This window comes from Lysinibacillus sp. RU7 (assembly GCF_057837305.1).
Genome location: NZ_JBYQFK010000016.1, coordinates 57,164 through 109,245, shown reverse-complemented (window position 1 = coordinate 109,245; position 52,082 = coordinate 57,164). Strand labels below are relative to the sequence as shown.

Here is a 52,082-nt window from a genome sequence, read left to right as displayed (position 1 = left end):
CAATTTCAATAAGCCTACTAGATACGTTTCTTTAAATTGTACTTTACCTGCTATAGCAAATGCATCACACCCGGGTTATTTCTATCTTACTAACATCGATGGTGAAAATAAACAAGGTTTTTCCGAAATTTACCTTTATGTATTACTACTTTTTTCTGTCGGTGTCCGTCATAATTATTGTCGGATACCGACAATTTAAGAAAAGCGCAAGCGCCCTCTCTAGCCCCGACATGCGTTGGAGAAAGGCTCACAGTGTGCTTACCACACGAAGAGCCTTTCGAAACGTCACGAGGAGCTCGCGCTGGAGCTAGACACTCTTTAAACTAGAAAAGTTTTATACTTTCTTATCTTTTGAAAAAGCCCGCTACCAATAAGGTAATGGGCTTGTACTTATTTAAATGTAAGATTAATAACAGCTTCTTGTTAGCTTAGATTCCCTCTTGTTCTCCACAGTTGTAGTTGTGAAAAACTTTACGTATTTTTTATGTGCAAAATAAAAAAAGAGCGATTTGCTGATGTTTCTTTATAAGTTCAAATTGAAAGGAGAAATTTTTATGCCAGGTGGCGTTCTTAAACGTGGTAAAACTCGGTACTACTATTTTGATATGGGCATAGTAGGTGGTAAACGTAAGAAACATGAAGCACCAGCTGAAGGAGCACAGACAAAAGCGGAGGCAGAAGCAGTATTACGTCGAAAGATTAGTGAATATAAAAATGCAGGCTCGGTATATAAATCTTCGGAAATGACAGTACACGACTTTTTAATGTTTTAGCAAAAGGAATACGTAGCTCTTCGATGCGGAGAAAATACGCAATATAACTATGAAAGCACTATTCGCCTGCATATCCTACCTAACATCGGTAAGTACAAACTTAAATCTTTAACGCCCCACGTGTTACAGCAACTGATTAACAGTAAAGTGCGTGAGGGACTAGCTCGCTAAACAGTGCGTATTATATATGGAATCTTAAATCAATCATTAAGGCACGCAGTTTCCTCTTACAAATACATCAATGAAAACCCTATGCAGTATGTAGAAATTATAATGGATGATAATAAAAGGCAAACAAAAGAGGATTTAAAAATACAGTCTGCTAAAAATCTTAGCAAAATCAATGCTGCACTTGGTCCTGAATACCTATTTTATTTACCTTTCCATATCGGTTTACATTGTGGGATACGTGTAGGTGAAGTGTGTGATCTAGCATAGAAACATATAAATTTTAACGACAAGACTATCAAGATTGAATAGCAAATGATAGCAATAAAAACGGGGCAAAAAGAAATATGAGTGGAAAGTCAGACTACCGAAAACAACTTCTGGTTATCCAACAATACCATTTGGTAATAATCTATTAAATATTTTAAAAGCGGCAAAGAAACAGAAAACAACTACTCAATTGGGATAAAGTAAACATAACCAGAAAGATCCTAATCATGATTTTGTATGTAAAAATGGATAAAAACGACTCGGTCATAGCCGCGCAGCCATCACTGAAAATCGTTATGTATATCTAACAGAAAAATGGTGAGGAGTGCCGCCGACGTATTTTACTCCACCGCATGGAAATTATAAAAATTTCAATGCGGTGGTACATTGGTGGCAATCCCCATCCAAACTGTTATTTTTTAATTATAACAAAGCCATCTAAACGTTGATATAACTGGATTACTTCGTATCATCCATCTTCAATACAGCCATAAATGCCTCTTGCGGAACTTCAACCGATCCGACTTGCTTCATGCGTTTTTTACCGGCTTTTTGCTTTTCAAGTAATTTACGTTTACGCGAAATGTCACCGCCGTAACATTTTGCTAATACGTTTTTACCAATTGATTTAATTGTTGAGCGAGCAATAATTTTTTGACCGATCGCTGCTTGCACTGGTACCTCGAATTGTTGACGAGGGATTAGTTCTTTTAATTTTTCTACGATGACTTTCCCACGCTCGTATGCGAAGTCGCGGTGCACGATGAAGCTGAGTGCATCGACTGTTTCACCATTTAGTAAAATATCCATCTTCACAAGCTTCGATGGCTTGTAGCCGATTAATTCGTAATCAAATGACGCATAGCCCTTTGTATTTGATTTTAGATAATCGAAGAAATCATAGACGATTTCTGCTAATGGCATTTCATATTGAATGCTCACACGTGTTGTATCAATATAATCCATACCAATGAAGTTCCCGCGCTTCAGCTGGCAAAGCTCCATAACCGCTCCAACATAATCGTTTGGCACCATAATGATTGCTTTTACATAAGGCTCTTCAATACGATCAATCTTTTGTGGATCTGGCATCATCGAAGGGTTATCGATTTTAATCGAACTACCATCTGTCATATGCACCTCGTAAATTACCGATGGCGCTGTTGTAATTAAGTCAATATTAAACTCACGCTCGATACGCTCTTGGATAATTTCCATGTGTAATAAGCCTAAGAAACCACAGCGGAAACCAAAGCCTAGCGCTTGAGACGTTTCTGGCTCGTATTGTAGTGCCGAGTCATTTAACTCTAGCTTTTCTAATGCTTCACGTAAATCGTTGTACTTCGCTGTATCGATTGGATATAAACCGCAGTATACCATTGGGTTTAATTTACGATAACCTGGTAGCGGCTCTGTAGCTGGCTTTACGGCAGAAGTCACTGTATCCCCCACACGTGTATCGGCTACGTTTTTAATCGATGCGGTTAAGTATCCTACGTCCCCAACGGTTAACTCTTTTTGCGGCGTCGCTTTTGGTGTGTGGATCCCCACTTCGATTACTTCAAACTCAGCACCTGTTGCCATCATTTTAATTTTATCACCAGGTTTTACTGTACCGTTCATAATACGAATCGAAATAATAACCCCTTTATACGCATCGTACACAGAGTCGAAAATCAGCGCTTGTAGTGGCTCATCCGGGTCTCCAGTTGGCGCAGGTACTTTTTCTACGATTTGCTCTAAAATATCTTCAATGCCGATACCAGCTTTGGCAGAGGCAAGCACAGCTTCAGATGCATCGAGTCCAATGACATCTTCAATTTCTTGGCGAACACGGTCTGGATCGGCTGCTGGTAAGTCGATTTTGTTAATGACCGGTAAAATTTCAAGGTCATTATCAAGCGCTAAGTAAACGTTCGCTAATGTTTGCGCTTCAATGCCTTGTGCAGCGTCAACAACTAAAATAGCCCCTTCACAAGCAGCTAATGAACGCGATACTTCATACGTAAAATCGACGTGTCCTGGTGTGTCGATTAAGTGGAACGTATAAGTTTCCCCGTCTTTTGCCGTATAGTTTAGTTGTACAGCATTTAATTTAATCGTGATTCCACGTTCACGCTCTAAGTCCATGGAATCGAGCAGTTGCGATTTCATTTCACGTTGTGTAACGGATTTTGTTGATTCTAAAATACGGTCAGCTAAAGTTGACTTCCCGTGGTCAATATGCGCAATAATAGAGAAATTACGGATATTCTCTTGACGCTTTAAACGTTCTTCTCGGTTCATGTATTTGTTCCACTCCTATATCAATTCCGCCTCGGCTAAGATGTCTACGTACATGGTGCAACACGCTAGACTGATTACCAAAGGCGCCCTCTTCATTCAGCAAGTACTTAAACTCACCAAAAGAGCTAAAAGGCTCTACGTTTCACTGCTGTCTCAGTGAACATTTGGCTGAACGAATTTAAACTATACTGAATTATAGCAATGAAAACCCCATTTTAGCAATGTTGGAGTGTACAAAACATGTACGAATTTCTATATTTTGAAAGCATTTTCTGTGCTCGTAGACAAAATTACTCACTAGTTAGTAATTTTCCTACGGCTTCCGTCAAGACATCCAGTGTTTGTGTTAATTCTTGCTCCGTATTGTCGATGCCACCTAACTCGACTAAAATCATTTCTTTCGCTAAATCTTGATTGTATACACCATCTACCCCTTCGCCCTCTTTCTTCATTACACCGCGTGAAATCCCTGGCATCAGTTCATTTAAATGGGCGTGCAACTTTTCAGATTGTGATAAATTCCAACGATAATTTTCATGTTCCATCCCGACAACAAACGCTACTTTGGCATAACTCGTATCCCCATTGACTAACGTTGTGCCCTTTTTCCCTACTGAATCTCGATGAAAATCAATGACTAAATCATACGGCTCCGTTGCAATCGCCTTTTCAATAAACGGACGCGCTGTGTGATAAGCTTGCGCAATTTTCTTGCCTTGCGCTAAATTTTCTGCCATTAAGTCGACTTCTAAACTTTTCGCCTCAATGCCTTGCGCTAAAAAATACTGCTCCATTTGTTGACGGAGTGAAAAAATATTAAATTGTTCATCATAATTGGCTTCCGTGCCACTGTTTGCTTTCACAATTGGCTTATAAGATTCATGGGAGTGTGTAAATACTAGTAAAATACGTTTATCTGTCGGGGTAGTAGCTAGATTAGGGCTAGGACTCGGATTCGTAGATGCATACACAAGCTTTTGTTCCTTTTGTACTGGGGCTGATAGATGTTCATTATTCGGGAATGGCAATTGCCCAATAATGATGGGCATTAAAAATAGCAACGACAGAAATAGTATAAATCCTTTTATATTATTCATAGCACCATCTCCTCCCCCTATCCTATGGAGAAGATGATGCGTTTAGAACGATTTTTTACGTCGCTTTAATCCATCTAAATAAACTATTGCTTGCGAGCAAAGCGTAGTGTGTCAACCAAATATCGCATTCTTTCGGCGTGACAATGAGACGCTCTCGACTATGAAAAACTTCTTGCAATAATTGCACACGATCTGCTTTCGTCCAAGTGGACCATTCCCCAAAAATAGGTTTTACTAGTTCATAATCGATTGGGGTAGAAGCACTTGGTTGCCATGATGTGACAGATAATTTACTAGAAGGGGCATTTTTTTCTGCAATCTTCCCCGCAATTGTACGAAATACCGTATCAATCGCATCCGCTAATAATACGGTCGCCTCCACCACAGTTGGAATACCGATTGCCGTGACAGGCACCCCGAGCGATTCCTTTGAAATTTCTGCTCGTTCATTCCCTACACCTGAGCCTGGGTGAATCCCTGTGTCTGTTATTTGGATTGTTCGGCATAGTCGTTCGCTTGAGCGAGTCGCTAATGCATCAATGACGATGACGAGCGCCGGATTGATTTTATTGACAAGTGCTTCGACAAACTCCTTCGTTTCGAATCCTGATTGTCCTGTGACACCAGGTGCATACATAATAAATTGTTCATTACGTTCTTCTTCAAATTGCCTTTGCATCGCATCGATGGCAAATGGTCCGATGGCGTCTGGTGTAATTGTTTTATTGCCAAGACCAATCACTAAAACTCGATCTTGTTTACCGATTTTTAGCGGTTCATGTAGAGATTTTAAATGTTTTGACAGCACTTTTTCGAGTTGCTGTAAGCCGTCTGTATCATCTACTGTCAAAGAAGGAATTGATAATGTGATATATGTTCCCACTTTTTTATCGATTTGCTTACTGCCTTCCTCGTTTACTGTTACCCTCGTCACTTTTACGCGTTGCTCATCCCATTCTTCTAAAATAACACCCGCTGTTTCCTCGAGTGTACGCTTGTTTTTCTGGGTTTGATGGGCAACGACTTGCTCAGATTCATCGATTAAATCGGTTCTACTCCAGTTGATTTCTGTCATGTTCTCACCTCAAATTTTAGTATGTTCTAACTGTCAAGTAAATATTCTTTGCATTTATGTGTTGCAATTCTCGTTGTCGTTTGGTAGAATGATTTTTGTTGTATTGACACATGAAATAAGTGAGAAAATACTCATCTCGTACCTATAATTAGGAGGTGAAAGTTATGCCAAACATTAAATCTGCTATCAAACGCGTTAAAGTTGCTGCTAAAGCAAACGAAGCAAACTCTCAAGCGAAGTCTGCTATGCGTACAACTGTGAAGAAAGCTGAACTAGCAATCGCTGCTGGTGCTGACAACGCACAAGAATTAGTAGTTGCTGCTTCTAAAGCTCTTGATAAAGCTGTTTCTAAAGGTCTTATCCACAAAAACGCAGCTTCTCGTAAAAAATCACGTTTAGCTAAAAAAGCTTAATAGTGAAGCTTAAGGTCGGAATGCATTTGCATCCGGCCTTTTTACATGCAAAAAAGCCTACAGAAAGGGGTATCTTTCTGTAAGCTTTCGAGGCTTTATAACGGCTTCATTAAAAACATTTCAAGGAAACGTTCCCGATTGCCGCTTACTGATTTTAATTGTAAATCAACGTTCGCTAAACTGTATAAAGCTTGCAATAGTCGATGCTCTGACGGCTTCTGACGTTGCTCTAGCATCATTTTCACACGATACGGGTGGATTTTTAAATGCTTGGCAATTTGATGCTGTGAGTAGCCTTTTTTACTTAAATAAAACACATTGCTCATCGTTCGAATATTAGAGGCAAGTAGTCCGACTAATGCAATCGGCTCTTCCTTTTGACGAAGTAAATCGTGATAAATCGACAAAGCTTCTGCCTGATTGTGGGCTAAATACGCTTTAAGCATTTTAAAGGCATCATGTTCAAGTGTCTTCGCGACTAAGTCTTCCACAAGTGCGACATCAATTTCTACTTCTTCGCCTAAATACAGCGCCAGTTTTTCGATTTCCATTTGCAGCTGTAACATGTTTGCCCCAACCATCTCAACTAGCTTCACAGACGCTGCTTCTGTGATCGTTTTGCCGTATGCTTGTACCTCTGTTTGAAGCCACACATATAAATCATTTTCTTGCGGCGTGACGGCTTCAAGCGTTAGCGCTTTTAACTTCATTAACTTTGTTACTTTTTTTCGTTCATCTAATTTTTCATACGGCGCGATAAATACCGTAACGGCTGTATCACTTGGATTACTTAACCATGTTTCAAGCCGCGCCACATTATGGTCTATTTTTTCTTTTCCTTTTTCAGTTGCTTTCATAAACGAGGCGTTTTTGGCGATAATAAGTTTACGGTCTGTGAAAAACGGAATGGTATCTGCTTCATCGATGACATAATCGAGCGGCTGTTCCTCTAAATCAAATTGAATAATATCCGCTTCCTCTTCATTGCCCATTGCTTTTTTTAAACGCTTGACCGTTTCATCAATAAAATAAGATTCTTCGCCAACGAGTAAATATACAGGTGCGATTTGCCCGCTCTTTATATTTTGCCATACTTTTGTAAAACTCACGGACAGAGCCCCCTCTCATTTTTGTAAGTTCTAGTATACACTTTAACCGTCAGGAATGTGAATATTTTAAGGCAAAATCACTATCAGACTAGTCGTGAAATTATCGCTTTGTATATAGCTTTTTACTAGGCATTGACTTATAATTGAACAAGAGTAGGAGGGATAATTATGGCAGGACATTCTGATCCAAATTACGTAACTGAAAATCCATTCGAAGGCCGCGGTCGTGCAATGCAAGGCAACGACTTCCCTGATGCAGCTATCGGTTTCGCCGTGTCAACTGGTTTCTTCGTTACTATGTTCGTCATCGCGATGATCGTAGAAGTAGCTATGCGTTAATTTTACTTATCCGAAAGGGCGTATCTTAAAACAACATCTTTTAAGATACGCCCTTTTACTATTTCATTATTGTTTACGCACGCTCATTCCCTTTTGATTCACCTTCACTTCTATCGTCCCTTCCTCCCCTGTGACGATATATCGCAAATTGCGCGATTGGAATCGTTCCACGACTTCTGCGTGCGGATGCCCGTACCGATTGTTTTGACCCGCCATAAAAATCGTTAACCGCGGATTCACATGCGCAACAAATGTTTCACTACTCGATGTTTTACTACCATGATGCCCTGCTTTTAATACGTCTATATTGGCGATTTTAGCCCCTTCACGTGCAAGGAGGTCTTGTTCCCCCTCTTTCTCCAAATCACCCGTAAATAACGCTGTAAATGCCTTATACTGCATAAATAAAACAAGGGAGTCATTATTCCCTTCATAATGTGTCTCTACCGGCCATATATAACGAAATGCTACCTCTCCCTTTTGCCAAACCGCACCGGCTATTTGTTCTTGAATGGGTATACGTTTTCGTTGCGCTTCGCTGAGTAAATCACGCATGACTTCTTTTGTATGAGACCCTGGTGTAATATGAATTTCTCCGATGGGTATTTCTTTTACGATTTCCTCTGCTGCTTCCACATGATCTGTATCTGCATGTGTAATGATTAATGTATCGAGCGATGAAATCCCCTTTCCTTTTAAATACGGTAGTACAATTTGCGTACCGACCTCATAGGCATTATTTCGCTGCTTCCATGCTTCTTGCTGAAAACGCAGCACGCCCCCCGTATCCACCATATAAACGGCTTGACGGTGTGGCAGCTCAATTAAAACGCAATCTCCTTGTCCAACATTGATAAACGTAACGATCACATCTCGCTCTGCATAATGGCTGAGCTGAAATAACAGCGCAGGGATCAATAAAGCGACCCCTACTTTCCACAGCCTCGCCCCTTTCGTTAATAATAGAAATGTCACAAAAACGCTGCCATATAAAATCAGCATCCAAACGGTTGACGGTTTTCCTGCTACCCACATTTGATACGGGATATTTTGCAAAAATAAGATGACTTCCGTTAGCCATGAACGCACGGGCTCATACAAGGCAAAGCACCAGCTAGCAAAGGGACCCGGTATAAAGGAAATGACAAGCAATGCGATATTCACAGGTAATATGACAACAGAGAAAAGTGGCACAAATACAATATTCGCTAGAAATGACGATAAACTCAGCTCATAAAAATGAGACAGTAAAATGGGATACGTTAAGAGCTGACAAACGAACGTTATGAGAAAACCCTGCATCCACCACGAGCTTGCTCTTGCTAAAATAGGGCCCGAATAGATTAAGCTAGCCGTCGCTAAGTAAGATAGCTGAAAGCCGACTTGATAGATAGTACCTGGCTGGAGTATGACGAACACAATAAAGCTAATCGCTAATGCATCGTCAATTGGCAAGCGCCAGTTCAAATAGCGGGCGAGCATAACAAATTCTACGACTGATACAGCACGCCACACAGACGGTGCCCCGCCCGCTAGCAGTGCATATATCGGTAAAATAAGAATTAAAGCAAGCGTCGCCAACTCGCGCCTTACACGTAGCCTTAGCATCCCTTGGAAAAATAACAGTGACAGCAGGGCTACATGCAAACCTGAAATCGCAAATAAATGAGTAATCCCAAGCTTCTGATACGCCCGGTTAATATCATCAGCTACTTGATCTTTTACACCGATAATTAATGCTTGTGCTTCTGCCGCTAGCGACGCTGGAAACACACTCTCGATATGCCCACTTAGTATAAAACGTTGCTCGTAAATGCGCTGTACAAATGATTTCTTCTGACCAATCGGTTGAAGCGTTGACACGTCTACAATCCCGATTGCCCCTTTGCTTTTTAAATAGTCGCTCATATCAAAATGATAGCGATGCGCGCGTTCACTCGGCTCCTCTATATTTCCTTCTACATAAAAGACCGTGCGAGCAAGTGACGTACTTTCATACGCCTTTTTCTCGCTTTCTGTTTGAAATGTGTACACCATATACACGAGCCGCCCCTGCTCATCTTTGATCAGCCCTCTTAATGTGGCTCCGTTTATGGTGTACGTATCTGTCAACATCATGGTCGCCGGGAATGTTAGCGGCTTTTCTAACTTTGCTAACTGCCAGCTAAAATAACTACATGTCAGTAGCCCAACCGCAATCACCGCCACAACATGCACTTTTTGAAACCCTCGGTACCAACACCAAGCACTTATTCCCCCTAAAAAACACAAAAGCCCTACCGATTCATGTGCTGCTACTGCAGCAACTAAAACCGATAAGGCATAGTACACCCATTTATGCTTGAAGTAATTTACCAAATAATTGGTTCACCTTCTCCTCATAAGGGGCCAATTCTTCTACCGAAACACCAAGCTCACGCATTTTTTGCAACATGTCGAGCGCTAATTGGAACTTTTCATCTTTTAAAAAGTCAATTTTCGCATCGTCAAACGGAATATGTACGACATGAACCCCTGCTTTTTCAAACAGTTCAAGGGCGTATGGATTGTTTTTATAATCCTTTGCATAGTACACATTTTTAATACCCGCTTGAATAATCGTTTTCGTGCACGGTAGACATGGGAAATGTGTAACGTAAAGATCTGCACCGTTCGCTGGTGTACCGTATTTGGCACACTGTAATAAGGCATTTGTTTCAGCGTGAATTGTGCGAACACAATGATTATCGACTACGTAACATCCTTGATCGATACAGTGTTCATCACCGGAAATCGAGCCATTATAACCGCCGGCAATAATACGTTTTTCCCTCACTATCGTTGCACCAACTGCTAATCTCGTACATGTGCTTCGTAATGCTAGTAAATGGCTTTGTGCCATGAAAAATTGATCCCATGTAATTCGCTCCATATGACTACCTCCAATGTGGTCTTATTGATAGTTTAGTCAAAATGCGCGCGCGTGGCAATGTCTCAATTTTTCAATTACTATTTATTTTCACGTTGGTTGATTGACCTTTTATTATTCATAGAATCGTGTGAAACGTTGATTTCCGCTCCATTCGGCTCGCTTTCCACGGGCATGGCTTCAGCCTCCTCGTCGCTCGTACCTCGCTCCTGCGGGGTCTTCAGCCCATGCTATTCCCGTAGGAGTCTCACCGATTCCGCTACAATCAACTGGCAAGTCATTGTTAATCACGTTTTACTAAAAAACACGCTTCTATACAGAAAATATTTTGATAATCAACACATCTGATTTAGTTTATCTTGCATTAACAGACCATAATTTATCTGTTCCAAAAGGAAAACAACAGTTACAAAATGCCTACTAACTGAAGTTTCACTTTATATCAATCAAATCTTTCAACTGTTCAAATGTTTTGTCCCCAATTCCTGTAACATTTTTTAATCCGTCGATTGCCTGAAACTTTCCGTGCTCATCTCGGTGAGCGATGATGGCTTTTGCTTTAGCAGGTCCAATTCCAGGGAGCGTTGTCAGTTGCGTTTCATCTGCTGTATTAATATTTACTTTCCCACTATTAGCATTGCTAGCACTGGAACTACTAGCACTACTAATAAACTGTTGAATGTCTAGCTCCGTCTCTTGTCCCTCAAGCGGAATATAAATGACCATTTCGTCTTGCAGCTTTTGTGCGTGATTAATAAGCTGCGCATTCGCACCGTCCACATAGCCACCAGCTAGCGTAATCGCATCGACAACGCGATCTGCTTCCGTCAATTCATACACCCCAGGATAGTTCACTGCGCCTTTCACATCGACTAAAATACGCTGTGGTTGCTGTTCCACTTCTATTTCTTGTGCAACGACTTCAATCGGCTTCTGTTCCACTTCAGTAATGAATTCAAAAGAGGGTTCTTCCTCTTCTCGTAAAAATGTAAATGCGATGATACCAGTGACACAAAGAATGCTAGGCAGCAGCACTCTTTTTCCATACTTTGCAATTAGATTTTGGATAACGCAAACACCCTTTCATCTAGAAGGCAACATCATATGGAGTCTCTTTTAATATACAAAAAATTCTGTCTTTTTAAAAGAGGGAATTCGCTAATTTAGCATTATAATGTCATGGCATACGGGCATAACCTTGCCGTATCCGGGCAAAAGTACTCGCTATACGGGCATAAGCCTACCGTATCCGAGCATAAACAAGCGGCATACGGGCATAAAGCCACCATATCCGGTCAAAAGCCTACATTTTTCAACCAAAATATAAACTCTGATTTTACAGTCAATCGTTCTGCTAGAAAATGAACTGATTTAAATAAAAAGAAACGGGGTGTCCAAAAAGTAAAAACTGTTTGGACACCCCGTTCGCTATTATTTTACTGCTCGGATAAAAATACGTTCACTTTCTTCCTCTGGTGCTTCGAATGACCAGTCAGCTGTTACATGTACTTCTGCAAAACCTAGTTCCTGTAGCCACTTGACATATTGTTCTACGGAAAATGTACGCTGTAAATGTTCCTCGTCAAAGCGCTCGTATAAGCCGTTTTCCGTTTCCACAAAGAAACTCATTTGATGATAGACGGAGTGTTCATACTCTGCCGGTTCTGTATGCCAAATATACGTCACACGCCCATCATCATATGTAAACGGACCATCTAAAAAGATTTCGTCCATTTTAAATAAGGAATGCACATCAAAAAACAGTTGGCCGCCTTGACGCAATGCCTCATAAGTACGTTTGAGTGTCTCAAAAACAGCAACTTCCTCTGTTACATAATTAATAGAATCGATTGGAATAATCGCTACATCTAATGCATGAAAACCTTCTATTTCATCCATTGACATTGCAAAATAAGGAATGTTTTTTCCGCTTTCTTGCGCACGTGCTTGTGCGACGGATAACATTTCCTCCGAAAGATCAATGCCACTCACTTTATACCCTGCGTCATATAACTTCATTGTTAGCGTACCTGTTCCACAGCCGATATCTAATAGTGTCGGATATTCTGTGATCGGTGCATGCAATTGAATCCATTCAACATATTCATCATATGGAATATCTGTCATGAGTTCGTCATACACATAGGCAAAACGTTCGTAGCTACTCATTCATTTTCCGACACTTCTAACTGAGGTGCGTCTCCCCATAAACGTTCTAAGTTGTAGAATCCACGCTCATCTTTATGGAATACGTGTGCCACTACATCCCCAAGGTCAACTAAAATCCATCGAGCTGAATCAAACCCTTCCATACGTTTTACTGCGTAGCCGTTCTCTTCTGCTTTTTCTTGGATTTCACGTGCAATGGCTTGTACTTGACGGTCAGAATTCCCGTGACAGATGATAAAATAATCTGCTAGCAAAGAAATCCCTTGCATGTTTAGCACCACGATATCCTCCGCGTGTTTATCGTCTGCTGCTTTATAAGAAATTTGTAATAACGTTTCGTTCATATATTAAAGTTCCTCTCCTAAATAGTGGTTATAACACTCAATTGATAGCGGATAAATCGCTTGTTCCGTATCGACTAAAAACTTCACAGAATGATAAATGCATGCACGCATTGCTCTTGTTAAGTCTTCCTTCGCTATTTCACGTAACGCCTCTACCCCATTAAATTTGCGATTCGGTTCAATCATATCGGCAATATAAATAATTTGCTCTAATTTGCTCATATTTACTCGTCCCGTTGTATGGTAACGCATCGCATTTAATACATCTTCATCTTGAATGCCTAACTCATGCTCTGCACGATACGCGGCAATGGGGCCATGTAAGATTTCAGCACCCCATGGAATTAAGCGCTCATCTAATCCATTATGACGTACAATATCGCGCATGCCTTCTTCATCTTCAAATTTTGCTACGTCATGTAAAATCGCTGCCATTTCAGCTTTTTTAACATCCTCACCATAGCGGTTTGCCAGTACTATCGCTGTTTCCATCACACCAAGCGTATGAATATAACGCTTTTCTGGCATTCGTGGACGGATATAATCAAGCAAATGTTCTCGCTCCATATAACCCTTCCTTTCGAATAAATGCCTCTACTTGCTCCGGTACTAAATAACGAACTGTACCGCCACGAGCGAGACGCTCTCTCAGTAAAGTAGATGAAAGGTCGATTTGAGGTGCATCCACCATCGTCATCGGATAATGTGTCGTTCCTTCACTTCCCGGCCGCTTAAACCCGACAAATTGTACAATGTGTACCAATTGATCAATGCAGTACCATGTGTGAAGAGAATCGATACTATCACCGCCGATGATGAAATAAAATTGCACATTCGGTTCAGATTTTGTCAGTGCCTGCATCGTATCATATGTATACGATAAACCACCTCGTCTTAGCTCAAACGTTTCCAGTACAAAATACGGCACGTCAGCAATCGCAAGCGCCACCATTTTCTTTCGCTGTTCGTCTGTTGCGCCGCTTGATTCCTTATGTGGTGGAATAGCATTCGGCATAAAGCGCACTTCATCTAACCCTAATGCATGATAAGCTTCATTTGCCATCATTAAATGTCCGATATGCGGTGGATTAAATGTACCACCCAAAATACCGACCTTTTTCATCTAGCTTCACCTTACTTTTTATTTGCTTTTGGTAGTATGATTTTTTTGTTATTGCGCGATTCTTTATACAGTACGACTGTTAAACCAATTAATTGGACTAATTCCGCACGCGTGCCACGCGCTAATTCTTGCGCTACCTCATGCTTATCTTCTTCACAGTTATCTAAAATACGTACTTTAATTAATTCACGTGCTTCTAATACGTCACGTAATTGGCGTAACATTGCATCGTTTACGCCACCTTTCCCTACTTGGAAAATCGGATCTAAATGATGTGCCTCAGCACGTAAAAAACGTTTTTGTTTACCTGTTAACATAAAAATTATTTTCCTCCTAATTGCTCTGTCAGATGAGCAATCATTGCATTTGTATTGGGGGAAGAGCCGAGCCAATGCTCGTACGCTATCGCCCCTTGGTGTACGAACATACCAAGTCCGTTCACAATTTTCGCCCCTTTTTCCTCAGCCGCTAGTAAAAAAGGCGTCATTAATGGATTATACACAATATCTGCCGCAATTGCGCCTGTCGGGAACTTTTCCAGGGAAAATGGTAAGTCAAAATCCCCTGTTGTCATTCCGGCTGGTGTTGTTTGTACAAATATTTTAAATGTATGAAGCGTACTTTCTGCTTCTTGCATCGATATTGCACGACCCGTTTGCATCTCATCAATAATCGCTTGAGCTTTTGCGACTGTACGATTGGCAATTGTAATTTTTGTATAGCCTGCTTGTTGCAGCGCAAACGCAATCCCGCGCGCTGCCCCACCAGCACCGATTAACAGCAATGGCTCATCACGATGAGTTGTCCCGACCGCTTCTTCTAGCGACCGAACAAAACCTACACCGTCTGTATTGTAGCCTTTTAATTTGCCTTCTGCTGTCCGTACAACGGTATTTACGGCACCCATTTTCTCTGCTAACTCATCTAACTCATCTAAAAATGGAATGATTGTTTGTTTATGGGGAATTGTGACGTTCCAACCACTTGTGCCAAGTAGCTTAAACGATGCCACCGCCTGCTCTAAATGTTCAGGTTTCACATGAACGGGAATATAAGCCGCGTCCACACCTGCTTCCATATACCATGCATTATGCATATCCGGAGATTTAGATTGTGCAATCGGATCTCCAATAACCGCAAACCATTTTTTCATCTACACTCATCCTTTTCACATGACTTGTACAACTTGCAATTAAATTAACGACGGGCGAATGAATACTTGTACGCCTTTTGGTGCATAAGCAGCCACGACAACATTGGCATGTTGCACCGTAATCCAGCCAAGCCCAGAGAATACAACGTCTGTTTTCCCCTCTTTAATCGAAAATTCATGGCGAACAAGCTCTGGTAGTTGATCGATATGCTGTGCTGTCGGTGGTGCTAACAGCTCGCCCTTATGCTCTGCATATAAAGTATCTGCCTTTTCAAGCTTTGTTCGGTGAATTGGTAAATCATTCGCTACATGTACTGTAAATGCCGAACGCTCGCCCTTTACAAAATCAAAACGGGCAAGTGCACCGATAAATAATGTTTGTCCCTCATTTTGCTGATACACTTTTGGTTTAATTTCTTTTTTCGGCATAATGTATTTTAACTCAGACGCATCTAAGTAATGTGCCATTTGGTGATGGTTAATAATGCCCGGTGTATCATACAACGCTGATCCATCATCAAGTGGGATTTCGATCATATCAAGCGTTGTGCCTGGGAAATGAGACGTCGTAATTACTTCGCCCTCCCCTGTCGCACGCTTAATAATGCGGTTAATAAATGTTGATTTCCCCACATTTGTACAGCCTACAACAAATACATCTTTCCCGTTACGATGAGCTTCAATGGCATCGACGACTTCAGCCATCCCTTTGCCTTTATGTGCTGATACAAGCATGACATCTACTGGATTTAAACCAAGCGCTTTTGCTTCACGTTTTAACCAGTTAATCACTTTATTTGCTTTCACTGATTTCGGCAATAAGTCTGCCTTATTGGCAACAAGCAATACAGGATTTTTCCCTACAAAGCGGTGAAGACCCGGCAACCAACTACCGTTAAAGTCAAAAATATCGACAATTTTTACGATTAAGCCTTCTTGCTGTCCAAGGCCGTTTAAAATGCGTAAAAAATCGTCATCCGTTAAGCTAACTGGTTGAATTTCATTGTAATTTTTTAAACGAAAACAGCGTTGACAAATCACTGTTTCTTTTTCGAGGGATGAGACAGGCGCATACCCTACCGCCGTTTGATCTTCTGTTTGAATTACTGCTCCACAGCCAATACAATTTGGCATTTCGTTCATTATTGTAAATCCTCCTTAGTAACACACATCTTGTGCCAAATGGCGCAACATGCTGTCCTCACTTATGGAAAAATAACAAGACGTATCTTCTTATTTGTCCCAAGTTTTAATCCCTTTTCGTTTTAAATCATTAAACACACGACGCTCCACAAAACGATTAAAGCGCGTCACAAAGCCATCCGACTGGGCAACCGGACGGACTAAAATCGTGTACAGTTTTTGACGTTTTGCACCCATGACATCTGTTAATAGTTGATCGCCTACCATCACGACTTCTTCACGCTTTAATTTTAAGGTTACAAGTGCTTGGTAAAAGCCACTGCCTAGTGGTTTTTTCGCTCGATGAATATACGGAATACCTAAAGGCTCCGCAAAGCTTTTTACACGTTCCTCGTTATTATTGGATGCAATCACAATACGAATACCAGCTTCTTGCATCATTTTAAACCACGCTGCAAGTTCTTCTGTCGCGTCAGCACGATCCCACTCGACTAGTGTATTATCTAAATCTGTAATCACGCCGCGTATTGCTTGTGCTTTTAGCTTTTCAGGCGTTATTTCGTATACTGTCGATACAAATTCATCTGGCAATAAGAAATTATACAAACCAAAATCTCCCTTACGTTCATAATTTAACATTATAACATATTTGCAAACGCTTCACCCATACGAATAGGATAGCCTTGTACAACATTTTCATGAAACTCAATTGCATTTTCTTCAAATAACATGACAACTGTTGAACCAAATGTAAAATACCCAACCTCTTCGCCCTTTGTCCAAACGTCCGTTACATTTGTTAACTGAATGGAATTGACAAACGTAGCACCCACTTTAATGAATGCTGCCTGGCGATGCGGGGAATATGCCAACTCACTAATCATACGATAATTATGGCTAATCGGTTTCTTGCCGTATGTTAAGCCAAGTCGATTGACCGGATACGATTTTCGTCCTAACACATATTGCCGTACTACTTCCGCATCAATTGGGCTATGAATACGATGATAATCAGCCGGACTTAAGTAAAACACAATATATTTTCCGTCTCGGTAGTTCGCTGCCATTCGTTCACTGCCAAGTAGATCGACGAGCGAATAAGGTTTATTTTTTACCGTTAATGTCATACTATCAACAATATCACCAAACGCCTCAATTTTTGCATCGACGGGACTCGCAAATACCGTTTCTCCTTGTGCAATGGGACGTGCGTCTAGCTTTAATGAACGGGTAAAAAATTCATGCAGATTTGTAAAACTCTCTATATTTTTTGAAACCTCATCTATGTTAATCTCGTATACTTTACTGTAGCTACGAATAAGCTTTTTACTATATGGTGATGTTGCAATTTTTTTCAAGAAGGCTGAGCTGCCCCTGCCGTTAGTAAGTTCAATCATCCCTTGATAAATTCTTTCTTTCATCCAAGTACCCCCATGATATAATAAAAAGTAATTATAAATGTTATTTCATGTGATGAAAAGTAGTTTTCTTATAATTGATAGAGAACCGCTTTCCATCTGCATTCATTTCAGAGTATAATAAAATAATAGTAAAGTGCAAAGGAGTGCTTCCTATGTTTCTTCTCCACAAGGTCGATGTTACCTTGAAGAAAATTAAATCGAACGCCGCCAATTTAATTACAATATTAAACATGTCGTTTGGTGGAGCTGCCATTATGGCCACATTAAACGAGTTGTATAGCTATAGTGTTTTATTTATTTTTATTGCCGCGTTTTTAGACCGCTACGATGGCAAAGTAGCAAGAAAATATAATCAAGAATCCGAATTAGGGAAACAGCTCGATTCGATGGGCGATATTATATCGTTTGGTGTAGCCCCAGCGCTATTAATGTATGAAATCGCATTAATGGATTTTGGCGTTGCCGGGATGTTTATGGCGATTTTATACATCGCTTGTGGTGCGCTTCGCTTAGCTCGCTTTAACGTAATGGAATCGACTGGTTATTTTGTCGGTTTACCCATTACCGCTGCTGGTACACTGCTTACCTTTTCATTCTTCTTTGCACATGTTGTGTCACCGGTCTTTTACATGTTTTTCTTCCCGGTTTTAGCTATCCTAATGATTAGTACATTCACATTAAAGAAAGTCTAATAGGAGGGGGTGTTGAGAAAGTGAAGACTGTCCGGACACCATCTTCGTCGCAAAAAAGCCGTCTTAAATTGTCTTTTAGACGGCTTCTTTCATTTTACGCCACCTTTCGACATATACTGAAAAAAAGGAAAGGATGGCTGTTGTGGGCATCATGCTTTCACTTCTTCAGCTGTGGCTAGACTTCCCTTCACTTGTTGGTTATTTAAAGGGGCAGGCGTTTTCTAAACCGCTCACACGCGAAGAAGAACAGCAAGTACTTGAACGGTTTTTAGCAGGCGACGAGCAAGCACGACTTGAATTAATCGAACGCAATATGCGACTTGTTGCACACGTTGTGAAAAAATTCCATCCACCACATGAGCAATTAGATGACTATATTTCAATCGGCACAATTGGCTTAATGAAAGCCGTAGCTAGTTTTACACCAAACAAAAAAACACGGCTCGCCACTTATGCTGCACGTTGTATCGAAAATGAGATTTTAATGCATTTACGTGCACAGAAAAAAGTACAAAAAGATGTGTCTTTATTTGAGCCTATTGGTATAGATAAAGACGGGCAAGCATTGCAAATTCGAGATTTACTTCAATTCGATGAAAAACCAACGATTGACCAAATTGAAGAACGCGAACGCCATCAACAACTTTATAAATATTTACAAGTATTGGATGCGCGAGAACTTGAAATTATTAAGTTACGTTACGGGTTAAACAACGTCAGACCGTTAACACAAAAAGAAATTGCTAATCAGCTTTCTATTTCTAGAAGCTATGTATCTCGTATTGAAAAAAGGGCACTTGTCAAACTGTATCAACAATTTAAGCATCAACAAACCTAAAAAGCGCATTTAAAGCTTTGGCTTTAAACGCGCTTTTTTTAATATTTATTTTCTGCTACATCTGCCGTAATGAGTAACATCAGTACGGCTGTAATCCCCATTGCCATTGTCATTAAAAAAACCATGCTTTATGCCTCCTCCATGCACTGAGTTTATCCCGCTTTATGGCGTAGTAATTGATATCATCGTATCATGTCAGAGAAAAAAAGACTGTGAGTTTTTTAACACTTTACGCTTGTTACCTACAGTTTTTCGATTGCTTTTAACACAATCGCTGTGGAGTGCTTCGCTGCGACTGGTAAAAACTCGTCAAAGCTAATGTTGGACTCTTTGCCCGCAATATCAGATAATGCGCGAATTACAACGAACGGCGTGCCAAATTGATGGCAAACTTGAGCTACTGCTGCTGCTTCCATTTCAACTGCTTTCATGTGCGGGAAGTATTCTCGTACTTTCTCAACACGAACAGGATCATTCATAAATGAGTCACCTGAACAGATTAAACCAACACCGTATTGGTGCTCGCCTACTTCCATAACTGCCTCTTTCGCTACTTCCATTAATTTTGCATCCGCTTGAAAACCAGCTGGCAGTTGAGGAACTTGACCCATCTCGTAGCCAAAAATTGTGACATCGACATCATGATGACGTACCTCGTCTGAAATCACAACAGCCCCTACTTCTAACGCTGGATCATAGCCACCTGCTGAGCCTGTATTGATGACAACATCCGGCTTGAATGTATCCAGTAAAATCGTTGTAGACATGGCTGCATTCACTTTACCAATTCCACTTTTAAGAAGAACGACTTCTTTTCCTTCATAAGTACCTGTTGTGTACTCGCTATTTGCAATTGTTTGCGTTTCTGTATTTGTTAGTGTGTTACGTAGAAGCTCTACTTCTTGCTCCATTGCACCGATTACAGCGATTTTCATTCATCATTTCCTCCATTTCAAAACACTCTACTTAACATAATCAATCGAAGCAATCTATGTCAAGTTAATATGTCCCATCGAGCGTATTTAGCACCTCAACTTGTATTGGTTTCCAACCTTGTTGCTCTACCCATTCAATTGTCACGCGGTATTTTTGCACTTTATCATTTGATGAAATGACAGCGATAGCGGATTGTGCATTCCCATTATTTTTGACCGACCAGATGATCCCTTCTTGTTCATTGATTGGTACAACGGAAAAAATAGCCCCTAATTTTTCTTGATAGTCAATATGATTTGTGTCAAAAGTCGAACGATGCTCACCTGTTTGTGCCGTCGCATATGGCTGCCATGTTTCACTTGTCCAGACTTCATCAACAAGTGGATTGTCTGATGCATTGACGACGTTTGATTGGGGATTATTTTCTAACGTCTCTTCTTGTACTTCTGGTTCATCCACATTACTTGGCTCTGATGGCTCTTTCGTTGTTTCCTCCGTTTCATCTACTACGCTAGAAGATTCGTTTTCTGTTTCTGAAGACGTTTCCTCCGTTTGTACTTCTTCAACTACCTCATCATCATCATCCTGCATTGTAAAAATTATAAATAAACTAATCACAATTAGCGCCGAAACGAGTGCAATTAAATAATTTAAAACGCGATTCATTTTATCTTCTTTACGTCTCTTCGTACGTGTATTTTCTTGAGAACGGTTTAAATACTCCATTTCCTTTTTATCCATGTAGCTCCCCCTTACATCTCACTATTTTATCAATACTCACAACCGTTGCCTATTAGAAAGCTTAACTCTCCTACTAGAAATAATTACCCCTATCAAGCATTAAAAAAGTTGTTCCTGCTTAACGACAGAAACAACTTTTTACTATTATTTAATTTCTAAAATAACTACTTCCATATCTCCGCCTGGTGTTGTCAGCTTTACTTTGTCGCTGACTTTATGACCCATTAATGCTTTTGCCATTGGTGAGTCATTTGAAATACGGCCTTCTGCTGGATCTGCTTCTGCAGAACCGACAATTTTATATGATTCTGGCTCGCCCTCTGGTTCGCCATCTTCTAATACGTCAAATGTTACCGTACGACCAAGTGATACTAAAAGCTCTGTATCATCATTTTGTTCGTCAGAAATAATTAAGGCATTACGAAGCATCGATTCAATCGTTGAAATACGACCTTCTACAAAGCCTTGCTCTTCTTTAGCTGAATCGTACTCTGAGTTCTCTGAAAGGTCACCGAAAGAACGTGCGATTTTAATACGCTCTACTACTTCTTTACGTTTAACCGTTTTTAAAAATTCTAATTCTTCTTCTAATTTTGCTTTCCCGTCTAACGTCATTGGGTATTGTTTTTCGTTCGACAAAATACTCACTCCTTCATCATGCTTGAAAACATTACTATACACCTTAAATTTTAAAATGCAATCGTTTTCTTTTTAAAATAGTCGTCTACATAAGCATAAAACCCGACTACTAGCTATGTATATGATAACGCACGTCCAAAAAGACATGCGTTATGTTTCATGCTTGTAATCGAATTTTATGTGTATGTTTATGAATCATTACTTTGTCTTTATACAAATATAATGAAATGAAAAATAATGTCAATACCAATCCATCATATTATACATTCGAATCAGTTTCAAGAATTGTTTTAATTTTTGTAACCATTAAATCGATCGCTACACCATTATCTCCACCTTCAGGGATAATGACATCTGCATAACGCTTTGTGGGTTCAATAAACATATTATGCATTGGACGAACGGCTGTTAAATATTGCTCAATGACGGAATCTGCTGTACGTCCTCGCTCTTTAATATCCCGCTCAATCCGACGAATTATACGCAAATCGGAATCCGTATCTACAAATAGTTTAATATCCATCAATTCCCGAAGGCGCTCATCCTCTAATACTAAAATTCCTTCTATAATGATCACGTCTTTCGGTTCAACATTAATCACATCTGTAGAGCGTGTATGCTGCACATAATCATATACCGGCTTTTCGATTGGTTGACGATTTAATAGCGTATGAATATGCTCAATTAATAAATCGGTATCGAACGCTAATGGATGATCGTAATTTGTATTTAAACGTTCTTCAAATGTCATATGACTTTGATCTTTATAGTAATAGTCTTGCTCAATCACGACAACGGAATGATCGCGGAACACTTCATAAATGGCACGCGTCACACTTGTCTTTCCTGAACATGATCCACCGGCAATGCCAATGACTACTGGACGCTTACTCATTACTTTTTGTTCTCCTTACGCATCATGTTAAATTTCGAAAGCGGTCGATCTACTTTAAATTTTAAAATTTGTAGTGGATGACGCGCCACATCTAACTCATTGCCTTCTTCATCCCAAAGTTGGCCTACTGTCATTTGGAATGTTTCGATATCTGGACCAAAGAACTCCACTGTATCGCCCGGCTTAAAGTAGTTACGTTGTTCCATTGTTACCATCTGTGTTTCCGCATCATAATCAAGCACAAGTCCTGCAAAATCCCATTTTGGTTTTGATGCATGGAAGCCGAACATTTGCTGCTTATAACTTGGCTCAGACTCAAAGAATGCCGAAGCTGTTGCACGGATGGCACAGCGCGATAATTCTTCTAACCACTCTTTTTTAATTTGGAAGTTTTCAGGGTCTGCACAGTATGCATCAATCACTTTACGATAAACAGAAATAACTGTTGCTACGTAGTGAATGGATTTCATACGCCCTTCCACTTTTAACGAATCAATGCCCAGCTCGATCATATGTGGAATCGATTCAATTAATTTTAAATCTTTTGGACTCATGGCAAACGGTGCGTCGCCTTCATTAAATAACGCTACTTCCTCACCGTCTTTATTTTCATATAAATCATAGTCCCAGCGGCAAGACTGACAGCAACCACCACGGTTTGAGTCACGGGCTGTCATATGGTTGGATAATACACAACGGCCAGAGTAAGCGATACACATCGCACCATGTACGAATGCCTCGATTTCAATATCGACTTCCTCTTTCATTTTGCGCATTTCTTCTGCACCGACTTCACGTGCGAGTACAACACGGTGTAGACCTTCATCCTTCCAATACTTCACAGCCTTCCAGTTTGAAAGCGATTGCTGTGTTGAAAGATGGATTTCAAGCTTTGGTGCAACACGACGGCATGTTTCGATAATTAACGGGTCTGCTACGATAATGCCCGTCACACCTGCCCCTTCAATTGCTTGTAGGTACTCTTCCAGACCTTCCATGTTTTCGTTATGCGCGAAAATATTTGTTGTCACGTATACGACCGCACCATATTTTTTCGCAAACTCTACACCTTCAGCCATCTCTTCGATTGTGAAGTTATCCGCATTCGAGCGTAAGCCGAATTCCTGACCACCAATAAATACAGCGTCAGCACCGTAATGAACGGCTACTTTTAATTTTTCAAGGCTTCCAGCAGGCGCTAAAAGCTCAGGCTTTTTTGTAATGACTGTCTTGCCATCAATTGTTTCACGAATTTTTTCGTTTTGAATTAACTGTAACATATTCGCCGCTCCTTTCTAGTACACTGTTTCCTTGAAGATAAAGCCAGTATCAAGCGGGCGTAATGCTGGTTGAATTTCTTCAATTTGGGCTAATAAATCATCTTTTATATCTTCATACGCTTCTTCGCCTTGATCGAAATACGCATCAATCGCTTGACGATATAAGCTTGTTACTTTAACAATGTAGTCATACGACTGCAATACGCCATCGAATTTTAAAGAATCGATGCCTGCTTCAAATAATTCGCCTAACTCATCAATGATACACATATCATTTGGTGAAAAAATATGCGTACCGTTCAAATCTTCGTAAATCGGGTATTTGTTTTTACGCTCTTTATCATGTAAGAACATGTTTTTATTTTCTTTGCGATTTTCGATTTCCATCGCTTGATCACGATATAAGAAATAGTTCCCTAAAAGTGAACGCTTTGATTGGAACATACAAGTCATGCCGTGTACTTGTACTTCGATTTCCGCCTTGGCATTTTCTTTAATTTCGGTTACTTCTTCAAATGACAATTCACGTGCAAGTACCGCACGTGTTGCGCCACGCTCCGCCCAATAATTTACTTGGAACCAGTTTGTTGCAATCGTTTCTGGATTCCAGTGAAGCGGAATCGTAATGCCTAACTCACGTACTGCCATAACAACAGCCGGATCACCAAATAATAATGCATCAACGCCGATACGTTGCATTTCTTTTAAATAGCTATCTAACGCCTCTAAACGGTCATTATGGAATAAAGCATTCACGGCTACGTACACTTTCTTTCCAGCTTCGTGCACAAGTTTTGTCGCTTCTTCTACTTGGGCTACGGTAAAGTCTCCAGCTAAACGTAAGCCAAATTGTTGTTCACCAATTACAAACGCATCTGCTCCAGCTTTTAGTAAGTCTTGGATATGCTCAACAGATTGCGGTGTTACTAATAATTCAGGTTTTTTCACTGTTGTCACCTCTTCAAACAAATTAGCAAGCCGTCACCAATTGGGAAAAATGCGCTCGTGTAATCAGGATGCTGCATAATCCAATCGGTAAACGTCTTTAAATTGCGAATCATTGTTCTTTTTCTTCTCGGCACTTCTTTTATATCTAAATCAGATAAACCGTGCATATACATATTGTCAATGTATAATACCCCGCCCGATGGTACAAGCGGTGCATATTTCTCAAAAAACTTTTGGTATTGCCCTTTTGCTGCATCAATAAAAACCGCGTCATACGTAGACTGAACTTGTTCAACATCTACTTCTAACGCATCCCCCTCAATCACCGTAATACGCTCAGCTGCTTCAGAACGAGCAATAAATTCACGGGCATGCGCTACACGTGCCCCATCACGTTCGATCGTTACGATTTGCACATCTGGCAAAGCTTGTGCCATCCGAATCGCTGAATAACCAATCGCTGTACCAATTTCTAATATCGTCTTTGGTTGTTGAATACGCAATAATTGATTTAACGCTTCAATACCGGAAAGTTGCATAATCGGTACATGATTAGCTGCTGCAAACTGCTCCATTTCGAGCAGTAGTGCATTACGTGGTTGAATGAAGGAATGAATATAAGCATCTGATAATTCCATCCAAAAACTCCTTACCATTCACTTTGACAGTTTGTAGGGATTGCTGAAGATGAGAGAGGTAGGCATACAAAAAGAAGGACCAATGAAAGGACCTTTTCTGGTGATAGGTTCACATTGTGCGAAGAAATCAAGACTACCCTGCTCCATTGCTTCAAGACAATCGATACAGTAGTTTTAACAAGAAAAGTGCATTCGAAGTAGCCGCAACGACATACAGCTATCAACGAATGCCTAGATATCTAAAAAAAATCATTACTAATAATAGCACGAAAATAGAAGGAATGCGAATAATCTTTACTCGACTCCTTCTATTTATACATTAGTACTATTGAATATATTTCGCTACATTGCTTAAATGTTCTTCATACGTTTTCGCAAAATGGTTATTCCCTTCTTTATCTGCAAGGAAATATAAGTATTGTGTATCACTTGGACTAATCGCTGCTTCTAGCGATATTTTTCCTGGTGAAGAAATTGGTCCTGGCGTTAAACCTTTATGCTTGTACGTATTGTACGGATCTTCTACTTCTAAATCTGCATATAACACACGATCTTTATGCTCCCCTAAAGCATATAAAACAGTTGGGTCTGTTTGCAGAGGCATATCAATGTCTAAACGATTGTAAAATACACTCGCAATCGTTTCACGGTCTGTTTGAGCTGTCGCCTCTTCCTCGAGTAAAGAAGCAAATGTCACAAACTCATGCACAGACATGCCAAGTCCCTCAAAGCCCGCTTTATAATTCATCACCATCGTATCCATGGCAGCAATCATCGTTTCAATAATGGATTCGAGTGTTGGTTTTTCCTCATAGAAAGGATATGTCGCTGGATATAAATACCCTTCCAGTGGATAACGCACATTTTCACCTAAAATATCTGTTGTTAATAAATTCGGATACTCCGCCATCATCATTTCAATAAAGGCTTTATCTGTTACTTTTGTCATAAATTCTTCTGCTGTAAAATCTGTTTTTTTCTCAATCACACTAGCTATTTGCTCCAGGTTTAACCCTTCAGGTATCGTAATAGCAAAAAGCGGCTCACGATAAACCTTTCCTGTTTTTAAGCTTTCGATAATTTCATCTAGTGTCATCGCCTTTGTCATTTGATAGTTACCAGCTTGAAATTGTGATTCATTTTTAAACTTTGCATAGTATTTAAAAATACGTGCATCTTTAATAATGCCATTTTTCTCTAAAACTTCGGATATGGATGTGACCCCTGACCCCATTGGAATTTCAACGGCAATTTCTTCTGTTGATTCTGGATCAAGTGGTTTAAGCGCTGATGTAATATAGCTATAAGCCGCAAAGCCGCCAATCGCTACAATTAATAAAAAGATAAGTGCTACAATTGATACAATTTTACGCACGATTTTAACCTCGCTTTTGCGCTCTCTCATTTTTTCAAGCATTTCTTGTTTTTTTGCTTCATTATCCACGGGTTCCCCCCCTTTTTCCCTTTCAATATGATACAAGATTTTTAGTAGAGAGACAAATAAAACATAAGTTCATATAAAAAAGCGTAGCTCCAAACTGCTGAGCTACGCTTTTTAGTATAATCAAACTATACAATTTATTGTTCTTTATCCGTTAAAGAAGTAAGAATTTCTTCTACCATTGCCCATTCTTCTTCTGTTTCAATTGGTACAAGATCGATAATCATACCGTTTTCATCTGCTTCGTAAGCCGAGGCGAAAATTTCTGTTTTTTCTTCATCATCTGCTAATCCATAAAATAAATAGTTTTTGCCGTTTGCTTCAAAGCGATGAAGGACTTGGCATACAATATCTTCTCCGTCTTCACCAGCTACTGTGAAGAAGTTTAATTGGTCTTGGTCAAACTCAGCGACAAGTGTATTTAATACTTCCTCTACCATCGCCCATTCTTCTTCCGTTTCTAAATCCTCGAAACTAGCCATCTCGCCATTTTCATCTAATTCGTAACGTAGTGCTGTTATATCTGAAGTACTTTCACCATTTTCATTAATTAATGTAAATAGCACATAGGAATGCTCATCCGTTTCAAAGTTAAATACGACACGACAGCGCTGCTCTTCACCTGCGTCATTTGTTAAAATAAAAATTTGTTCATCCATACAAAAAACCTCCTTAAATAAGAAAAGCGCAAGCGCCCTCTCTAGCCCCGACATGCGTTGGAGAAAGGCTCACAGTGTGCTTGCCACACGAAGAGACTTTCGAAACGTCACGAGGGGCTGGTCCGCTTGCGCTAGACACTCTTTAAACTAGAAAAATTTATACTTTCTTATCTTTTGAAAAAATAAGGAGGAGAGTGCCCCTCTCCCCCTACATCTTATTATTCTGCGTCTTCTTCGCCTAACTCATCTTCACGTTGCGCTAAGAAATCTTCGACGAACTCCCATTCTTCATCTGTTTCAATCGGTAGTAATTCCCCATCTTCACCATTTTCAGATGGTACAAATGCATACGCATGGATTTCAACAAAGCCATCTTCGTCTTCAGAACCTACTAATGAGTATAATACGTAGTTTTTATCAAAGCGCTCAGAATAAACTGTGTCTAAAATCTCACATAATTGCTCCTCGCCATTTTCATCTACTACTGTTAAATAACGTTCTTCAGGTTGTTGTGTCATACAGTAAAACCTCTTTCATATTAGTTTTGGTGCCTATCGCTTCGCTTTCGGCACAGAAAATTTTTGCCCCTGACGCTTCACTTTCGGGGCAGAAAACACATTTTGCCCCTGCCACTTCGTTTTCAGGGCATAAAACTAAATTGATTGAGCAGGCTCAATCAATTTAGTTTTTACTATCAAGATATCCTTGGAGGATCATGACAGCAGCCATTTTATCAATGACTTGTTTGCGCTTTTTACGACTAACATCTGCTTCAATTAGCATACGTTCTGCAGCCATTGTTGTTAAACGCTCGTCCCAAAGCTTTACTGGTAGCCCAAACGTTTCCTCTAAAAGCTTTTTATAGTTTTCAGAAGCTTCACCGCGCGGGCCCACTGTGTTATTCATGTTTTTCGGATAGCCGACAACAAACTCTGTTACAGCATACTCCTTTACAAGCGCTTTAATGCGTTCAATGCCAAATTCGCTTGCTTCTTCATCAATTTTCACAGTTTCGATTCCTTGAGCTGTCCAGCCAAGCGCATCGCTAATTGCAACGCCGACAGTTTTCGTGCCAACGTCTAATCCCATAATTCTCATTTGTTCGCCTCGGTATTCTTCTTAATATAAAATTTTACGAGCTCTTCAAGAATCTCATCACGCTCGAGCTTGCGAATTAAATTACGTGCGTCCTGGTGGCGAGGGATGTATGCCGGATCACCAGATAATAAATAACCGACGATTTGATTGGTTGGATTATACCCTTTTTCCTCTAGTGCCGAATACACCTTTAACATAACTTGTTTTACTTCTTCTTCCATTGATTCTTCTGGAAAATTAAATTTCATTGTTTGATCAAAAGAACTCAAGAATCCGCACCTCGCTTTCAGAAATAAGGAGATGGACATACATGCATACATCCATCTCCACTTATTCTCATTATAACCGAACTTTTCCCTTAATTAAATGGATTTAACGTAATCATACACAGAATTTAATGCTTCTTCAAGTTTTGACGCTTCTTTTGCACCAGCCATCGCCATATCGGGACGACCGCCACCTTTACCGCCACATTGTTCTGCTACTGATTTCACGATATTCCCTGCATGGTAATCACCACCGACGATATCTTTCGTTACACCTGCGCAAAGCATTACTTTATCATCTGCAGCAGCACCTAATACAATGACCGCTTTTTCCATTTTTTCTTTTAAATCGTCCATCATTTGACGAAGTTGGTTGTTGTCTTTTGCGTCTACTTTTGTCGCAAGTACTGTGACATCACCAATTTTTTGTGCTGCATCTAGCACTGCACCCGCTTGTGCATTCGCAATTTTTTGTGACAGGGATTCATTTTCACGTTGTAATTCTTTATAGTCCGCCTGTAAGCTAGCTACACGAGTCGCTACATCTTTAGGGTTTGCTTTTAATAGGCTTGCCGCTTCAGCAAGAATTGCTTCTTCTTCTTTGACAGCGAAGTAAGCTGCTTTACCTGTAACCGCTTCGATACGGCGAGTACCTGCGCCAATACCACCTTCAGATACAATTTTAAAGAAGCCAATTTCAGATGAGCGAGCTACGTGTAAACCACCGCAAAGCTCAATTGAGTAATCCGATACTGCTACGACACGTACAACATCGCCATATTTCTCACCGAATAGCGCCATTGCGCCCATCGCTTTCGCTTCGTCGATTGGCATTTCACGAATGACTACTTCGATATCTTCCCAAATTTTTTCGTTTACCGCACGCTCTACTTGTGCCAGCTCCTCTTTTGTCGCTGGACCGAAGTGAGAGAAGTCGAAACGTAAACGGTCTGGACCTACATATGAACCCGCTTGTGCAACATGGTCACCTAGTACATCTTTTAATGCACGGTGCATCAGGTGAGTTGCTGTATGGTTTTTCAGGATTAATGTACGTTTTTCACGATCAACAGATGCTGTCATCTCGTCACCAACGTGCATTTCACCAGATTCCACTACAACTGTGTGAAGAGGTTGACCATTTGGTGCTTTTTGTACATCTTTAACGATTGCTTTAAAGCCATCCGCCTCGATGACACCTGTATCCGCGATTTGACCACCCATCTCCGCATAGAATGGTGTGTTTGATAAAATGACTAATGCTTCGTCACCTTCAGATGCTGTGTTCGTTTCTTGACCAGCTACAACGATTGCCGCGATTGTACCGCGTGCTTCCATTGCATCATAAATGTAAGTTGATTCTTGTTTTAAGTTCGCAAGCACTTCACTTTGAACTTGCATTGAATCAACATCTGCACGTGCATTACGAGCACGTTCACGTTGTGCTTCCATTGCTACTTCAAAGCCTTCATGATCAACTGTCATGCCTACTTCTTCTGCGTATTCTTCTGTTAACTCGATTGGGAAACCGTACGTATCGTATAAACGGAATGCATCCGCGCCTGGAATCACTGTTTCACCTTTTGCTTTTTGGCTGTCTACTACTTCATTGAAAATAGCTAGACCACCATCAAGTGTTTCGTGGAAGCGTACTTCTTCATTTTTAATCACACGCTGAATGAACGCACACTTTTCCGTTACTTCTGGGTAGAAGTCTTGCATAATTTCACCAACAGTTGGCACTAATTCAAACATAAATGGCTTTTCGATGCCGATTTGTTTTGCATAGCGTACTGCACGACGAAGTAAACGACGTAATACGTAGCCGCGCCCTTCGTTTGATGGAAGTGCACCGTCACCGATAGCAAATGCCACTGTACGAATGTGGTCTGCAATCACTTTAAATGGTGTGTTAATATCTTCTGTTGAACCAAAAATTTCAGATAAGTTCACTTCATTTGGACGTTTGTATTTGCGATTTGCAAATTCTTCTGTTTTTTCAATAATTGGCATGAAAAGATCTGTATCGAAGTTTGTTGGTACGTTTTGTACAACAGAAACGATACGCTCTAAGCCCATCCCTGTATCAATGTTTTGCTTTGGTAGTGGTGTATATGTGCCATCTGGGTTATGGTTGAACTGTGAAAATACTAAGTTCCAAATTTCCAGGTAACGCTCGTTCTCACCACCTGTGTACATTTCTTCTTCTGGTGTACCTACACCGTATTCTTCCCCACGGTCATAGAAAATTTCTGAGTTTGGACCAGATGGACCTTCCCCGATATCCCAGAAGTTCCCCTCTAAACGAATTAAACGCTCCTCTGGAATTCCGATTTCGTTATGCCATACATCGTACGCTTCTTGATCTTCTGGGTGTAATGTAATCGATAATTTTTCTGGATCAAAGCCCATCCATTTTTTATCCGTTAAAAATTCCCATGCAAAATGAATCGATTCTTTTTTAAAGTAGTCACCGATTGAGAAGTTCCCTAACATTTCAAAGAATGTATGGTGACGCGCTGTTTTACCAACGTTTTCAATATCGTTTGTACGAATAGATTTTTGTGCATTTGTAATACGTGGATTATCTGGAATGATACGACCATCGAAATATGGTTTTAATGTTGCAACCCCTGAGTTAATCCATAATAATGATGGGTCATTAATTGGCACAAGTGGTGCTGATGGTTCATGATGATGATTTTTTTCTTTAAAGAATTCTAAATACAGACGACGAATTTCTGAAGCTTTCATTGTTTGTTTCCTCCTTGAATTTCTACATATGATGATTTGATAGGCATATCCATGACATTTTTCCGATCCGCAAATAAAAAAAATCCCCGCCCCCAAATAAGGGACGGAGATGATTATATCTACGTGGTACCACCCTAGTTCACAAAACGACAAACGCCTTGCATCTCTAGCACTTGTAACGTAAGTGAACGGCAGGAATTAGCTGCACTCTGGAGTAGCTTTCGGTTGCGACTTGTGGAGGTTTTTGCAGCCTAAGAAACCTCTCTCTCAAACACGTGTCATCAACGTACTTTTTCCATCAATGTGTTGATTATTATTCTGCTCTTGATTATATAAAATGGGACTTATAGTGTCAATGAAAGAGGGAAAAAAATATACACTAATATTATAAAATAGCTGACTTCTGTTATACTATCAATAATTTGGCTAAAGGAGTGTTAGTATGGCTTATTTATTACAGGTGGATTTTAAAATGGACGGACCTTTTGGTGAAGAAATGTCCCAAGCCTTTCAAGATTTAGCACGTAGTATTAATGAGGAAGAAGGGGTTATTTGGAAGATTTGGACAGAAGATGCCGAAGCAAAAGAAGCGGGTGGCGTTTATTTATTTGAAACAAAGGAAAGTGCAGAAAAGTATTTAACGATGCATTCCGCACGCTTAACAAGTTTCGGTATTACGGATATTCGCGGTAAAATTTTTGCAGTGAATGATGTATTATCTACTATTAACAACGGTCCCATTAAATAACAACGAAAAGAGTCTTGCTATAAACGAAAGCAAGACTCTTTTCAATCTTATCTACTACCTAACTAAATCAGCACCGCTTGTCCCGTTGCGAATTAAACAAACATACCAGCAATCGAAGCAGATAGTAAGGAAGCAAGTGTACCTGCGATGACAGCTTTTAATGCTAGTTTGGCAATTGTTGATCGACGTTCTGGTGCCATTTGGCCGAGACCACCAATTAAAATGGCCATGGAGCTTAAGTTTGCGAAACCACAAAGTGCAAAGCTCACAATCATGGCTGTTTTTGCAGACAATGTATCAATGACAGGTGCGAAGTTTGAATAAGCGACAAACTCATTTAATACTAATTTCTGGCCTATGAATGAACCGGCCTTTACAGCCTCTTCCCAAGGCACACCGATTGCAAAAGCAAGCGGTGCAAAAACATACCCTAAAATATTTTCAAGCGTTAAGTTTTCTAAACCAAATATACCACCGATACCTGATAAAATACCGTTTAATAATGCAATTAAAGCAATAAATGCAAGTAGCATGGCCCCAACATTAACAGCTAACTTTAATCCGTCACCTGCACCTTTTGCAGCGGCATCCACGACGTTTGCTGACTCATCATCACGCTCTAGTTTAAAATCAGTATGATCCACTTCCTCTGTTTCAGGTAACATTAATTTTGCTAATATTAAGCCTGCTGGCGCTGCCATGAATGACGCCGCTAATAAATATTCAAGTGGTACACCTAATAAAGAATAACCAACTAACACGGAGCCAGATACCGATGCTAGTCCACCTGTCATAACGGCAAATAACTCCGATTTCGTCATTCTTCCTAAAAATGGTCGAATAACAAGCGGTGCCTCTGTTTGCCCAACAAAAATATTAGCTGCCGCATTGACAGATTCCGTCTTACTCGTTCCTAATAGCTTGGATAAACCACCACCAATTAATTTGATCATAATTTGCATAATACCTAAGTAATAAAGCACTGAAATTAAGGACGAAAAGAAAATAATAATGGTTAGTACATTGACCGCAAAAATAAATCCAAATGCCTCTACATCAGCTAAACTGCCAAATACAAAATTGACGCCTTCAAAGGCATAACTCACTAATTTTTGAACAGCGTCAGATAACCACAAGAGCGCTTGGCGACCAGTTTCCCATTTCAATACGATGAATGCAAATGTTACTTGAATGGCTAAACCCGCTACAATTGTACGCCACTTAACGGATCGGCGATCACTCGATAATGCGAAAGCGATTCCAAAAATAATGAGAATCCCTGCAATTCCCCAGATGATATTCATAGTTCCACCTTCTCTTAATAAACTGTTTTTTGAATATATTGACATACGACAACATACGACCTACAACTCATGTTATCAAATCAAAAAAATGATGTAAAATAACAATGAATTCTAAAATTTGTATCAAAAGTGAATATTCATGCTGTTAATTAATTTAAGAAAAAAGCTTGTTCACACACGTCACTTAGTCATTCCACAACACCGATTAACATATTCTCGCCTAAAAAAGAAAAAAACAATTACGACAAGTAGTCATAATTGTTTTTCTGTATATTTAAAGAGATTAAAAATAACGAATCCAAAACATGCTATTGCGAATGATCAAATAAAACAATATTTAGCTAGACAATTTTTCGCTCCACTACCTAACTATTTTCATCCATAAAATCATATGGCGACACACCATCCATGCCAATCATCGGATGAATATATGGTGCGGTTTCGACATTTAATACTTGCTGCAATTGTAGTGTATTTTGTACTTCTTTCACCGGCTGCGTTTCAGTTACTTTCTCTACGTTTTCCTCTACTACAGCCTCCACTTCCTCCGTCGGCATAGGGTTAAGACGTGCCTTTAAGCTTGTCAAACGCGTTAAATCATCCGTTCGAGCTAAACCATTGGCTAACACATCTGGCTCCCCACATAAAATGAGAAAGCTTTTTGCCCGCGTAATGCCTGTATATAGTAAATTGCGTCGTAACATTTTTGAGTAACCACGCACAACAGGCATAATGACTGTCTGAAATTCAGATCCTTGTGACTTATGAATGGAGCAACAATACGCTAATGTAATTTGATTTAAATCTGCTCGCTGATACGTTACTTCAATTCCGTCAAAATCGACGACGAGTAAATCTTGCTTCTCAATCGTCTCTTTCGCTTTAATAATTGAAATGACTTCCCCCATATCACCGTTAAACACATTGCTTTCAGGTTGATTGACAAGCTGCAATACTTTATCCCCGATTCGATACACGGTATCCCCAAAGACGAGTTCCTTCCGCGTACCGTCATTCGGATTGACAAGCTCTTGGATTTGCTTATTTAACGCATCAATCCCAGCAGGCCCTTTATACATCGGTGCTAATACTTGCACATCCCGAATCGTTTGCCCTTTACTAACGGCACTTTTCACAATTTGTGTGACAACGCTTGCGACTTGGTCAGCCCCTGCTTGAATGAAGGAGCGATCGCTTGTTTTTGTTGTTAATGTATCTGGTACAATCCCTTTTTTAATTTGATGGGCAATTTCGATAATGGTAGACCCATCTGCTTGACGATACACATCAGTCAATTCCACAATGGGCAGTTGCTTCGATGCAAGCAAATCTTTTAATACTTGTCCCGGTCCAACTGGCGGCAATTGATCTTGATCCCCTACAAACACAACTTGTACATCTTCAGGCAAACTTTTCATGAGTTGATGGGCAAGCCATGTATCAACCATCGACATCTCATCAATAATGACGAGACGTCCTGTAATCTCACGACCAGCTTCTTCATCTTTATCCTCTTGACCCGTAAACCCGAGTAAACGGTGAATTGTCATGGCAGGAAGTTCTGTTGATTCGGCTAAACGCTTCGCTGCACGTCCTGTTGGTGCTGCTAATACAATCGGAAACGGTTCTTCTTTCTGTGCATAATATTTTGGATCAAGCGGTAACCCATGAAGTTCTGCATATACTTCTACAAGCCCTTTGATCACCGTTGTTTTTCCTGTACCTGGTCCACCTGTTAAAATCATAACAGCTGAATTAAGCGCTGTTTCAATTGCTTGTGCTTGTGTTGGAGCGTATGTAACATTGTATTGTTCTTCTACTTCGCCAATCGCTTTACGGATTTCATCTTTTGAAAAGTGCGCATGCTTATTATTTTCTTTCACTAAATCAAGAATTTTAGAGGCAATCCCTACTTCACTAAAGTACAAAGAAGGAAGATATAGCCTCGTTTCTTCCCCGCAAATTTTACTTTCTTCCCGCATTTCAATACAGGCTTTGGAAATCGCTTCATACGGGATTTCGACTCGTTGGCTTTGCTCAAGCATCTCTTTTACTTTCGGTAATACATGCTCTGCATCTAAATAGACATGCCCTTCTGACAGTGCAGCATGCGTTAACACATGCAAAATAGCGGCTTTAATCCGATCAGGATGATTTCCTGTAATACCAAGCTTTGCCCCGAGCTCATCTGCTCGACCAAATCCGACTCCTTCTATATCTTCAATTACTCGATACGGATTTTCTGTTAGAAGTAAAATGGTTTCCTCGCGATAAGCTTGATAAATTTTCATACCGAGCTGTGGACCAAATCCCCATTCATTTAACTGAATCATGACACGCTGAAGTCCAAGATTTTGTTCGACAGCCGCGCGAATTTGTGACTTTTTATCTGCAGATAGTCTTGGCACTACGTCCAGTGCTTGCGGATCGTCCATAATTTTCTGCAAAGCGTGAACACCTAATTTTTCCACGATGGTCTCTGCTGTTTTACGCCCAATACCAGGGAATAAATCACTCGATAAATAATGAACAATCCCTGTTTCTGTTGCAGGTACTTCCTTTTGAAATGTCTCTACTTGAAACTGCAAGCCGTATTTTGGATGTGACTTCATCACACCTGTAAAACGATACATTTCATCTTCTGTCAGTTGTGGGAAATACCCGACAACAATCATTTCTTTTTCCTTAAAATCAATATTCGTTTCTTGAATTTTCACACGCACAATCGAATACATATTTGATGGGTTATGAAAAATCGACACGATCGGACGGCCTAAAATAAACAGCTTATTGATTTCAAACAAATCGACATTTTGCGCCATCCATCCTCGCTCCTTTTCGTAAATTCTTATATATTTAGAATGAGTAGATTTATAAACATATCAAGCGTATTGATTTACCTTTTATTATTAATAGAATCGTATAACAAGTTGATTTCCGCTCCATTCGGCTCGCTTTCCACGGGCATGGCTTCAGCCTCCTCGGTGCTCCTGTCGCTGCGCTTTCGTCGCAAATAAATTTTCTGCGGGGTCTTCAGGCCAACACGACGTTGGTCACGAAGGCGTTGTCACGGGAAGTGACGATTTTAGCCTTCGTTCCTTTATTGCGATTCCCGTAGGAGTCTCGCTGATTCCGCTTCAATCAACTGGCAAGTCATTTTTGATCACGTTTTGCTAAAAAACATGCTTCTATAAAGGAAATATTTTGTTTATCAATACATCTGGCTAAAAGTAAAGAAATATTCTCATTCATTACGGTAGAGGTTGAGTAATTACACTTGCAAATAGGAAGAAAATCACTTCTTTTAGTAAGAGAAATATTTTTCTAGGACATCGAGAAGCATTGACTTTTGCCGTAGCGCGCCATAGCCACAGGAGCCGTAACAGGAGATCCAAACAGGCCGCGCCTGTTTTAGCTCCTGTGTAGGCTGTGGCAAAGCGCGGAGGCTACGATTACGCCTTAGTTTAATATCTCTTACTAATTACTTGGCATTTTTAGAATATATTTTTGCTCATTATGAGTACATATTTTATCATACGTGCTGCTATGTGTCCTTGAAATTTGAAGCATTCTTTCCGTTTACAACAATTATTACCCATTTCGCAAAGGAACAATGTTATGATAGAAAAAGAATAATTATGCAAAAGAGGTGAGAAAGTATGCAATTTCGTCCTTGTATCGATTTGCATGATGGCAAAGTAAAGCAAATCGTAGGCAGTACACTAGGGCACACCGATGTCGCGGTTGTCGAAAACTTCACATCAGAACATGATTCATCTTATTTTGCGAACATGTTTGCGAAAGATGGATTAACAGGCGGGCATGTCATTATGCTTGGATCTGGCAACGAACAAGCCGCCCTTCAAGCACTTAACGCTTACCCTGGAGGCTTACAAGTTGGCGGTGGGATTACAGCGGATAATGCGCTCCAATATATACAGGCAGGTGCCTCACACGTCATCGTCACATCGTATATTTTTCATGATGGCCGCCTTGATATGGAGCGTCTTGAAAAACTCGTGCATACGGTTGGAAAGGATAAACTGGTCATTGACTTAAGTTGTCGAAAACGCGATGATAAATGGTTTGTTGTCACAGACAAGTGGACAAAATTCAGTGACTTTGAAGTGAATGCGGAATCGATTCGTATGATTGAACAATACTGTGACGAACTATTAATTCATGCGGTCGATGTAGAAGGGAAACGCAGCGGCATGCAAGAGGAGCTTGTACAAGATTTAGCACAATGGACAACCATCCCAACCACTTATGCTGGCGGTGTCCGTTCACTGGAAGACTTAACAAAATTCGAGCAAATCGGGCGTGGAAAACTTCACGTCACAATCGGTAGCGCACTCGATATTTTTGGCGGTGACTTAGCCTATAATGCAGTAGTCGATTATTGTAAATAAAGCGGATAAAACGAGCAGCGTCTTTGTGACTCTGCTCGTTTTGTTTACACGAAATATTGATTAATCGGACGACCGACACTACCGTATTGAACATCGACTTTAATTAAATTACGCTTTTCCATAAAATCTAAATAGCGTCTAGCCGTTACACGCGCTACGCCGATAGCCGCGGCAACCTCATCTGCGGAGGCACCTGCCTCGCATTCTTTTATATAATTCAACACTTTATCTAATGTGGCTCGGTTAAATCCTTTAGGTAGTTCAGTGAATACAGTTTGGGATTCTTCTACTCGTTCTGCCGCATTGCCTTTTCTCATCAATGCATCGAGCTCTTGCTGTGTCATACCTTGTGTATTTTCTACTTTTTGTTTAAATTGGCGGTAATTTTGTAACGTTTGCTCCATTCGCTCAAATGTAAAAGGCTTCATAATATAATCGTATACACCTAGATGCAAAATATTTTGGATTGTTGGCATATCATTTGCCGCCGTCACCGAAATCACATCGACCGGGATATTTTCCTTTCGAATTTTCCGCAATGTATCCACACCGTTTAGTTCAGGCATAAAAATATCCATTAATACTAAATCAGGCTGTAGTTGTTTAATTTTTTCAAACCCTTCTACCCCGTTCGCTGCCATCGCGATGATGTTAAATCCCTCTACACGTTCGATAAATTGGCGGTTCACCTCGCGCACCATCGGATCGTCCTCTACAAGCAATACTTTAATCATCCCCAACTACATCATCCCCTAACTCAAATAATAGTAAGAAGCTCGTCCCTTTTCCTTCTTCGCTCGTTACTTCAATGGTACCGTTCCCTTTTGTCACAATCTCACGGATTAAATACAAGCCAATCCCACGGTTTTCCTTTGCTTTGGTGGAAAAACCATTTTCAAATATTTGCTTTTGTACTTCCTCACTCATCCCTATGCCATTATCGCTTACTAATATCGCGAGTGTGTGATCATGCTCGTCCACTGAAATGCCAATATGCTTTTCTTCACGGTATACACCTTCTAGCGCATCAAAGGCATTTTCGATTAAGTTCCCAAATAACACAACAAAATCATGGTAATCTAAATGCTTGGGGAAGCGCTTAAAATAACTTTCTTCATCAATTTCTACTTTAATGCCTAGCTCTTTTCCCCGCCCTATTTTACTAAGCAATAAGCCTGAAATATTTTCATTATGAAAACGCTCATTCAAAAATTTCGTTAATGATTCCTCATTTTCTTTCACTTCCATTAAATAATCCATTGCCTGTTTTATATGCCCTAATTGCAACAACCCTGTAATCGTATGGATCTTATTTTTATGCTCATGTGTTTGTACGCGAAGTGCCTGTACAAATGCTTTTACCCCTGTTAATTCCTCTGCCAACTGTTTTACTTCTGTTAAGTCTTTAAAAATGGCTACTGCTCCTACATTTTTTTCAGCTACTTGGATCGGAATACGTGTACTTAAAATACTATGTTTATTAATATAGATTTCTTGGTTGTAAATAGGCTTGCCACTTTCCACAATTTCAGGGAGGCGTGTATCTGGGAGTACATCGTAAATTTTTTTGCCTATATAGTTGCTCGAATGCACCTTTACCCCTAAAATTTCGCTCGCTTTTTCATTAAAAATCGTAATATTCATCTCATTATCGACTGCAATAATGCCGTCATGCATCGCGTTGAATGTTTCCTGTCTTTCTACATACATTTGCGAAATTTCTTCTGGCTCCAAGCCAAACATTTGTTTTTTAATATGACGACCTAGTAAATGAGCGCCCCACATACTAAAAATAATCGATAGTAACACCGTAATGAGGATTTCTGAAAAATAATTTTGAAAAATTTGTAGTAATGTTGGCATTGGATACCCTACGACCACAACACCCACTTGTCTTTTTTCTTCGTTCAACATCGGTACGAATGCACGGATCATTGTGCCGAGTTCGCCTCTTGCTTTTGATATATAATAGTGTTCATTAAATGCAGCATTTAAATCTTCTGATTCGCTTCGTTGACCAATTTCATTTGGTGATGGATGGGAATATTTTATTCTGTTCATATCCATGACAACAATATATTGCGCTTTATTAATCACACGAATTTCTTCCACAATCGGATCAATTGTTTTCATTGCCTGTTCTTTGTTCTCATTGACGAGCTGATTCGTCAATTCAGGCATATTCGACACCGTTCGAGCAATGAGCATCGCACGCTGACTATAGTCTTCCTCTTGTTCACTTAATAGGTTATTTAATACAAATATCCCTGCCATAAAAAAGGAAACCATCATAATAAAGAAAGTCATTAATAAAATTTTAGCGTTCATCGTGAGCTTTCGCATCGATTTCTCCCCTTTTTTGTTATAATGATGCAAGGTATACTCTTACAAAGTCTTGATGAATATGGTGATGCATGATGAAATATTTTTTTACCGGTGTCATTTTAACCGTTGTAATACTAATCTCTTTTATAGGGTACAGGCAAGATGTGATGAATATCACTACACTCCCTTTTGATGATGAGCAAAATGGGCTAAAGGAGCAAATTATTATTCATTTTAGCCATGTTGTTGCTGAAAACACACCGAAAGGACTCGCTGCCACAAAATTTGCTGAGCTTGTCAAAGAGAAAACAAACGGGCGTGTTATCGTGCAAGTGTATCCGAATGGCATTCTATATAATGATGATAATGAATTTGAAGCATTGCAAAACAATGACATTCAAATGATTGCACCAAGCTTCTCCAAAATGACAACCTATTTACCGTCATGGCAAGTACTTGATTTACCATTTATCATTGAAACAGATCAACAATTACAACAAGTATTAACAGGTCCTCTAAAAGACCAGCTGCTTGACCAACTTGCCCCATTGCATATCAAAGGGCTTCATTTTTGGAGTAATGGCTTTAAGCAAATTGCAGCAAATGACTCGCCGATTATTCAACTGAGCGATTTTCAAAACTTGCGTATCCGCGTCATGGATAGCAATATGATTCATCGTCAGTTTAGCCTGCTTGGTGCCACACCGATTACTACAACATTTGGTGACGTGTTTTACGAAATTGAAAACAATGCCATCCAAGCACAAGAAAATACGCTATCAAACTTGTATTCAAAAGGGTTTCATCAGTATGAAAAGCATATTACACTATCCAACCATGGCATTATGGGCTATGCCATCATGATGAATGAAACATTTTGGAACAGTTTAGACTCAGATATTCAGCAACATATTACAGATGCACTAGAAGAAATGAGCGATTGGCAGTTTGAAACAAGCACGAAGATGAACGAAGCCAGTCTTCGAGAACTAGCACAAACAGAAGATGTTTCCATTCATTCCTTAACAGAAGCCGAAAGACATATATGGAAAGATGCACTTACACAAATTTATGACACTTACAAGCATGAAATAAACGATTCTTATTATCAATTATTAATAGAACAAGTGAAATTAAGCAATTAAACAAAATGAACAAAACTACACTTTTTGTCGGAAAGTGTAGTTTTTTATTCTATTATTTTCATTGTATTATAACAAAAAATATAGCCTTTAAGTCGTTACATAACAGAACAAACGTTGATTTATCAACATTTATCAAAAATTCGCCATGAAATGAACAAAATAAACGATATGATTCTTAAATACTAAATCTTCTTTTCTGAAAACTTTGCGCTATGATAGTCCCATGAAAGCGATAACAAAATAGAAAATTTAAAAACAAATAGAAAAGGAGATTTACCATCCATGAAATGGCTTAAAAATTTAACAGTTCAAGTAATCCTTGCAATCATTCTCGGGATTGTCGTCGGAACAATTTGGCCTGAATTTGGCGCAAGCTTAAAAATCTTAGCGGATATGTTCATCAAGCTGATTAAGATGTTAATCGCCCCAATTATCTTCTTAACCGTTGTAATTGGTATTGGTGGCATGGGGGATATGAAGAAAGTCGGTAAAATCGGTGGGAAAGCATTGCTTTACTTCGAAATCGTCTCCACAATCGCCCTTGCCATCGGTATTGCAGTTGCCGTCATCGTGAATGCAGGTGCAGGTATCGATACGTCAAAAGCAGCGGATGCAGATATTTCGAAATACACAACAGCAGCAGAAGAAACAGATCAAGGCTTAATGGCGTTTATTTATAATATCATTCCTGAAAACTTCATCGGCGCACTCGCGGACGGACAATTATTGCCAACATTATTTGCAGCCATTTTATTTGGTATTGCTGCAGCATCACTTGGCGAAAAGTCTCGACCTGTTATTACATTTTTCGAGCAAGTGTCTGAAATTTTATTCAAAATTGTTGGTATTGTGATGAAAGTTTCGCCAATTGGGGCATTCGGTGCAATGGCTTACACAATCGGTAACTTCGGTTTAGGTTCATTAAAATCGTTAGGTCTTCTAATGGCGGCTGTCTATATTACGATGTTCTTATTTATCGTATTTGTATTAGGTACGATTGCTCGTTACTTCGGTTTCAACATTTTTAAATTCATCGGTTATATTAAAGATGAAATTTTCCTAGTCATCGGTACATCTTCTTCTGAATCAGCGCTACCATCTATGATGCGAAAATTAGAAGGATTAGGCTGTTCAAAGCAAGTAGTTGGTTTAGTCGTACCAACAGGGTATTCATTTAACCTGGACGGCACATCCATTTATTTATCAATGGCTGCACTATTTATTGCACAAGCCTATGGTATTGAATTAACTTGGATTCAAATTGCAACGCTTTTAGGCGTATTAATGATTACTTCTAAAGGAGCAGCCGGTGTAACAGGTTCTGGTTTCATCACATTAGCTGCAACACTAGCTGCATTCCCAATGGTACCTGTTGAAGGGATTGCTTTATTAATCGGGGTTGACCGCTTCATGTCGGAAGCACGTGCTGTAACGAACTTAATCGGTAACGGTGTTGCTTGTGTTGTTGTTTCTAAATCAGAGAAAGAATTTGAAAGTACAGAAGCGGCAGCTGCCATTGCTACAAAATAAAAAGAGCGCTATGTCCCAAAAGGCATAGCGTTTTTATGATCGTTAAATAATTATTCTCTACTCCGATCACTACGTCTTTTGTTACTAGTCATAGACTTCCTCTCATCCTCCCTCTTCTATTTGCTATACCTGCAAAATTTTTCTCTACATACAGTGTAAAAACATCCATTTTTCAAAGCTGACTTTTGTAAAAATCTACATTGTAATAGATAGAATTTTCAGAATAATTATAAATATAAGGTAATTAATGAAAAAAGGAGATGAATACATGAAAGAAACAATTGCAACGAATCGGAAGCAAATCTTATTTTTACTTTTTGTCGGATATATTTTGGCTAGTATGGATCGGTTCTTTATTAATTATGCGATTTTACCTATTTCACAAGATTTAGCTTTAACGGCTACACAAACAGGGTTTGTCTTAAGTGCTTTCTTTTTAGGATATGCTTTAATGCAAATGCCTGGGGGTTTTTTAGCAGATAAGTTCGGGGCTCGTATTACATTAATTTGCTGTATTGTTGCATGGTCTATTTTCACAGGATTAAGCGGTCTTGCTTGGTCACTCGTTTCCTTATTAGTCATCCGTTTTATTTTCGGTCTTGGCGAAGGGGCCTTTATTCCAGCCAGTGCAAAGATGTTATCGATGTCGTACCCAATGGAAAACCGTTCACGCGCGATGTCACTTTTATTAACTGCCGCAGCTGTCGCTGGGGTCATTACACCCATTATTGCGACGACGGCATTACAAACTTTAGGCTGGCGTACACTGTTTTATGCGTTCGGTGTCATCGGGGTAGTAGCAGGGGCTTTATTCTACTTCCTATTAAAACCAAAATTTGTTTATGTCGATAATCCAGAGCAGCCCATAACGGTTCATGAGGCAGCAGATCAGAAATCGCAAGGAAAAATTCCTTATGGCCAAATCTTAAAAATACCGCTATTGTGGAGTCTATTTATCGCATCCTTTGCTGTATGTGCCATTAACTGGGGGACTGCCTCTTGGGTTCCGACCTATTTAGTATCTGTACACGGATTAGACTTAACTTCACTCGGCCTTTTACAAATGATTCCTGCTGTCACAAGTATCGCTTTTATTATTTTTGCAGGCTATTTAGTGGATAAAGTGTTTGTTGGTAAAGAAAAATTACTTGGCGTCCTTTGTGGAGTAGGCTTAACCATCATCGTCTATTTTATGTTTAACGCTTCAAGCGCCGGTATGTTTGTATTTTATCAATCCGTTTTACCGATTTTTACAGGTACTGCCATTGTCCTTGTCACAACATTGCCCATTAAAGTATTTTCTCAGCAAATAAGCGGCTCTGCGGTTGGTATTGTACAATCTGGTGGACAAATTGCAGGGTTCTTCGCGCCAATTTTAATTGGTTACTTAGTCGATTTAATGAATGGTTCTTACACAGGAGCTATTTGGATGTTACTCGGCTGTGGGGTCATTTATGGGGTCATGGCATTAACAATTTCACTAAAAAAAGGGTCTTTGCTTACGGGCAATCAACCACCAACTGCAGAAGAAGAACCTGTCGTACAAACAACATAAAGAAGTGCATTCGTTTTAACTTACAAAATGAAAAAGGCTATTCTGTAATTGTTCTTTACAGAATAGCCGATCAATTAAAAGATTAAATTTAAAATCGCGTAGAAAATGGCTGCCATTACAGCAGAAATCGGAATGGTAATAATCCACGTGAACACCATTTTCCGTGCAACACCCCAACGTACACCTTTTACGCGTTGTGCTGCACCAACCCCCATAATCGCTGAAGAAATAACATGTGTTGTCGATACAGGTAATGAAATTAATGTCGCACCAAAAATAACCGTTGCAGATGAAAGATCCGCAGCCGCTCCGTTTATTGGGCGAATTTTCATAATTTTACCACCAACTGTTTTAATAATTTTGTAACCACCAACTGATGTACCAAGCCCCATCGCTAAAGCACAGGCTACACGTACCCAGTTTTGTACTTCGTCACCAGATTGGAGACCACCCGCAATCAACGCCATCGTAATAATCCCCATTGCTTTTTGCGCATCGTTTGTACCGTGCGTAAAAGATTGTAGCGCCGCTGTACCAATTTGCATCGTACGGAAGCCTTTATTTGTTTTGTATAAAGGCATGTTTTTAAATAGCACTTTAAATAGCGTCATCACACAAAAACCAACCGCTAAAGCGATGAACGGCGACATAATTAACGCCTGTAAAATTTTTAGGAATCCTTCATAATTTAAAATCCCAAAGCCTGCAGCACCAATCGCTGCACCAGCAATAGAACCAATTAATGTATGGGAAGAACTCGATGGAATGCCGTAGTACCAAGTCAGTAAATTCCACGTAATCGCTGAACATAATGCGGCTAAAATAACGACAGAGCCCGTCACATCGCCTTCAAATGCATTTAATGCAAACGGGTCCACAATATCGCTAGCAATCGCCTTGGCTACTCCAACAAATGTTAATGCGCCGATAAAGTTCATTGTTGCTGCCATCATCACCGCCACACGTGGCTTTAGTGCACGTGTCGAAACTGACGTTGCAATCGCATTTGCTGTATCATGGAAGCCATTAATAAAGTCAAATGCTAGAGCAAAAATGACAACTAATATCGTAATGAGTAATATTGTATCCATATCGTAAGTCTCCTGCTAATTACGCGTTACGCATAATAATTGTTTCAATCGTATTTGCTACGTTTTGACAGTGATCTGCAATCTCTTCAAATCGCTCATATAAATCTTTAAACTTGATTAAACGAATCGGGTCTTTTTCATTTAAGAATAATTGCTTAATGGATGAACGTTGGATTTCGTCACATTGACGCTCATAATCCTTCACTAAAATGGCATGCTCACGCATACCTAATAATTCTCTTTTTGTTAACAGCTCCATCGCCTTTACGATTTCATCCGTTGCTTTTGTAATATAACCTAAAAAATCACGCATTGATTGATCGATTTCAATGAACGAATACATATCAAAACGTGCAATCGTACCTTCTGTTTCATCTAAAACATCGTCCATGCGAATAGCTAAAGCTAAAATATCTTCACGTTCAATCGGTGTCATAAACGATTTGTTTAGCATAACGATTAACTCATGAATTAATTTATCTCCAGCTGTTTCATATTCCTTCATTTTTACCGAGATTTCTTTTAAATCTGCTACTGTATCGATTCGATAGTTGTTTGCGTAGTGAACGCCTTCTTGTACATTTAACGCAATTTTATGAAGCGCTGTAAAAAATGGATCTTGTCTTTTTGAACTAAACATGGACTGTTGCCTCCGAAAAAAATAATGTTTGCTATATTTCAGCCTAAAAAATTGTAACAAATTCTTTTTAAAATTTGTATTGTTTTCAACAATTCAACTACAATCTTTACAATTCTGTAATATAAAAAAATTCACATTCATATAAGTAAAAAGGCTTGTATGTATTTTGCACTTATATAAATCTCTTATACATTCCTTGAAAATGCCTTTATATCAACTATTTATTGCATTCGATCAAATGTTCCCTTGAGAATAAAGCATAAATTCAGCAATCCTATTTGCAATCCTTGCTTCATCAATTGTTAAGGGATTGTAAAGATAAATTTACAAAAAGGAGACACCTTGCAAATACAAATATATCTAATATTACCTTATTTTTATAATAAATATCTCACTAAAAACTTCCTTATTATGGTATTTATATCAATTTTTCATCATTCTCATAAAAAAGAGACGCCCTAGAATAACTTCTTGGACGCCTTCTATACTTATCAAGCTAGTATAAAAAATGAATAACGTGATGAAATAGCACACAACACGTGTATTTTGATTTTTACACTACCACTAGTTTTGACGTTGACACAGCATGTCGTAAATGTAACGCGCTTGATCGAATTCTGGTGCTAATGTATACGCCTGCTTTAAATGATACTTTGCATCCTCGATTTGATCCGTCGATACCGCATAAAGGACGCCTAAATTGTAGTGTGCATCCGCATTATTTATATCTTGCTCAACTACAAATTCAAGCTCTCGTTTTGCTTGGTCAAACATCTCAAGTGTACAAAGTAAAATGCCATAACCTAAGCGAATTTCGATATCATTTGGCGCCAGTTCCGCTGCGCGTTGCATATATGGTAAAGCTAACTTCTGATTTCCTTCACGCTCAAAGCTTTTCGCCAGCATAAAGTAGGCATCCGCTCCTTCAATCCCGTGTTCAATTGATTTTTGGTAAAGCTTCGCTGCCTCTATAAAGCGTTCTGCATTGTAATATAAATTCGCTAATCCGTAATAAGCCGTCGCCGCTTGCTCATCTACCGTAATCGCTTTTTGGAAAAAGCGCTCTGCACGCTCTACATCATTCATTGCCGCCAGTAAATTGCCGAAGTTGATGTACCCTACTGCCTCATTTGGGTTTTGCTCAATCGCATCATTAAATGCTTGCGCTGCATCCTCATAACGCTTTTCTTGAAATGCTTTAATTCCTACTTCATTATAGTCCACTACCATCTAGTTCACCTCATAACGAAAGACAAAGCCAGATTTGGCTTTGTCTTTTTCCTATTTACCCTACATACGTAAGCTTTTCGTTGTTTTTGATTACTTCATGAATTGTACCGCCGCCTAAGCATACATCACCGTCATATAAGACAACGGCTTGCCCTGGCGTAATAGCACGTTGTGACTCCGCAAACGTAATCATCGCTGTCCCGTCTTCACGCATTTCCACCTCAACTGGTGAATCGGTTTGACGATAACGGAATTTTGCTGTACAGCTAAATTTCGCAGGTTTTGGCTTATCTGATGTAAAACTCATCTTCACTGCTGTTAATGCCTCAGAATACAGTTTATCATGATGGAAACCTTGCCCTACATATAAGACATTTCGTTCTAAATCTTTGCCTAATACAAACCAAGGCTCTCCGTCACCACCGATCCCTAAGCCGTGGCGCTGCCCTAATGTATAATACATTAGACCGTCGTGTGTGCCTTTTACTTCCCCATCAAAGGTTTCCATTTTGCCTGGCTGTGCCGGTAAGTATTGACTGAGGAACTCTTTAAAGTTACGCTCTCCAATAAAACAAATGCCCGTAGAGTCTTTTTTCTTTGCCGTGGCAAGACCAGCTTCTTCGGCAATTTTACGTACTTCCGGTTTCGGTAAATGCCCGATTGGGAACATTACTTTCGAAAGTTGTGTTTGCGATAGCTGATTTAAGAAATACGTTTGGTCTTTATTGTTATCGACACCGCGTAGCATCACTACTTCACCGTCACGCTCTTCCACACGTGCATAGTGACCTGTTGCCAAATAATCTGCCCCAAGATTCATTGCATGTTCTAGGAATGCTTTAAACTTAATTTCCTTATTACACATGACGTCTGGGTTTGGTGTGCGACCTGCTTTATATTCATCTAGGAAATACGTAAATACTTTATCCCAATATTGTTTTTCAAAGTTAACAGCATAATACGGAATACCAATTTGATTACATACAGCAATGACGTCTTCATAATCTTCCGTTGCTGTACAAACACCATTTTCGTCCGTATCATCCCAGTTTTTCATAAAAATACCGATTACATCATAGCCTTGCTGTTTTAACAAATACGCCGCTACAGATGAATCTACACCGCCCGACATACCCACTACGACACGAATTTGAGACGGATCTCTTGTTTCTACCATTGTTTCTTCACCTTTTCTTAGACAAAATCGCGTAAAAGGCGCGCAGTCTTTATTTTGTTACTAGACAGTTCATTATTTCACGAGCCGCTTCACAATGCTCGCTGTTCGTTTACCTACTTCTGTGATGTCTTCGTCTGTTAATCCTTGCCCGAAGCTAAAGCGAATAGAGCTACGTAACTCCTCTGCTCCTTCACCGAACATCGCCACTAATACATGCGAAGGATCAATAGAACCAGCCGTACATGCAGAACCACTCGATACAAGCACGCCTGCCATATCAAGATTAATTAAAAATGATTCCACATCTGTTCCCGCAAATGACACGTTCAATACATGTGGTAATGCATCATCTAGTACACCATTTACTTTATACGAAATTTTTGCTTCGTCAAATTGTTTGATTAGCAGCTGTTTAAAGCGTTGATATTTCGCGCGATTGACTTCACGCTCTGCTGCTTGAAGCTGTATAGCCGTCGCAAAACCAAGTGCTGCCGGGATGTTTTCTGTACCCGCACGACGCTTTTTCTCCTGTGAACCACCAAATAATAAATTGGCTAGTTTCACACCATGTTTTACGTATAAGAAGCCAATTCCTTTTGGTCCATTAATTTTATGTCCTGAAACACTTAATAAATCTACACCAAGTGCTTCTACATCTAAATGTTCAATGCCGTACGCTTGTACCGCATCTGTATGAAATGTCGCTTGGTGATTTTTTAACAATTCGCCAATAGCTTGAATCGGTTGAATCGTCCCTACCTCATTATTCCCGTACATAATTGTCACTAAAATCGTATCTTCTCGAAGCGCAGACGCCACATCTTCTACACGTACACAACCCGATTGATCCACTGGCAAATATGTAACATCAAAACCTTCTTTTTCAAGCTTTTCACAAGCGTGGAGAACGGCATGGTGTTCGATTTGTGTTGTAATAATATGTTTGCCTTCTTTTTGGCGGGCAACTGCCGTACCAAAGAGCGCCATATTATCTGCTTCTGTCCCACCACTCGTAAAAATAATGTCGTTTGCCTTTGCATGAATGGATTGTGCGAGCACAGCTCTTGCTTCATCTAAATGCTTACGCGCTTCACGACCTGCTGCATGGATGCTTGATGCATTGCCATACACATGCGCCATCGCTTCTGTCATACGAGCGATGACGTCTTGTGCCATTGGTGTTGTTGCCGCATGATCCAGATAGATTGTATTCATTTGTTTATAAACTCCTTTAATGCTGACCTTAAATGTAGAACATATAGCCTTCGTGGATTGTATTATCCGTATACTTTGCTAAATCTTCTAGTGTTGTTGTATCTAATACATTTTTTACCGCATCACGAATGCGTAACCATAACTCGCGCTGTGGTGCTTCCTCATTTTCAATGCCTTCCACTGGCTGAATCGGCCCTTCTAGTACACGAACGACATCTGCTGCCGTAATTTCCGTAGGCGCATTCGCTAACATATAACCACCGTATGCACCACGCACACTTTTGACAAGTCCCGCATTACGAAGCGGCGACACTAACTGTTCTAAATACGCTTCTGATAATTCTTTTTCTGCTGCGATTTGACGTAATGGAATCGGTCCTTCTCCATAATGTTTTGCTAATTCAATCATAATCGTTAACCCGTAACGACCCTTCGTCGAAATTTTCATGTTAACACCTCTACTGTTCTAGTTCATGTATAGGTAAGTATAACACATATCCTTCTAATCCTAGTAAAAATACTCTATTATATGCATATATAAAGTGAACAAATCGTTAAAGAACAGGGAGGTAAAGTCTTCGTTTCTTCGTGTCGCTGAATCTGAAAATCATATGATCGGTGTTGATGTTTATGGGAAGGAGGAATTGCGTCATTTTAAACCGGTATTGGAGAGCGAGCAGGGAAAGATTGAACGGTTTCAGGGAACGAAGAAAATAACCGTTACCCATGACGAAATGAAATCCGAGGAATTAAATATACAAAAGGAAAAAAGTAAAAACCATGGGAAATCAATATAATCGTGTTATGAAAAATCCGTTAGCCTGTCTTTTAAAGGCCAACGGATTTTTGCTGATATGCACTTTATATTCAGGTCTTACTAATTTGTTATGACAATATGGTAACCTGAAATTACTCTTTTAGATTCTATTTTCAATTAAAGTTTTCGAATTAAAATTAACTCAGGTAATTGAAAAACGCCTTTATATTCCTTTCGAGTGTCTCCTGTTTTATGAAGTTATTCAATTGATCCGCACTGATCAAAAAGCTTTCTTTAGTGGTTCCATCTATTTTTGAAAATAAATCTGGTATCTTACTATTGGCAACTTGTTCTTTCCAATCCGAATAATTTTTAATCTGCTCATCAAAAATCTGAGGATTTTCTTTGTGCGTTTTTTTGCTCCAGTTTAATGCATGCTTCATGGCTGAAATCATGCCTTCTGTATCGCCGCTTTTTACCGCTTTATTCATCAAGTTACTGTATTCATGCCAAGCCGCGGGATCTTTCTTTTTCATCACGTCAAATTCGTTGATATTATCATTAGGCGCCCCTACTAATGGTCCCCGGGGAATATCATATTGAATGACGCCGTTTTGATTTTTGCCCCCATTTACCGCAATTTTCGCGATTTCTTCCATAGCACTCAGGAAATCGGTTGCTTTTTCTTTTGTCATATAGTTTTCCGATAAGTATTTTGCTTTCTCCAACCCTAAGGAAATTAACGCCTTTCTTTCTTCTTCAGTTGTGGCACCATCGCGGATTAATAAATTATCATTGATGATACTATGGGCAGCATCTATAACTTTTCCATCTGAACCGTCCAGACTATTTACTAGTCTTTCATTCAACTGAATGTTAGGTATGATACGTTTTTCTACATTTTGAACGACTGCACCTGATTCTTCCCAAATCTTTTGGTTTTGAAGATGGTGACTTTCTAGCCGTTGTCTCCACTCTCCATCTAAAACTTGAAATTTACTTTCTCTTGATTTCGCTAATGTATCTTCTGATAATTCTACAATAATATTTCCAATAGATTTCCCTAACTCTTTATTTTCTTTTTCTTCTTTTGCAATACGACTACTCTGTGCTGCTTTCAAAGCAGTGTACGTTGAAACGGCACTTTTATGGTAATTGTTTATACTATTCACTATTAGCCCCTCCTACATTTGTATCGTATACAACTTTGAAACTCTCTGTATTGTCAAACAATTGTTCTCCACTTGCGAAAGCATTTGAAGGTATTATCAAGCAAGTGAATATTACCATACTACTTACGATCCCACTGATAATCTTATTCATAGTCATTTAATTAC

General features: G+C 39.7%; 52 protein-coding genes and 1 pseudogene. 13 read left to right on the top strand and 40 right to left on the bottom strand.

What is annotated here, in order from left to right:
• The 4 genes and pseudogenes from AC3II9_RS13135 to AC3II9_RS13120 form a co-directional block, all read left to right on the top strand.
• Positions 1-199 (top strand): hypothetical protein (locus AC3II9_RS13135; RefSeq protein ID WP_489156086.1); only part of this gene is annotated, 199 nt, incomplete at its 5' end.
• Between the two features lie 355 nt (positions 200-554).
• On the top strand, positions 555-773 hold the full coding sequence (locus tag AC3II9_RS13130; RefSeq protein ID WP_489156084.1) for a hypothetical protein: 219 nt from the start codon (positions 555-557) through the stop codon (positions 771-773).
• A gap of 27 nt (positions 774-800) precedes the next feature.
• A pseudogene (locus AC3II9_RS13125) lies at positions 801-944 on the top strand (tyrosine-type recombinase/integrase); the annotation flags it as partial.
• 102 nt (positions 945-1,046) lie between these two features.
• Complete coding sequence (locus AC3II9_RS13120; protein WP_489156083.1) at positions 1,047-1,211, top strand: hypothetical protein; 165 nt, start codon at positions 1,047-1,049, stop codon at positions 1,209-1,211.
• 459 nt (positions 1,212-1,670) lie between these two features.
• Here the strand turns inward: AC3II9_RS13120 and lepA are convergent, their stop codons facing one another.
• The 3 genes from lepA to gpr form a co-directional block, all read right to left on the bottom strand.
• Positions 1,671-3,497, bottom strand: a complete 1,827-nt coding sequence (lepA, locus tag AC3II9_RS13115; protein ID WP_489156081.1) for a translation elongation factor 4 — start codon at positions 3,495-3,497, stop codon at positions 1,671-1,673.
• A gap of 290 nt (positions 3,498-3,787) precedes the next feature.
• Complete coding sequence (gene spoIIP / locus AC3II9_RS13110) at positions 3,788-4,594, bottom strand: stage II sporulation protein P (protein ID WP_489156079.1); 807 nt, start codon at positions 4,592-4,594, stop codon at positions 3,788-3,790.
• 55 nt (positions 4,595-4,649) lie between these two features.
• Positions 4,650-5,669, bottom strand: coding sequence for a GPR endopeptidase (gene gpr, locus AC3II9_RS13105; RefSeq protein ID WP_489156077.1), 1,020 nt, complete (start codon positions 5,667-5,669; stop codon positions 4,650-4,652).
• Between the two features lie 164 nt (positions 5,670-5,833).
• Here gpr and rpsT point away from each other — a divergent pair, with 164 nt between their 5' ends.
• The gene (gene rpsT / locus AC3II9_RS13100) at positions 5,834-6,082 is read left to right on the top strand and encodes a 30S ribosomal protein S20 (protein WP_391372348.1); all 249 of its coding nucleotides are present in this window, start codon (positions 5,834-5,836) and stop codon (positions 6,080-6,082) included.
• A gap of 95 nt (positions 6,083-6,177) precedes the next feature.
• Here rpsT and holA read toward each other — a convergent pair whose 3' ends face one another.
• Complete coding sequence (gene holA / locus AC3II9_RS13095; RefSeq protein WP_489156075.1) at positions 6,178-7,191, bottom strand: DNA polymerase III subunit delta; 1,014 nt, start codon at positions 7,189-7,191, stop codon at positions 6,178-6,180.
• Between the two features lie 168 nt (positions 7,192-7,359).
• Between holA and AC3II9_RS13090 the strand changes: the two genes are divergently transcribed.
• On the top strand, positions 7,360-7,530 hold the full coding sequence (locus tag AC3II9_RS13090) for a YqzM family protein (RefSeq protein WP_391372343.1): 171 nt from the start codon (positions 7,360-7,362) through the stop codon (positions 7,528-7,530).
• A gap of 66 nt (positions 7,531-7,596) precedes the next feature.
• Here the strand turns inward: AC3II9_RS13090 and AC3II9_RS13085 are convergent, their stop codons facing one another.
• The 12 genes from AC3II9_RS13085 to AC3II9_RS13030 form a co-directional block, all read right to left on the bottom strand.
• Entirely contained in the window at positions 7,597-9,888 is a 2,292-nt protein-coding gene (locus tag AC3II9_RS13085) for a DNA internalization-related competence protein ComEC/Rec2 (protein ID WP_489156074.1), read from the bottom strand.
• Positions 9,866-10,441, bottom strand: coding sequence for a ComE operon protein 2 (locus AC3II9_RS13080; protein ID WP_489156072.1), 576 nt, complete (start codon positions 10,439-10,441; stop codon positions 9,866-9,868). The genes AC3II9_RS13085 and AC3II9_RS13080 overlap by 23 nt, the downstream gene beginning before the upstream one ends.
• Positions 10,442-10,870: 429 nt before the next feature.
• The gene (locus AC3II9_RS13075; RefSeq protein WP_489156070.1) at positions 10,871-11,473 is read right to left on the bottom strand and encodes a helix-hairpin-helix domain-containing protein; all 603 of its coding nucleotides are present in this window, start codon (positions 11,471-11,473) and stop codon (positions 10,871-10,873) included.
• Between the two features lie 396 nt (positions 11,474-11,869).
• Positions 11,870-12,607, bottom strand: a complete 738-nt coding sequence (locus AC3II9_RS13070; RefSeq protein WP_489156068.1) for a class I SAM-dependent methyltransferase — start codon at positions 12,605-12,607, stop codon at positions 11,870-11,872.
• The gene (gene rsfS / locus AC3II9_RS13065) at positions 12,604-12,951 is read right to left on the bottom strand and encodes a ribosome silencing factor (protein ID WP_489156067.1); all 348 of its coding nucleotides are present in this window, start codon (positions 12,949-12,951) and stop codon (positions 12,604-12,606) included. Before rsfS ends, AC3II9_RS13070 begins: the two co-directional genes overlap by 4 nt.
• Positions 12,952-12,954: 3 nt before the next feature.
• Positions 12,955-13,518 (bottom strand): bis(5'-nucleosyl)-tetraphosphatase (symmetrical) YqeK, encoded by a 564-nt coding sequence (gene yqeK / locus AC3II9_RS13060; RefSeq protein ID WP_489156065.1) that lies wholly within the window; start codon positions 13,516-13,518, stop codon positions 12,955-12,957.
• Complete coding sequence (locus AC3II9_RS13055) at positions 13,496-14,074, bottom strand: nicotinate-nucleotide adenylyltransferase (RefSeq protein WP_489156063.1); 579 nt, start codon at positions 14,072-14,074, stop codon at positions 13,496-13,498. Before AC3II9_RS13055 ends, yqeK begins: the two co-directional genes overlap by 23 nt.
• An 11-nt stretch (positions 14,075-14,085) precedes the next feature.
• The gene (gene yhbY / locus AC3II9_RS13050) at positions 14,086-14,391 is read right to left on the bottom strand and encodes a ribosome assembly RNA-binding protein YhbY (RefSeq protein ID WP_489156062.1); all 306 of its coding nucleotides are present in this window, start codon (positions 14,389-14,391) and stop codon (positions 14,086-14,088) included.
• 5 nt (positions 14,392-14,396) lie between these two features.
• Complete coding sequence (gene aroE / locus AC3II9_RS13045) at positions 14,397-15,227, bottom strand: shikimate dehydrogenase (RefSeq protein WP_489156060.1); 831 nt, start codon at positions 15,225-15,227, stop codon at positions 14,397-14,399.
• A 39-nt stretch (positions 15,228-15,266) separates the two neighbouring features.
• Positions 15,267-16,370, bottom strand: coding sequence for a ribosome biogenesis GTPase YqeH (gene yqeH / locus AC3II9_RS13040; RefSeq protein ID WP_489156059.1), 1,104 nt, complete (start codon positions 16,368-16,370; stop codon positions 15,267-15,269).
• 90 nt (positions 16,371-16,460) lie between these two features.
• Positions 16,461-17,009: a YqeG family HAD IIIA-type phosphatase gene (locus tag AC3II9_RS13035; protein ID WP_489156057.1), complete on the bottom strand. Its 549-nt coding sequence runs from the start codon at positions 17,007-17,009 to the stop codon at positions 16,461-16,463.
• Positions 17,009-17,791 carry a phosphatidylserine decarboxylase gene (locus AC3II9_RS13030; RefSeq protein ID WP_489156055.1) on the bottom strand — a complete coding sequence of 261 codons (783 nt, stop codon included), beginning with the start codon at positions 17,789-17,791 and terminating at the stop codon, positions 17,009-17,011. The genes AC3II9_RS13035 and AC3II9_RS13030 overlap by 1 nt, the downstream gene beginning before the upstream one ends.
• A gap of 152 nt (positions 17,792-17,943) precedes the next feature.
• On the opposite strand from AC3II9_RS13030, the gene pssA reads away from it, so the two are divergent.
• Together pssA and sigK are read left to right on the top strand one after the other, a co-directional pair.
• The gene (pssA, locus tag AC3II9_RS13025) at positions 17,944-18,483 is read left to right on the top strand and encodes a CDP-diacylglycerol--serine O-phosphatidyltransferase (protein WP_431027274.1); all 540 of its coding nucleotides are present in this window, start codon (positions 17,944-17,946) and stop codon (positions 18,481-18,483) included.
• Positions 18,484-18,634: 151 nt separating this feature from the next.
• Positions 18,635-19,321, top strand: a complete 687-nt coding sequence (gene sigK, locus AC3II9_RS13020) for an RNA polymerase sporulation sigma factor SigK (RefSeq protein ID WP_489156094.1) — start codon at positions 18,635-18,637, stop codon at positions 19,319-19,321.
• A 242-nt stretch (positions 19,322-19,563) separates the two neighbouring features.
• Here sigK and mtnN read toward each other — a convergent pair whose 3' ends face one another.
• The 13 genes from mtnN to alaS form a co-directional block, all read right to left on the bottom strand.
• Positions 19,564-20,256, bottom strand: coding sequence for a 5'-methylthioadenosine/S-adenosylhomocysteine nucleosidase (mtnN, locus tag AC3II9_RS13015; RefSeq protein WP_489156053.1), 693 nt, complete (start codon positions 20,254-20,256; stop codon positions 19,564-19,566).
• Between the two features lie 64 nt (positions 20,257-20,320).
• Entirely contained in the window at positions 20,321-20,998 is a 678-nt protein-coding gene (locus tag AC3II9_RS13010; RefSeq protein ID WP_489156052.1) for a YrrS family protein, read from the bottom strand.
• 144 nt (positions 20,999-21,142) lie between these two features.
• Positions 21,143-21,637: a transcription elongation factor GreA gene (gene greA / locus AC3II9_RS13005; RefSeq protein ID WP_391372298.1), complete on the bottom strand. Its 495-nt coding sequence runs from the start codon at positions 21,635-21,637 to the stop codon at positions 21,143-21,145.
• Between the two features lie 259 nt (positions 21,638-21,896).
• Entirely contained in the window at positions 21,897-22,532 is a 636-nt protein-coding gene (udk, locus tag AC3II9_RS13000; RefSeq protein ID WP_489156050.1) for a uridine kinase, read from the bottom strand.
• Complete coding sequence (locus AC3II9_RS12995) at positions 22,532-23,812, bottom strand: peptidase U32 family protein (RefSeq protein ID WP_489156048.1); 1,281 nt, start codon at positions 23,810-23,812, stop codon at positions 22,532-22,534. Before AC3II9_RS12995 ends, udk begins: the two co-directional genes overlap by 1 nt.
• Before the next feature lie 15 nt (positions 23,813-23,827).
• Positions 23,828-24,760 carry a peptidase U32 family protein gene (locus AC3II9_RS12990; RefSeq protein ID WP_489156046.1) on the bottom strand — a complete coding sequence of 311 codons (933 nt, stop codon included), beginning with the start codon at positions 24,758-24,760 and terminating at the stop codon, positions 23,828-23,830.
• A 5-nt stretch (positions 24,761-24,765) separates the two neighbouring features.
• Positions 24,766-25,398, bottom strand: a complete 633-nt coding sequence (locus AC3II9_RS12985; RefSeq protein WP_489156044.1) for an O-methyltransferase — start codon at positions 25,396-25,398, stop codon at positions 24,766-24,768.
• A gap of 325 nt (positions 25,399-25,723) precedes the next feature.
• Positions 25,724-26,842, bottom strand: a complete 1,119-nt coding sequence (gene mltG / locus AC3II9_RS12980; RefSeq protein ID WP_489156042.1) for an endolytic transglycosylase MltG — start codon at positions 26,840-26,842, stop codon at positions 25,724-25,726.
• A gap of 134 nt (positions 26,843-26,976) precedes the next feature.
• Positions 26,977-27,498 carry a DUF1292 domain-containing protein gene (locus tag AC3II9_RS12975; protein ID WP_489156040.1) on the bottom strand — a complete coding sequence of 174 codons (522 nt, stop codon included), beginning with the start codon at positions 27,496-27,498 and terminating at the stop codon, positions 26,977-26,979.
• A gap of 218 nt (positions 27,499-27,716) precedes the next feature.
• A complete protein-coding gene (locus AC3II9_RS12970) occupies positions 27,717-28,016 on the bottom strand; it encodes a DUF1292 domain-containing protein (protein ID WP_391372279.1) in 300 nt (99 codons plus the stop codon).
• 163 nt (positions 28,017-28,179) lie between these two features.
• Complete coding sequence (gene ruvX, locus AC3II9_RS12965) at positions 28,180-28,596, bottom strand: Holliday junction resolvase RuvX (RefSeq protein WP_391372276.1); 417 nt, start codon at positions 28,594-28,596, stop codon at positions 28,180-28,182.
• Positions 28,593-28,865, bottom strand: coding sequence for an IreB family regulatory phosphoprotein (locus AC3II9_RS12960; protein WP_391372274.1), 273 nt, complete (start codon positions 28,863-28,865; stop codon positions 28,593-28,595). The genes ruvX and AC3II9_RS12960 overlap by 4 nt, the downstream gene beginning before the upstream one ends.
• Positions 28,866-28,958: 93 nt before the next feature.
• A complete protein-coding gene (alaS, locus tag AC3II9_RS12955; protein WP_489156038.1) occupies positions 28,959-31,616 on the bottom strand; it encodes an alanine--tRNA ligase in 2,658 nt (885 codons plus the stop codon).
• Positions 31,617-32,058: 442 nt separating this feature from the next.
• On the opposite strand from alaS, the gene AC3II9_RS12950 reads away from it, so the two are divergent.
• Positions 32,059-32,364 carry a monooxygenase gene (locus AC3II9_RS12950; RefSeq protein WP_489156036.1) on the top strand — a complete coding sequence of 102 codons (306 nt, stop codon included), beginning with the start codon at positions 32,059-32,061 and terminating at the stop codon, positions 32,362-32,364.
• Positions 32,365-32,456: 92 nt separating this feature from the next.
• Here AC3II9_RS12950 and AC3II9_RS12945 read toward each other — a convergent pair whose 3' ends face one another.
• Positions 32,457-33,668 carry a NupC/NupG family nucleoside CNT transporter gene (locus AC3II9_RS12945; protein ID WP_489156034.1) on the bottom strand — a complete coding sequence of 404 codons (1,212 nt, stop codon included), beginning with the start codon at positions 33,666-33,668 and terminating at the stop codon, positions 32,457-32,459.
• Positions 33,669-34,033: 365 nt separating this feature from the next.
• Entirely contained in the window at positions 34,034-36,490 is a 2,457-nt protein-coding gene (gene recD2 / locus AC3II9_RS12940) for an SF1B family DNA helicase RecD2 (RefSeq protein WP_489156032.1), read from the bottom strand.
• Positions 36,491-37,327: 837 nt separating this feature from the next.
• Between recD2 and hisA the strand changes: the two genes are divergently transcribed.
• Positions 37,328-38,080, top strand: a complete 753-nt coding sequence (gene hisA, locus AC3II9_RS12935; RefSeq protein ID WP_489156031.1) for a phosphoribosylformimino-5-aminoimidazole carboxamide ribotide isomerase — start codon at positions 37,328-37,330, stop codon at positions 38,078-38,080.
• A 44-nt stretch (positions 38,081-38,124) separates the two neighbouring features.
• Here hisA and AC3II9_RS12930 read toward each other — a convergent pair whose 3' ends face one another.
• The gene (locus tag AC3II9_RS12930) at positions 38,125-38,820 is read right to left on the bottom strand and encodes a response regulator (protein ID WP_489156029.1); all 696 of its coding nucleotides are present in this window, start codon (positions 38,818-38,820) and stop codon (positions 38,125-38,127) included.
• A complete protein-coding gene (locus tag AC3II9_RS12925) occupies positions 38,807-40,423 on the bottom strand; it encodes an ATP-binding protein (protein ID WP_489156027.1) in 1,617 nt (538 codons plus the stop codon). Before AC3II9_RS12925 ends, AC3II9_RS12930 begins: the two co-directional genes overlap by 14 nt.
• A 74-nt stretch (positions 40,424-40,497) precedes the next feature.
• Between AC3II9_RS12925 and AC3II9_RS12920 the strand changes: the two genes are divergently transcribed.
• The 3 genes from AC3II9_RS12920 to AC3II9_RS12910 all read left to right on the top strand — a co-directional run bounded on the left by AC3II9_RS12920 (position 40,498) and on the right by AC3II9_RS12910 (position 44,635).
• Positions 40,498-41,550: a DctP family TRAP transporter solute-binding subunit gene (locus AC3II9_RS12920; RefSeq protein WP_489156025.1), complete on the top strand. Its 1,053-nt coding sequence runs from the start codon at positions 40,498-40,500 to the stop codon at positions 41,548-41,550.
• A gap of 282 nt (positions 41,551-41,832) precedes the next feature.
• A complete protein-coding gene (dctA, locus tag AC3II9_RS12915) occupies positions 41,833-43,080 on the top strand; it encodes a C4-dicarboxylate transporter DctA (RefSeq protein ID WP_391372250.1) in 1,248 nt (415 codons plus the stop codon).
• 268 nt (positions 43,081-43,348) lie between these two features.
• A complete protein-coding gene (locus AC3II9_RS12910) occupies positions 43,349-44,635 on the top strand; it encodes an MFS transporter (protein WP_489156023.1) in 1,287 nt (428 codons plus the stop codon).
• Positions 44,636-44,709: 74 nt separating this feature from the next.
• Here AC3II9_RS12910 and AC3II9_RS12905 read toward each other — a convergent pair whose 3' ends face one another.
• The 7 genes from AC3II9_RS12905 to AC3II9_RS12875 form a co-directional block, all read right to left on the bottom strand.
• On the bottom strand, positions 44,710-45,726 hold the full coding sequence (locus tag AC3II9_RS12905) for an inorganic phosphate transporter (RefSeq protein ID WP_489156022.1): 1,017 nt from the start codon (positions 45,724-45,726) through the stop codon (positions 44,710-44,712).
• A gap of 19 nt (positions 45,727-45,745) precedes the next feature.
• Entirely contained in the window at positions 45,746-46,366 is a 621-nt protein-coding gene (locus AC3II9_RS12900; RefSeq protein ID WP_489156020.1) for a DUF47 domain-containing protein, read from the bottom strand.
• 564 nt (positions 46,367-46,930) lie between these two features.
• Positions 46,931-47,590 (bottom strand): tetratricopeptide repeat protein, encoded by a 660-nt coding sequence (locus AC3II9_RS12895; protein WP_489156092.1) that lies wholly within the window; start codon positions 47,588-47,590, stop codon positions 46,931-46,933.
• Between the two features lie 61 nt (positions 47,591-47,651).
• Positions 47,652-48,773 carry a tRNA 2-thiouridine(34) synthase MnmA gene (gene mnmA, locus AC3II9_RS12890; RefSeq protein WP_489156019.1) on the bottom strand — a complete coding sequence of 374 codons (1,122 nt, stop codon included), beginning with the start codon at positions 48,771-48,773 and terminating at the stop codon, positions 47,652-47,654.
• A 72-nt stretch (positions 48,774-48,845) separates the two neighbouring features.
• Positions 48,846-49,988 carry a cysteine desulfurase family protein gene (locus AC3II9_RS12885; protein ID WP_489156017.1) on the bottom strand — a complete coding sequence of 381 codons (1,143 nt, stop codon included), beginning with the start codon at positions 49,986-49,988 and terminating at the stop codon, positions 48,846-48,848.
• A 28-nt stretch (positions 49,989-50,016) separates the two neighbouring features.
• Positions 50,017-50,436 (bottom strand): cysteine metabolism transcriptional regulator CymR, encoded by a 420-nt coding sequence (cymR, locus tag AC3II9_RS12880; RefSeq protein ID WP_391372232.1) that lies wholly within the window; start codon positions 50,434-50,436, stop codon positions 50,017-50,019.
• A 506-nt stretch (positions 50,437-50,942) separates the two neighbouring features.
• On the bottom strand, positions 50,943-51,917 hold the full coding sequence (locus AC3II9_RS12875) for a hypothetical protein (protein ID WP_489156015.1): 975 nt from the start codon (positions 51,915-51,917) through the stop codon (positions 50,943-50,945).
• Positions 51,918-52,082 lie beyond the last annotated feature (165 nt).

Bases quoted from the DNA above. Each gene is read 5' to 3' on its own strand.
- AC3II9_RS13130 (WP_489156084.1), top strand. From the start codon at position 555: ATGCCAGGTGGCGTTCTTAAACGTGGTAAAACTCGGTACTACTATTTT.
- AC3II9_RS13120 (WP_489156083.1), top strand. From the start codon at position 1,047: ATGGATGATAATAAAAGGCAAACAAAAGAGGATTTAAAAATACAGTCT.
- lepA (WP_489156081.1), bottom strand. From the start codon at position 3,497: ATGAACCGAGAAGAACGTTTAAAGCGTCAAGAGAATATCCGTAATTTC.
- spoIIP (WP_489156079.1), bottom strand. From the start codon at position 4,594: ATGAATAATATAAAAGGATTTATACTATTTCTGTCGTTGCTATTTTTA.
- gpr (WP_489156077.1), bottom strand. From the start codon at position 5,669: ATGACAGAAATCAACTGGAGTAGAACCGATTTAATCGATGAATCTGAG.
- rpsT (WP_391372348.1), top strand. From the start codon at position 5,834: ATGCCAAACATTAAATCTGCTATCAAACGCGTTAAAGTTGCTGCTAAA.
- AC3II9_RS13090 (WP_391372343.1), top strand. From the start codon at position 7,360: ATGGCAGGACATTCTGATCCAAATTACGTAACTGAAAATCCATTCGAA.
- AC3II9_RS13080 (WP_489156072.1), bottom strand. From the start codon at position 10,441: ATGGAGCGAATTACATGGGATCAATTTTTCATGGCACAAAGCCATTTA.
- AC3II9_RS13070 (WP_489156068.1), bottom strand. From the start codon at position 12,607: ATGAGTAGCTACGAACGTTTTGCCTATGTGTATGACGAACTCATGACA.
- rsfS (WP_489156067.1), bottom strand. From the start codon at position 12,951: ATGAACGAAACGTTATTACAAATTTCTTATAAAGCAGCAGACGATAAA.
- yqeK (WP_489156065.1), bottom strand. From the start codon at position 13,518: ATGGAGCGAGAACATTTGCTTGATTATATCCGTCCACGAATGCCAGAA.
- AC3II9_RS13055 (WP_489156063.1), bottom strand. From the start codon at position 14,074: ATGAAAAAGGTCGGTATTTTGGGTGGTACATTTAATCCACCGCATATC.
- yhbY (WP_489156062.1), bottom strand. From the start codon at position 14,391: ATGTTAACAGGTAAACAAAAACGTTTTTTACGTGCTGAGGCACATCAT.
- aroE (WP_489156060.1), bottom strand. From the start codon at position 15,227: ATGAAAAAATGGTTTGCGGTTATTGGAGATCCGATTGCACAATCTAAA.
- yqeH (WP_489156059.1), bottom strand. From the start codon at position 16,370: ATGAACGAAATGCCAAATTGTATTGGCTGTGGAGCAGTAATTCAAACA.
- AC3II9_RS13035 (WP_489156057.1), bottom strand. From the start codon at position 17,009: ATGTTAAATTATGAACGTAAGGGAGATTTTGGTTTGTATAATTTCTTA.
- AC3II9_RS13030 (WP_489156055.1), bottom strand. From the start codon at position 17,791: ATGAAAGAAAGAATTTATCAAGGGATGATTGAACTTACTAACGGCAGG.
- pssA (WP_431027274.1), top strand. From the start codon at position 17,944: ATGTTTCTTCTCCACAAGGTCGATGTTACCTTGAAGAAAATTAAATCG.
- sigK (WP_489156094.1), top strand. From the start codon at position 18,635: ATGCTTTCACTTCTTCAGCTGTGGCTAGACTTCCCTTCACTTGTTGGT.
- mtnN (WP_489156053.1), bottom strand. From the start codon at position 20,256: ATGAAAATCGCTGTAATCGGTGCAATGGAGCAAGAAGTAGAGCTTCTA.
- AC3II9_RS13010 (WP_489156052.1), bottom strand. From the start codon at position 20,998: ATGGATAAAAAGGAAATGGAGTATTTAAACCGTTCTCAAGAAAATACA.
- udk (WP_489156050.1), bottom strand. From the start codon at position 22,532: ATGAGTAAGCGTCCAGTAGTCATTGGCATTGCCGGTGGATCATGTTCA.
- AC3II9_RS12995 (WP_489156048.1), bottom strand. From the start codon at position 23,812: ATGTTACAGTTAATTCAAAACGAAAAAATTCGTGAAACAATTGATGGC.
- AC3II9_RS12985 (WP_489156044.1), bottom strand. From the start codon at position 25,398: ATGGAATTATCAGATGCTTATATTCATTCCTTCATTCAACCACGTAAT.
- AC3II9_RS12975 (WP_489156040.1), bottom strand. From the start codon at position 27,498: ATGGATGAACAAATTTTTATTTTAACAAATGACGCAGGTGAAGAGCAG.
- AC3II9_RS12970 (WP_391372279.1), bottom strand. From the start codon at position 28,016: ATGACACAACAACCTGAAGAACGTTATTTAACAGTAGTAGATGAAAAT.
- ruvX (WP_391372276.1), bottom strand. From the start codon at position 28,596: ATGAGAATTATGGGATTAGACGTTGGCACGAAAACTGTCGGCGTTGCA.
- alaS (WP_489156038.1), bottom strand. From the start codon at position 31,616: ATGAAAGCTTCAGAAATTCGTCGTCTGTATTTAGAATTCTTTAAAGAA.
- AC3II9_RS12950 (WP_489156036.1), top strand. From the start codon at position 32,059: ATGGCTTATTTATTACAGGTGGATTTTAAAATGGACGGACCTTTTGGT.
- AC3II9_RS12945 (WP_489156034.1), bottom strand. From the start codon at position 33,668: ATGAATATCATCTGGGGAATTGCAGGGATTCTCATTATTTTTGGAATC.
- recD2 (WP_489156032.1), bottom strand. From the start codon at position 36,490: ATGGCGCAAAATGTCGATTTGTTTGAAATCAATAAGCTGTTTATTTTA.
- hisA (WP_489156031.1), top strand. From the start codon at position 37,328: ATGCAATTTCGTCCTTGTATCGATTTGCATGATGGCAAAGTAAAGCAA.
- AC3II9_RS12925 (WP_489156027.1), bottom strand. From the start codon at position 40,423: ATGCGAAAGCTCACGATGAACGCTAAAATTTTATTAATGACTTTCTTT.
- AC3II9_RS12920 (WP_489156025.1), top strand. From the start codon at position 40,498: ATGAAATATTTTTTTACCGGTGTCATTTTAACCGTTGTAATACTAATC.
- dctA (WP_391372250.1), top strand. From the start codon at position 41,833: ATGAAATGGCTTAAAAATTTAACAGTTCAAGTAATCCTTGCAATCATT.
- AC3II9_RS12910 (WP_489156023.1), top strand. From the start codon at position 43,349: ATGAAAGAAACAATTGCAACGAATCGGAAGCAAATCTTATTTTTACTT.
- AC3II9_RS12905 (WP_489156022.1), bottom strand. From the start codon at position 45,726: ATGGATACAATATTACTCATTACGATATTAGTTGTCATTTTTGCTCTA.
- AC3II9_RS12900 (WP_489156020.1), bottom strand. From the start codon at position 46,366: ATGTTTAGTTCAAAAAGACAAGATCCATTTTTTACAGCGCTTCATAAA.
- mnmA (WP_489156019.1), bottom strand. From the start codon at position 48,773: ATGGTAGAAACAAGAGATCCGTCTCAAATTCGTGTCGTAGTGGGTATG.
- AC3II9_RS12885 (WP_489156017.1), bottom strand. From the start codon at position 49,988: ATGAATACAATCTATCTGGATCATGCGGCAACAACACCAATGGCACAA.
- cymR (WP_391372232.1), bottom strand. From the start codon at position 50,436: ATGAAAATTTCGACGAAGGGTCGTTACGGGTTAACGATTATGATTGAA.